The organism is Bacillus sp. RC252, from assembly GCF_044909215.1.
In the GTDB taxonomy this organism is placed as follows: Bacteria; Bacillota; Bacilli; order Bacillales; family Bacillaceae_G; genus Bacillus_A; species Bacillus_A mycoides.
The window spans coordinates 1-57671 of record NZ_JBIYDV010000025.1; the positions used below are offsets into that span (position 1 = coordinate 1).

At 35.6% G+C, this 57671-nt stretch carries 58 protein-coding genes (1 of these 58 running past the window's edge); 19 read left to right on the plus strand and 39 right to left on the minus strand.

Annotation, left to right across the window (positions count from 1 at the left end):
• Nucleotides 1-373: 373 nt before the first annotated feature.
• Nucleotides 374-730: a YgzB family protein gene (locus ABH960_RS25760; protein ID WP_002063699.1), complete on the plus strand. Its 357-nt coding sequence runs from the start codon at nucleotides 374-376 to the stop codon at nucleotides 728-730.
• An 86-nt stretch (nucleotides 731-816) separates the two neighbouring features.
• On the opposite strand, the gene perR is transcribed toward ABH960_RS25760, so the two are convergent.
• From perR to ABH960_RS25790, 6 genes are all read right to left on the minus strand, one after another.
• Entirely contained in the window at nucleotides 817-1245 is a 429-nt protein-coding gene (gene perR / locus ABH960_RS25765) for a peroxide-responsive transcriptional repressor PerR (protein WP_165762387.1), read from the minus strand.
• A 300-nt stretch (nucleotides 1246-1545) separates the two neighbouring features.
• Entirely contained in the window at nucleotides 1546-2001 is a 456-nt protein-coding gene (gene bcp / locus ABH960_RS25770) for a thioredoxin-dependent thiol peroxidase (protein WP_404449251.1), read from the minus strand.
• 44 nt (nucleotides 2002-2045) lie between these two features.
• Nucleotides 2046-2450, minus strand: a complete 405-nt coding sequence (locus ABH960_RS25775) for a potassium channel family protein (protein ID WP_002091112.1) — start codon at nucleotides 2448-2450, stop codon at nucleotides 2046-2048.
• A gap of 72 nt (nucleotides 2451-2522) precedes the next feature.
• Entirely contained in the window at nucleotides 2523-3308 is a 786-nt protein-coding gene (locus tag ABH960_RS25780; protein ID WP_002091114.1) for an ABC transporter permease, read from the minus strand.
• Nucleotides 3309-3312: 4 nt separating this feature from the next.
• Complete coding sequence (locus tag ABH960_RS25785) at nucleotides 3313-4104, minus strand: ABC transporter permease (protein ID WP_000521522.1); 792 nt, start codon at nucleotides 4102-4104, stop codon at nucleotides 3313-3315.
• Nucleotides 4097-5110: an ABC transporter ATP-binding protein gene (locus tag ABH960_RS25790; RefSeq protein ID WP_404449254.1), complete on the minus strand. Its 1014-nt coding sequence runs from the start codon at nucleotides 5108-5110 to the stop codon at nucleotides 4097-4099. Before ABH960_RS25790 ends, ABH960_RS25785 begins: the two co-directional genes overlap by 8 nt.
• A gap of 127 nt (nucleotides 5111-5237) precedes the next feature.
• Here ABH960_RS25790 and hemL point away from each other — a divergent pair, with 127 nt between their 5' ends.
• From hemL to ABH960_RS25805, 3 genes are all read left to right on the plus strand, one after another.
• A complete protein-coding gene (gene hemL, locus ABH960_RS25795; RefSeq protein WP_404449256.1) occupies nucleotides 5238-6536 on the plus strand; it encodes a glutamate-1-semialdehyde-2,1-aminomutase in 1299 nt (432 codons plus the stop codon).
• Nucleotides 6537-6739: 203 nt separating this feature from the next.
• A complete protein-coding gene (locus ABH960_RS25800; protein ID WP_404449258.1) occupies nucleotides 6740-11176 on the plus strand; it encodes a glutamate synthase-related protein in 4437 nt (1478 codons plus the stop codon).
• 269 nt (nucleotides 11177-11445) lie between these two features.
• Complete coding sequence (locus ABH960_RS25805; RefSeq protein WP_404449260.1) at nucleotides 11446-12534, plus strand: aromatic acid exporter family protein; 1089 nt, start codon at nucleotides 11446-11448, stop codon at nucleotides 12532-12534.
• Nucleotides 12535-12548: 14 nt separating this feature from the next.
• Here ABH960_RS25805 and ABH960_RS25810 read toward each other — a convergent pair whose 3' ends face one another.
• From ABH960_RS25810 to ABH960_RS25825, 4 genes are all read right to left on the minus strand, one after another.
• On the minus strand, nucleotides 12549-14309 hold the full coding sequence (locus ABH960_RS25810; protein ID WP_404449262.1) for an ABC transporter ATP-binding protein: 1761 nt from the start codon (nucleotides 14307-14309) through the stop codon (nucleotides 12549-12551).
• A 54-nt stretch (nucleotides 14310-14363) separates the two neighbouring features.
• Nucleotides 14364-14894, minus strand: coding sequence for a nucleoside tri-diphosphate phosphatase (gene ntdP, locus ABH960_RS25815; protein WP_000506630.1), 531 nt, complete (start codon nucleotides 14892-14894; stop codon nucleotides 14364-14366).
• Between the two features lie 319 nt (nucleotides 14895-15213).
• Nucleotides 15214-15468, minus strand: a complete 255-nt coding sequence (locus ABH960_RS25820; RefSeq protein ID WP_002010338.1) for a YgaB family protein — start codon at nucleotides 15466-15468, stop codon at nucleotides 15214-15216.
• Between the two features lie 188 nt (nucleotides 15469-15656).
• Nucleotides 15657-15938: a gamma-type small acid-soluble spore protein gene (locus ABH960_RS25825; RefSeq protein ID WP_002125062.1), complete on the minus strand. Its 282-nt coding sequence runs from the start codon at nucleotides 15936-15938 to the stop codon at nucleotides 15657-15659.
• A 125-nt stretch (nucleotides 15939-16063) separates the two neighbouring features.
• Here ABH960_RS25825 and ABH960_RS25830 point away from each other — a divergent pair, with 125 nt between their 5' ends.
• The gene (locus ABH960_RS25830) at nucleotides 16064-16240 is read left to right on the plus strand and encodes a hypothetical protein (protein ID WP_002091123.1); all 177 of its coding nucleotides are present in this window, start codon (nucleotides 16064-16066) and stop codon (nucleotides 16238-16240) included.
• 239 nt (nucleotides 16241-16479) lie between these two features.
• On the opposite strand, the gene mutY is transcribed toward ABH960_RS25830, so the two are convergent.
• Nucleotides 16480-17577 carry an A/G-specific adenine glycosylase gene (gene mutY / locus ABH960_RS25835; RefSeq protein WP_002091125.1) on the minus strand — a complete coding sequence of 366 codons (1098 nt, stop codon included), beginning with the start codon at nucleotides 17575-17577 and terminating at the stop codon, nucleotides 16480-16482.
• A gap of 149 nt (nucleotides 17578-17726) precedes the next feature.
• Between mutY and ABH960_RS25840 the strand changes: the two genes are divergently transcribed.
• Nucleotides 17727-18707, plus strand: coding sequence for a metal-dependent hydrolase (locus tag ABH960_RS25840; RefSeq protein ID WP_002125060.1), 981 nt, complete (start codon nucleotides 17727-17729; stop codon nucleotides 18705-18707).
• 24 nt (nucleotides 18708-18731) lie between these two features.
• On the opposite strand, the gene ABH960_RS25845 is transcribed toward ABH960_RS25840, so the two are convergent.
• Nucleotides 18732-18998 carry a YfhJ family protein gene (locus ABH960_RS25845; protein WP_002010328.1) on the minus strand — a complete coding sequence of 89 codons (267 nt, stop codon included), beginning with the start codon at nucleotides 18996-18998 and terminating at the stop codon, nucleotides 18732-18734.
• A 122-nt stretch (nucleotides 18999-19120) separates the two neighbouring features.
• On the opposite strand from ABH960_RS25845, the gene ABH960_RS25850 reads away from it, so the two are divergent.
• Nucleotides 19121-19279 (plus strand): small, acid-soluble spore protein K, encoded by a 159-nt coding sequence (locus ABH960_RS25850; protein ID WP_002125059.1) that lies wholly within the window; start codon nucleotides 19121-19123, stop codon nucleotides 19277-19279.
• A 32-nt stretch (nucleotides 19280-19311) separates the two neighbouring features.
• Complete coding sequence (locus ABH960_RS25855; protein WP_002010325.1) at nucleotides 19312-19464, plus strand: YpzG family protein; 153 nt, start codon at nucleotides 19312-19314, stop codon at nucleotides 19462-19464.
• Nucleotides 19465-19526: 62 nt separating this feature from the next.
• On the opposite strand, the gene ABH960_RS25860 is transcribed toward ABH960_RS25855, so the two are convergent.
• Nucleotides 19527-19844 (minus strand): YfhH family protein, encoded by a 318-nt coding sequence (locus ABH960_RS25860; protein ID WP_002010323.1) that lies wholly within the window; start codon nucleotides 19842-19844, stop codon nucleotides 19527-19529.
• Nucleotides 19845-19853: 9 nt separating this feature from the next.
• Entirely contained in the window at nucleotides 19854-20666 is an 813-nt protein-coding gene (recX, locus tag ABH960_RS25865; RefSeq protein ID WP_002125056.1) for a recombination regulator RecX, read from the minus strand.
• Nucleotides 20667-20747: 81 nt separating this feature from the next.
• Here recX and ABH960_RS25870 point away from each other — a divergent pair, with 81 nt between their 5' ends.
• The 4 genes from ABH960_RS25870 to ABH960_RS25885 all read left to right on the plus strand — a co-directional run bounded on the left by ABH960_RS25870 (nucleotide 20748) and on the right by ABH960_RS25885 (nucleotide 23959).
• Nucleotides 20748-21653, plus strand: a complete 906-nt coding sequence (locus ABH960_RS25870) for a TIGR01777 family oxidoreductase (RefSeq protein ID WP_002140287.1) — start codon at nucleotides 20748-20750, stop codon at nucleotides 21651-21653.
• Between the two features lie 147 nt (nucleotides 21654-21800).
• Nucleotides 21801-22931: an amidohydrolase gene (locus ABH960_RS25875; protein ID WP_002010318.1), complete on the plus strand. Its 1131-nt coding sequence runs from the start codon at nucleotides 21801-21803 to the stop codon at nucleotides 22929-22931.
• Nucleotides 22932-23171: 240 nt separating this feature from the next.
• Nucleotides 23172-23729, plus strand: coding sequence for a GNAT family N-acetyltransferase (locus ABH960_RS25880; RefSeq protein ID WP_002091129.1), 558 nt, complete (start codon nucleotides 23172-23174; stop codon nucleotides 23727-23729).
• A 110-nt stretch (nucleotides 23730-23839) separates the two neighbouring features.
• Nucleotides 23840-23959 carry a YfhE family protein gene (locus ABH960_RS25885; protein ID WP_078178179.1) on the plus strand — a complete coding sequence of 40 codons (120 nt, stop codon included), beginning with the start codon at nucleotides 23840-23842 and terminating at the stop codon, nucleotides 23957-23959.
• 525 nt (nucleotides 23960-24484) lie between these two features.
• On the opposite strand, the gene ABH960_RS25890 is transcribed toward ABH960_RS25885, so the two are convergent.
• From ABH960_RS25890 to nagE, 13 genes are all read right to left on the minus strand, one after another.
• Nucleotides 24485-25651 carry a diglucosyl diacylglycerol synthase gene (locus ABH960_RS25890; RefSeq protein WP_002125051.1) on the minus strand — a complete coding sequence of 389 codons (1167 nt, stop codon included), beginning with the start codon at nucleotides 25649-25651 and terminating at the stop codon, nucleotides 24485-24487.
• Between the two features lie 411 nt (nucleotides 25652-26062).
• On the minus strand, nucleotides 26063-26794 hold the full coding sequence (gene pflA / locus ABH960_RS25895) for a pyruvate formate-lyase-activating protein (RefSeq protein ID WP_002010313.1): 732 nt from the start codon (nucleotides 26792-26794) through the stop codon (nucleotides 26063-26065).
• Between the two features lie 69 nt (nucleotides 26795-26863).
• Nucleotides 26864-29113 (minus strand): formate C-acetyltransferase, encoded by a 2250-nt coding sequence (pflB, locus tag ABH960_RS25900; RefSeq protein ID WP_404449270.1) that lies wholly within the window; start codon nucleotides 29111-29113, stop codon nucleotides 26864-26866.
• Nucleotides 29114-29265: 152 nt separating this feature from the next.
• Nucleotides 29266-29484, minus strand: coding sequence for a hypothetical protein (locus ABH960_RS25905; RefSeq protein WP_002125049.1), 219 nt, complete (start codon nucleotides 29482-29484; stop codon nucleotides 29266-29268).
• Nucleotides 29456-31000, minus strand: a complete 1545-nt coding sequence (locus ABH960_RS25910) for a glycosyltransferase family 2 protein (protein ID WP_002166984.1) — start codon at nucleotides 30998-31000, stop codon at nucleotides 29456-29458. The genes ABH960_RS25905 and ABH960_RS25910 overlap by 29 nt, the downstream gene beginning before the upstream one ends.
• Nucleotides 30993-31958 (minus strand): NAD-dependent epimerase/dehydratase family protein, encoded by a 966-nt coding sequence (locus ABH960_RS25915; protein WP_002140285.1) that lies wholly within the window; start codon nucleotides 31956-31958, stop codon nucleotides 30993-30995. Before ABH960_RS25915 ends, ABH960_RS25910 begins: the two co-directional genes overlap by 8 nt.
• Nucleotides 31955-33199, minus strand: coding sequence for a nucleotide sugar dehydrogenase (locus tag ABH960_RS25920; RefSeq protein WP_404449273.1), 1245 nt, complete (start codon nucleotides 33197-33199; stop codon nucleotides 31955-31957). Before ABH960_RS25920 ends, ABH960_RS25915 begins: the two co-directional genes overlap by 4 nt.
• Nucleotides 33189-34736 (minus strand): glycosyltransferase family 2 protein, encoded by a 1548-nt coding sequence (locus ABH960_RS25925; protein WP_050000841.1) that lies wholly within the window; start codon nucleotides 34734-34736, stop codon nucleotides 33189-33191. Before ABH960_RS25925 ends, ABH960_RS25920 begins: the two co-directional genes overlap by 11 nt.
• A 13-nt stretch (nucleotides 34737-34749) precedes the next feature.
• The gene (locus ABH960_RS25930; protein WP_002029614.1) at nucleotides 34750-34944 is read right to left on the minus strand and encodes an LSm family protein; all 195 of its coding nucleotides are present in this window, start codon (nucleotides 34942-34944) and stop codon (nucleotides 34750-34752) included.
• Between the two features lie 16 nt (nucleotides 34945-34960).
• Entirely contained in the window at nucleotides 34961-35362 is a 402-nt protein-coding gene (locus ABH960_RS25935; protein ID WP_050000840.1) for an LSm family protein, read from the minus strand.
• 169 nt (nucleotides 35363-35531) lie between these two features.
• Nucleotides 35532-36347, minus strand: a complete 816-nt coding sequence (locus tag ABH960_RS25940; RefSeq protein ID WP_002029609.1) for a hypothetical protein — start codon at nucleotides 36345-36347, stop codon at nucleotides 35532-35534.
• Between the two features lie 86 nt (nucleotides 36348-36433).
• Entirely contained in the window at nucleotides 36434-37684 is a 1251-nt protein-coding gene (locus ABH960_RS25945) for a serine hydrolase domain-containing protein (protein ID WP_404449276.1), read from the minus strand.
• A 264-nt stretch (nucleotides 37685-37948) separates the two neighbouring features.
• Nucleotides 37949-39442: an N-acetylglucosamine-specific PTS transporter subunit IIBC gene (nagE, locus tag ABH960_RS25950; RefSeq protein WP_061674657.1), complete on the minus strand. Its 1494-nt coding sequence runs from the start codon at nucleotides 39440-39442 to the stop codon at nucleotides 37949-37951.
• 324 nt (nucleotides 39443-39766) lie between these two features.
• Here nagE and glsA point away from each other — a divergent pair, with 324 nt between their 5' ends.
• Nucleotides 39767-40696, plus strand: coding sequence for a glutaminase A (gene glsA / locus ABH960_RS25955; RefSeq protein ID WP_002151698.1), 930 nt, complete (start codon nucleotides 39767-39769; stop codon nucleotides 40694-40696).
• A 172-nt stretch (nucleotides 40697-40868) separates the two neighbouring features.
• Entirely contained in the window at nucleotides 40869-41213 is a 345-nt protein-coding gene (locus ABH960_RS25960) for a DUF3969 family protein (protein WP_002091149.1), read from the plus strand.
• A gap of 163 nt (nucleotides 41214-41376) precedes the next feature.
• Here the strand turns inward: ABH960_RS25960 and ytaF are convergent, their stop codons facing one another.
• Nucleotides 41377-41988: a sporulation membrane protein YtaF gene (ytaF, locus tag ABH960_RS25965; protein WP_002091150.1), complete on the minus strand. Its 612-nt coding sequence runs from the start codon at nucleotides 41986-41988 to the stop codon at nucleotides 41377-41379.
• Between the two features lie 137 nt (nucleotides 41989-42125).
• On the opposite strand from ytaF, the gene ABH960_RS25970 reads away from it, so the two are divergent.
• The gene (locus tag ABH960_RS25970) at nucleotides 42126-42779 is read left to right on the plus strand and encodes a helix-turn-helix domain-containing protein (protein ID WP_002091151.1); all 654 of its coding nucleotides are present in this window, start codon (nucleotides 42126-42128) and stop codon (nucleotides 42777-42779) included.
• A gap of 97 nt (nucleotides 42780-42876) precedes the next feature.
• Here ABH960_RS25970 and ABH960_RS25975 read toward each other — a convergent pair whose 3' ends face one another.
• The 3 genes from ABH960_RS25975 to ABH960_RS25985 all read right to left on the minus strand — a co-directional run bounded on the left by ABH960_RS25975 (nucleotide 42877) and on the right by ABH960_RS25985 (nucleotide 46046).
• Nucleotides 42877-44151 carry an acetylornithine deacetylase gene (locus tag ABH960_RS25975; protein WP_404449280.1) on the minus strand — a complete coding sequence of 425 codons (1275 nt, stop codon included), beginning with the start codon at nucleotides 44149-44151 and terminating at the stop codon, nucleotides 42877-42879.
• Nucleotides 44152-44264: 113 nt separating this feature from the next.
• Nucleotides 44265-45686 carry an amino acid permease gene (locus ABH960_RS25980; protein ID WP_404449282.1) on the minus strand — a complete coding sequence of 474 codons (1422 nt, stop codon included), beginning with the start codon at nucleotides 45684-45686 and terminating at the stop codon, nucleotides 44265-44267.
• A 105-nt stretch (nucleotides 45687-45791) separates the two neighbouring features.
• Complete coding sequence (locus tag ABH960_RS25985; RefSeq protein WP_002010281.1) at nucleotides 45792-46046, minus strand: biotin/lipoyl attachment domain-containing protein; 255 nt, start codon at nucleotides 46044-46046, stop codon at nucleotides 45792-45794.
• 301 nt (nucleotides 46047-46347) lie between these two features.
• On the opposite strand from ABH960_RS25985, the gene ABH960_RS25990 reads away from it, so the two are divergent.
• The 3 genes from ABH960_RS25990 (at nucleotide 46348) to ABH960_RS26000 (ending at nucleotide 48710) form a co-directional block, all read left to right on the plus strand.
• On the plus strand, nucleotides 46348-47751 hold the full coding sequence (locus ABH960_RS25990; protein WP_404449284.1) for a sigma-54 interaction domain-containing protein: 1404 nt from the start codon (nucleotides 46348-46350) through the stop codon (nucleotides 47749-47751).
• Between the two features lie 84 nt (nucleotides 47752-47835).
• Nucleotides 47836-48039, plus strand: coding sequence for a hypothetical protein (locus ABH960_RS25995; RefSeq protein WP_002091158.1), 204 nt, complete (start codon nucleotides 47836-47838; stop codon nucleotides 48037-48039).
• A 326-nt stretch (nucleotides 48040-48365) separates the two neighbouring features.
• A complete protein-coding gene (locus ABH960_RS26000) occupies nucleotides 48366-48710 on the plus strand; it encodes a DUF4064 domain-containing protein (protein WP_002091161.1) in 345 nt (114 codons plus the stop codon).
• A gap of 46 nt (nucleotides 48711-48756) precedes the next feature.
• Here ABH960_RS26000 and truA read toward each other — a convergent pair whose 3' ends face one another.
• The 6 genes from truA to ABH960_RS26030 form a co-directional block, all read right to left on the minus strand.
• A complete protein-coding gene (gene truA, locus ABH960_RS26005) occupies nucleotides 48757-49494 on the minus strand; it encodes a tRNA pseudouridine(38-40) synthase TruA (protein WP_404449287.1) in 738 nt (245 codons plus the stop codon).
• Between the two features lie 83 nt (nucleotides 49495-49577).
• The gene (rlmD, locus tag ABH960_RS26010; RefSeq protein WP_219300347.1) at nucleotides 49578-50957 is read right to left on the minus strand and encodes a 23S rRNA (uracil(1939)-C(5))-methyltransferase RlmD; all 1380 of its coding nucleotides are present in this window, start codon (nucleotides 50955-50957) and stop codon (nucleotides 49578-49580) included.
• A 10-nt stretch (nucleotides 50958-50967) separates the two neighbouring features.
• A complete protein-coding gene (locus tag ABH960_RS26015) occupies nucleotides 50968-51831 on the minus strand; it encodes a DNA-3-methyladenine glycosylase family protein (RefSeq protein ID WP_085308942.1) in 864 nt (287 codons plus the stop codon).
• A 59-nt stretch (nucleotides 51832-51890) separates the two neighbouring features.
• Nucleotides 51891-52673, minus strand: coding sequence for a delta-lactam-biosynthetic de-N-acetylase (gene pdaA, locus ABH960_RS26020; protein ID WP_002091167.1), 783 nt, complete (start codon nucleotides 52671-52673; stop codon nucleotides 51891-51893).
• A gap of 125 nt (nucleotides 52674-52798) precedes the next feature.
• Nucleotides 52799-54322: a class I fumarate hydratase gene (gene fumA / locus ABH960_RS26025; RefSeq protein WP_404449290.1), complete on the minus strand. Its 1524-nt coding sequence runs from the start codon at nucleotides 54320-54322 to the stop codon at nucleotides 52799-52801.
• A 206-nt stretch (nucleotides 54323-54528) separates the two neighbouring features.
• Nucleotides 54529-54711, minus strand: coding sequence for an SE1561 family protein (locus ABH960_RS26030; RefSeq protein ID WP_002010264.1), 183 nt, complete (start codon nucleotides 54709-54711; stop codon nucleotides 54529-54531).
• Nucleotides 54712-54924: 213 nt separating this feature from the next.
• On the opposite strand from ABH960_RS26030, the gene yfkAB reads away from it, so the two are divergent.
• The gene (yfkAB, locus tag ABH960_RS26035) at nucleotides 54925-56052 is read left to right on the plus strand and encodes a radical SAM/CxCxxxxC motif protein YfkAB (protein WP_002125019.1); all 1128 of its coding nucleotides are present in this window, start codon (nucleotides 54925-54927) and stop codon (nucleotides 56050-56052) included.
• Nucleotides 56053-56089: 37 nt separating this feature from the next.
• On the opposite strand, the gene ABH960_RS26040 is transcribed toward yfkAB, so the two are convergent.
• The gene (locus tag ABH960_RS26040) at nucleotides 56090-56887 is read right to left on the minus strand and encodes a YfkD famly protein (protein WP_002091172.1); all 798 of its coding nucleotides are present in this window, start codon (nucleotides 56885-56887) and stop codon (nucleotides 56090-56092) included.
• Between the two features lie 81 nt (nucleotides 56888-56968).
• Nucleotides 56969-57671, minus strand: the 3' portion of a protein-coding gene (gene cax, locus ABH960_RS26045) for a calcium/proton exchanger (RefSeq protein ID WP_113937971.1). Its footprint extends 353 nt past the window's final position; 703 of the gene's 1056 nt are visible here — the last part of the coding sequence; its start codon lies beyond the right edge, outside the window; it ends in the stop codon at nucleotides 56969-56971.

Sequence of the window (57671 nt, forward strand, 5' to 3'; positions counted from 1 at the left end):
CCAGGATCAAACTCTCCAATAAAGTTAGTTTGTCTAGCATCTAAAAATAAAAATTGACGTTCACGTTGTTTGTTTCGTTCAGTTTTCAAAGAACTACTTGGTCGCTCATTTGCGACTTTCTTATGTTAACATCTTCGTTTCCCGATGTCAACTAAGTTTTTCAAAATTCTTTTTTGTCGTTCACTGCGTTTCTGCATCAGCGACGTTTATTAATATATCATGCAGTATATGTAGGGTCAATACTTTTTATAAAAAAATTTCACATCCCGTTAAAAGCTTAAAAAATCATATCTCCTTATCATTTTACTAAGTTTACAAACGAGTGAAAATTCTAAATTTTATGTTATATTATTATTATAGGAGCGTGGTGAGAATGAGCATTAAATATTCGAACAAAATCAATAAAATTCGGACCTTCGCATTAAGTTTAGTATTTATCGGCCTCTTCATTGCATACTTAGGAGTCTTTTTCCGTGACAACATTATTATTATGACAACATTTATGATGGTTGGCTTTTTAGCTGTTATCGCTAGTACTGTCGTTTATTTTTGGATTGGTATGTTATCTACTAAGACTGTACAAATTATTTGTCCAAGCTGCGATAAGCCAACAAAAATGCTTGGTCGTGTCGACGCATGCATGCATTGCAACCAACCTTTAACACTGGATCCGAGTTTAGAAGGAAAAGAATTTAATGAGAAGTACAATAAAAAAAGCTATAAAGGATAACACGTACTTTCACTTTAGTATTTTTTCATCCCTATATAATAAAGAAAGAGGGTGACTTAATCGTCACCCTCTTTCTTTATTATATATTACGCCTTATGACACTCTGGACAAACGCCATAAATTTCTAAGCGATGACTATTAATAATGAATCCTGTCGTTTTCGCAGCTTCCTCTTCAAGCTGTTCCAAACCTCCATAAGGAAAATCAACAATCTTACCACATTTTTCGCAAATCACATGATAATGTTGACTTGTAACATAATCAAATCTACTTGAAGCGTCCCCATAAGTTAATTCCTTTACAAGTCCAACTTCTTTAAACACACGTAAGTTATTATAGACAGTTGCAACACTCATATTTGGAAACTTACCTTCTAATGCTTTATAAATGTCATCCGCTGTTGGGTGCGTCATAGATTCCACAAGGTACTCTAAAATAGCATGACGCTGTGGAGTAATGCGTACACCCGTATTTTTCAGCATTTCTAGCGCTTCTTTTAATTCTTCTTTGACCACCGTCATGCACCCCGATTCTATACGGATTATTATTTTATAATTCTTATAAAGAGTGTACTCCTTTTCTTATAAATCGTCAATATTTCTACTATAAGTATGTGGTTTATTTTTGTATATAGCCTTATTCTTATGTAACTTCCCGTATTTCCTATACATTTACATAGAAAAAAGTGCGACATAATCGCACTTGGAATACTATCATCTGAGGAGGTATGCCCTACACTTTCACTTTATGTATCGCAAGAAAATATGTATAGACGCATGCCTTACATATGTATTTTTTTCCACATTAATATAGATTTATTTTATATAAGAAAGTACGTCCTCAATATGTCTCTTCACTTTCACTTTACGCCATTCTTTTACAAGTTCACCATCTTTATTGATAAGGAATGTAGAACGCTCGATTCCCATGTACTCTTTTCCAAAGTTCTTTTTCAACTTCCAAACATCGTACAATTCTGCTACTTTATGATCTTCATCTACTAAAAGTACAAATGGAAGCTCATGCTTCTCGATGAATTTCATATGTCTGTTCACCGAATCAGGACTTACGCCAAGGATGACCGTGTCCTTCTCTTGGAATAATCCATATGCATCACGAAAATCACATGCTTCAGTTGTACACCCTGGAGTCATATCTTTCGGGTAAAAATATAAAACTACATTTTTACCTCGGAAGTCAGCTAAGCGAATTTGTTCTCCGGTACTTCCCTCTAATGTGAATTCCGGTGCTATTTCTCCTACTGTGATCATTGTTATCACTCCTTTTCTTTTCTATTACTATAACAAATGCTACCTTATTTTTCATTGTCCATTACAGTCCTTACCACAAAAGCAAACGGTAATGTATATCCAATTAATGCTTCTCCAATTGCAATCCATCTTCCGATTCCAATCGGAGCTATATCACCATATCCAACGGACAATAAAGTAACCGCGCTAAAATATAAACATATTTCAACGAGTTGAAAGGAATGAGCACTTAGCCTATCCCCATCTTCTTTTAAAACCGCAAAACCCATTTCCTCTAGCACAACATAACTTAATCCAAACGCAATCAGTACCGTTGTATAAATTAAAAACAACGTAGCTAAATTGTACAGCGAAAAGAAACGATTGGAATTTGAATATGAACTCCATAATAATTGGACACTTCTCAAAATAGCGATTGCCGCAATTAATAGAATAAATCCCCATAACATGTCCTCCACCTCATTTTATATGTATGAGGACTATAGCGGATTTATCCCTTAGAAACGAACAAGCTTCTATAATTAATTTCCCGCACCACGATATCGTTTAACCCCTTGATTCCAGAGGGTAATTGCAATAGTAAAACAGATAACACCAACAATTGGCGTTGCGAAAGCATAGCTATTCCACTCTGTTTTTCTTAAAAAGTATGCTGCTGGATATACCCCAACAAATGCAAACGGTAAAACAAACGTTAAAACAAAGCCAATAACACGGTTATAAATATCAACAGGGTAGCGTCCATAATTCCCTATGTTATACATAAGCGGCATAATGGAACTTTTCGCATCCGACCAAAAGCCAAGACTTGCAAGCGTAACAAATATCCCGCCGTACACAAGTGCCCCTCCCCCTACCATAAGTAGGAATAAGAAGAAATCATACCAGTAAAAAGATAATTGCAGCTCCATTGCTGCATAACCCATCACAATAATCCCCGTAATAGCTCCAATTAAAGATTCAAGTTCCATTCTTTCTAATATAATTTGAAACAAACTATGAATCGGTCTCGTTAATATACGATCCATTTCTCCTTTAATAATGTAACGATCATTAAAATCCCATATATTAAAGAAAGCTGAAAAAATGGCAAACGGTACTAAAAAGAAACCATAAATAAAGATTACTTCTTCTCGGCTCCACCCTTTTAGTGCTTGGGTGTGCCCAAACACAACGAGAATGAAGATTAAATTAACAGCTTGTAGTGATAAATCTGAAAGTAATCCGACGATAAAATCGCCACGATACTCCAATTTTGTTTTTATATATTGACTTGCATATTGCAAAAATAATTTTATATATATCATCTCGTCATCCCCCTTGTACGATTAGACGTTTTCTCGCCGTTTTCCACATCAGTACAATTGGAATAATAAGTATAATTGCCCAAATCACTTGAAATAATAAAGCTTCATATAACTTACTTCCTTGTATACCTTCAGAGAAAATCATACTTGGAATATAACTAATTGCTTGAAACGGTAAAAACACCATTGCTTTTTGGGCCCATAACGGATAAAAACTAATCGGTAATAATAAACCAGAAAATAAATCGATAACAACACGTTTCGCATACATAATTCCACTATTATTAAATAAGAAGAATGTAAGCATTCCTGTCATTAAATTTATTTGTGTATTAATGATAAAACTAAATATTAAAGATAGGAAGAAATATAACCACGTTTGAAAATTCGTTGTAATTTGTAATGAAAATAATAACGTAACAATAACCATGCCCGGAATCGAAAAGAAAGCAAAACGAAATATCCCTTCTCCAAGCCCTTGCATAACTTTCATACCTAAATAGTTGTACGGACGAATTAGCTCTACCGCCACACGCCCTTCTTGAATTTCCATCGCAATTTCTCTATCTATATTATTGAAATAAAAAGCGCGTGCCATCCATGCGATCGCAATATACGTAGTCATTTGTGAAATAGATAAACTTTCAATATTCTCTTTCCCGCTATAAATTGCTTGCCATAAAAAATAATACGCACCAATGTTAATCGTATAAATTAAAATCCCGCTGTAATAATTTGTACGATAAGCAAGCATCATTAAAAAGCGAATCCGAATCATTTCAATATACTTACCCATGCATAATACCTTCTTCATAAATGTTACGAATAATTTCCTCTGTAGACACTTCGTTAATTTTCAAATCTTTAATTTGAAAGGCTTGTACTACTTTAGAAATCAACATAGAGATGATAACTTCTTCATTCGGTATTTTTGCAACCCATGCGTTTTCTTCTTTCGCTTTTAACCAAACAACATGACTATCTGGCATAACCATTGATAACTCCTGGTATGAAACCGGGGCAACAAACTGAAAATGTATTTCCTTCTCTACTCCCCACTGCGTACGAAGATCATCTAAAGATCCGTCATACATAATATTCCCTTCATCAAGCATGATGACACGTTCACATAAAGCTTCAATATCAGTAATATCATGTGTCGTTAATAAAATTGTTGTTTTATAACGTTCATTCATCTCTTTTAAGAATTCTCGTATTTTCAATTTCACAAGAACATCTAGTCCAATTGTTGGCTCATCTAAAAATAATAACGGCGGATTATGAATTAACGCCGCTGCCAATTCACAACGCATTCTTTGACCAAGAGATAATTTCCGTACCGGTTTATCTAACAAAGGACCAATATCTAACGTTTCAATAACATGTTCCATATGTTCCTTATACTGAGCGTCTGATACACCGTACACTTTCTTCAATAAACGAAATGATTCTTGTACAGCAATATCCCACCAAAGCTGGGAACGCTGACCAAACACAACGCCGATTGTTCTTACAAATTCTTCTCTCTGTTTGTGTGGATTCATTCCATTCACTGTAATTTGTCCTGATGTCGGAGTCAAAATCCCTGTAAGCATTTTAATCGTCGTTGATTTACCAGCACCATTCTCACCAATATAACCAACCATTTCACCTTGCTTTACAGTAAAAGAAACATCATTTACTGCTGGTACTATTTTATAATTACGATTTAATAAATCGCGAAATGCACCCTTTAATCCCGGACGACTTGAATAAGCTGTAAACTCTTTACGTAACCCTTGTACCTCAATTACCGATTTCATAATCGGACCCCCTTCCTAAATGTCACAACGAATAGTTTACCCAACTGCTCCTTCTATCACAAACAATACGTCTTTTCAAAAAACATGTTAGAATAATACATAGATTTTTGTAAGGAGATGAATTGTAGTGAATTTCACAAAATCAGAAGCGTTACATAAAGAAGCTTTAGAACATATCGTTGGTGGTGTTAATAGTCCTTCCCGTTCTTTTAAAGCAGTTGGAGGCGGTTCTCCTGTTGCAATGGAACGCGGAAAAGGTGCTTATTTCTGGGATGTAGATGGAAATAAATATATCGACTATTTAGCAGCGTATGGCCCTATTATTACTGGACATGCTCACCCACACGTAACAGAAGCAATTAAAACAGCGGCTGAAAACGGCGTACTATACGGTACTCCAACAGCACTAGAAGTAAAATTCGCAAAAATGTTAAAAGAAGCAATGCCCGCTTTAGATAAAGTTCGCTTCGTGAACTCTGGTACAGAATCCGTTATGACAACCATTCGTGTTGCTCGTGCTTACACTGGCCGCACAAAAATTATGAAATTCGCTGGTTGTTACCACGGTCATTCCGATTTAGTACTTGTAGCAGCTGGCTCTGGTCCTTCTACTCTTGGAATTCCTGATTCAGCTGGTGTGCCACAAAGTATCGCTCAAGAAGTTATTACTGTTCCATTTAATAATGTAGAAACTTTAAAAGAAGCGTTAGATAAATGGGGACACGAAGTAGCAGCTATCCTTGTAGAGCCAATCGTTGGAAACTTCGGTATTGTTGAGCCAAAACCTGGCTTCCTTGAAAAAGTTAATGAACTCGTTCACGAAGCTGGTGCACTAGTAATTTATGATGAAGTTATTACTGCTTTCCGCTTTATGTATGGCGGCGCTCAAGACTTACTTGGCGTAACCCCAGATTTAACAGCACTTGGTAAAGTTATCGGCGGTGGACTTCCAATTGGTGCTTACGGTGGTAAGAAAGAAATTATGGAACAAGTTGCACCGCTCGGCCCTGCATACCAAGCTGGTACAATGGCTGGGAACCCTGCTTCTATGGCATCAGGGATTGCCTGTCTAGAAGTACTTCAACAAGAAGGCGTATACGAGAAATTAGATGCACTTGGCGCAATGCTTGAAAAAGGAATTTTAGATCAAGCTAAAAAACATAACATCGATATTACAGTAAACCGTCTAAAGGGTGCATTAACTGTATACTTCACGACAAATACAATTGAAGATTACGATGCAGCCAAAAATACAGATGGTGAAATGTTCGGTAGATTCTTCAAGCTGATGCTTCAAGAAGGTATTAATTTAGCACCTTCTAAATATGAAGCATGGTTCTTAACGACAGAACATACAAAAGAAGATATTGAATATACAATTGAAGCTGTTGGCAGAGCATTTTCTACCCTAGCGAACAATAAATAATCTCTTCATTACAAAAGGAAAAAAGAAAGCCCATCTTTCTTTTTTCCTTTTTTCTATTTCATAAATCCCTCATTAATAGTATAATTATTCATAATTATCTGTTTTATATCCTTTTATATCTTTACTATCCATGTATACAAGGCAGTTCACGCCTTAAATAGTAAGATTATTCAAAATTCATTTTCCGGAGGGGGGATTGACGGATGCTCAATAAAAAAAATAAATGGACACCGTCTTTATTTCAGAATTATAAAAATGCAGAACATGATGCGTGTGGAATCGTTTCCGTTATGGAAAAACGAAGAATTCCTACAAAAGAAAACATCGATCTTTGTATACAATCTCTAGTCAAAATGAATCATAGAGCTGGTTTCATTAACGGCGAAGGAGATGGTATCGGAATTCATATCGACATGCCAAAAGCACTTTGGAATGAAAAACTGAAAAGTAGCGGATATAATCCAACGATTGTGGATCATCCCCACTTTATCGTTGGACATTTTTTTCTAAACAAAAAAGAAAACATTGCCGAGTTAAAAGATTACATTCGTACGCAACTAAACAATGAAAGCTTTACAATTGTTCTCGAAAATGATGATGTAATAAACTCAGATGCACTCGGTCCTCTTGGTAAACAAGAAGAACCTTTATTTTGGCAAATTGCCCTTATCGCCGAAAGTGAAGTTAAAAATATTGAACAAACATTATTTTCTGTAACAATAAAAATCGAAGAAAATGAAGCAATTCATGTTGCCTCATTAAGTCATGAACATGTTGTATATAAAGTTCTCGGTGCTGGCGATACACTCGTTGCTTATTACAATGATTTACAACACCCACTTATCGCTTCAACTATGACACTAGGACATAATCGCTATTCTACTAATACGTTATCTAATTTTTTTCGTGTACAACCATTTAGCATTCTCGGACATAATGGCGAAATTAACACGATCGCAAAATTACGCGATCAAGCTGAAATGATTAATGTACCACTTACTGCCGGGGGCAGTGATTCCCAAGATTTAAACCGCACCTTAGAAACCCTTCTCGTTCAGTATAACTACAGTTTATTTGAAGCAATGGATATATTATTTCCACCAATTATTAATGAAATAAAGCTTTACGAAACAAACTTACAAAACTTATACACTTATATACGTGAGGCTTGGGGGCATTTCGCACAAGGTCCAGCTGGTATTATTTCACGTTATAAAGATGAAGCTGTTTTCAGTGTCGATTCCCTTGGATTACGCCCAGTTTGGAAAGTAGAGACAGAGAGCTCCTATATTTTCTCTTCTGAACCTGGAGTTGTATCACCAACTGAATATGTAGCAGAGCCGAAACCACTCGCTCCTGGAGAAAAAATTGGATTAAAATGGAATCAACAAGATGAGCTCGTTCTCTATGAATACGACAATTATCAAATTGAAGTATATAACCGTTTTAAGAAACGAATCGATGTTACCAATTATCATGTAAACTTATCTATCCCTGAAACGAAAGAAACTGAGGGATTATGTGCTTCGGTTCAAGTTGAAACGAATCAATACGTCGCTTTTGGCTGGGATCGAGAACATATTCAGCTCCTTGAACAAATGGCGACAAAAGGCGTCGAACCAATTCGGTCACTTGGGCATGACTCACCACTTGCCGCACTTGATACAGATAGACGAAATATTGCTGATTTCATTAAGGAAAGTGTAGCCGTTGTTACAAATCCAGCAATCGATCGCGATCGAGAAGTTGAACACTTCTCCACACGTACTGTACTCGGAGAGCGTCCGGGTTTATTAGATAACTCTAAACAACCATTTGTAATCGAGATGCTTTCACCCATTATTTTAGAAGGGAATTTAGCTCAATCTATCGCGGCAGACTTACACACGATTACGTACGAACAACTTATACAGCTATTCATTACTCATAGCTCTGTCTCTACAATTTCTGTTACATTTAGTCCATCAGAAACTCTACAAATCGCATTAAATCGAATTAGTTCCGAAGCGATAGCAGCCGTTAAAAATGGTGCTTCCCTACTATTATTAGATGACGCTAAATCTCATCAAAATGAACTGTTATGGATTGACCCACATCTAGTTACTGCTAAAGTACATCAAGCATTAACTGAAAATAAATTACGCCGGAAATGCTCTCTCGTTATACGTTCCGGTGCCCTTCGCTCCTTACACGATATCGTCACGCTATACGGATTAGGGGCAGATGGTATTAATCCATATCTATTGTTCGCAACGGTAAATGATGAAACAAAAGTACCAATTACTAATTTGTATACCGCACTTAATAAAGGACTAGAGAAAGTAATTTCAACGATTGGAATTCATGAATTACGCGGTTACGGTCGCCTCTTCTCCTCTATTGGATTACATGAGGAAATCGCAAATATATTACAAATTACAAACTTCTGCGGTTCAAATAATTTAGCTTTTTCACTTGAATCACTTGCTGAAGATGCAAAAATTCGAGCTGAGGATTTTAACAATCCAAAAGTTAGAATGCGAAAATCATTTCATATATTCCCGCGGATTTGGAAAGCAATTGGTGATGTTGCAAAAGGAAACTCTTATGATGATTATCGCGACAAGTTAAGTGAATTAGAAGAAAACACTCCCATCGCAATCAGGCACCTTGTTCAAACAAAACAAGCACAGCATGTAGTTCCGACTGAAGAAGTGTCCATCGGCATTCACAATCATGATTTACCATTTATTATTAGTTCCATGTCATTTGGTTCTCAAAATGAAATTGCCTTTCGCGCGTATGCAGAAGCTGCCGATCAGCTAAATATGATTAGTTTGAACGGTGAAGGCGGCGAAATTAAAGATATGATTGGTAAGTACCCACATACACGCGGACAACAAGTTGCATCTGGCCGATTTGGAGTAAACGCTGAACTACTAAATTCATCAAATTTAATTGAAATTAAAATAGGTCAAGGAGCAAAGCCTGGTGAAGGTGGACATTTGCCTGGTTCAAAAGTGACTGCCAAAATTGCGGAAGCACGTAATGCTACAATTGGTTCGGATTTAATTTCACCTTCTAACAACCATGATATTTATTCAATTGAAGACTTGGCTCAAATGATTACAGAAATTAAAACGGCTAATCATCTTGCAAAAGTAGCTGTAAAAGTTCCTGTCGTTCCTAACATCGGAACAATTGCTGTTGGTATCGCAAAAGCTGGCGCTGACTTTATTAACATTAGTGGATTTGATGGCGGAACAGGTGCTGCGCGTATTCACGCATTGCAACATGTTGGTCTTCCTGTAGAGATTGGTGTTAAAGCTGCTCACAATGCGTTACTAGAAGCAAATATGAGACATAAAGTAGAGATTTGGGCAGATGGCGGTATTCGAAGTGTCAATGACGCCTTAAAAATCATGCTCCTCGGAGCAAACCGGATCGGATTTGGCACATTATCAATGATTGCAATTGGCTGTACAACTTGCCGTGGTTGTCATCTTGATACGTGCCACGTCGGAATTGCAACACAAATTGAATCTGAAGCTCAAGCGAAAGAACATGGACTGCGCCGTTTCGTTCCACGTGAATTAGAAAGCGCAGTTACAGGGCTATTAAGCCTATTCACTACTTTCGGTACAGAATTGAAACGTTTAACAGGGCAGCTCGGTTACACAAACTTACAAGATATTATCGGACGATCGGATTTATTAGAACAAACTCGAGGCAAGGACTTATTAGACTTACGTAATTTAATACAAACGATAGAAGATTCATCTGTGAAAATAACGGCATCTGTACAAGAAAAACAATTTGAAACAACAAATTCTCTCCAGTCAAAAGAATTAGTAAGCGTCGGCGTAGAGCAACGCGTAATGGGCGGTCTAGAATCCTGTTATCGTATTCGTAGCAAATTATATGAAAACACTCATCTTGAACCACTTACATTAAAGTATACAAACGGATCTGTTCCTGGAAACGGATTAGGCGCGTACAATAGCGAGAACTTATTTATACACGTAAATGGTGGCGCGCAAGATGGAATTGGAAAAACTTCATTTGGCGGTGGCATTTATATAACGAAAGCAAAAGGAACAGATGGAACATATTATAACGGTTCTGTCGGAAAAGGATTTGGATACGGTGCTCAAAAAGGTGCATTATACGTGCAAGGTAACGCTGATGCTCGTGCTGGCATTCGCCTTTCTGGAGCAGATATGATAATTGGAGGCAGAATTACAAAACCACTCCGCGAAAAAGAACAAGGAAATATCGGAGTATATTCTAATATAAAAGGATTTGCTTTTGAATATATGACAAATGGTCGCGCTCTTGTTTTAGGAGATCCTGGTCCATGGATTTGTGCCGGCATGACTGGTGGTGTTGTTTATTTACATCATGAGCCAAACTTAGGTTTAACAGAACACGCTTTAAAAAGAAGAATTGCTAAAGGTGCAAATGTAACATTGCAGCCAATTAGTAAAAATGGTTTGCACGATGTGAATGAATTATTATTAGACTACATTCGTGTATTAAATGAGCACGAACAATATGAAGAAGTCGCTTTGTTAACACCATTATTAGATGATATCCAGCTTCACTTCTATGAAATTATCCCGAAAAAAGAACAGGCGGATCCATCTATTTCGACCGAATGACATGTACAATATTTATTTTCATAAAAAAATTGACGAAGCGAGCATCGCATAGTAATCTAGAATAACAATTTGAAACCTGCTGAAATTCAGCAGGTTTTTTTATTAAAGAATAGATGTTTAAAGAGAATTTGGAGAAATTATAAATTGATTGTAATTTATTTATTAAACTTTTTAACGTCACTAAAATATCACTTGCTAACATATTGTAATGAATGTATAGTATCATGTTGTACATTCATTATGACAAGAGAAAGGATATCAATAAGGGTATGAAACTTGGTGCTCGCATTTTAAAAACGGGTATTGCCATTACATTAGCTTTATTTGCTTGTATTTTACTTCAATTACCGAGTCCTGTATTTGCGGGAATCTCAGCTATCTTTGCTGTTCAACCGTCTGTATACCGCTCGTATTTAACTGCTCTTGAGCAAATTCAAGCAAACGTAATTGGTGCTGTATTCGCTATCGTATTTGCTACTGCTTTTGGACATAATCCTTTTATTATTGGATTAACGTGTATATTAGTAATTGCTCTTACTTTACAATTACGCTTAGAAAAAACAATATCACTCGCTTTAGTAACAGTTATCGCCATTATGGAGTATCAAGGCGAAGATTTCTTTAATTTTGCCTTACTTCGATTCGCGACGATTATGATTGGAATTATTGCGGCTTCGCTTGTAAATTTAGTATTTATGCCGCCAAAATATGAAACAAAACTTTACCATCGCATCGTTGATAATACAGAGGAAATTGTTAAATGGATTCGTATGAACAGTAGGCAAGCTTCTGATTTTACAACGCTAAAAACCGATATCGATCGCATGAAAGAAAAAATGATTAAACTAAATCATTACTATTTGCTGTATAAAGAAGAAAGAAGCTATACGAAAAAAATACAATTCGCGAAAATTCGTAAGCTCGTTTTATTCAGACAAATGTTAGCGACAACAAGCCGCGCTTTAAGCACGTTAAAATCATTACATCGCACCGAAAATGAACTGCGCTATATGCCAGAAAAGTTTCAGGAATCTATTCAAAACGAACTTGATTCATTAACGCATTATCACGAACAAGTGTTATTAAAATTTATTGGTAAAGCAAAGAAACAACAATCCGTTGAGATGCTTGATGAAGTTGAAACCGGTAAACAAGAATTGATTGATATCTTTATGGATTATCAAAATAAAGACGATGAGGAAGCATATAAAATATGGTTACACCTCTTCCCTCTTATTTCTTCAATTATTAACTACAGTGAGGAAGTAGAGCATTTAGATTTACTTGTGGATAGCTTCTACACATACCATAAACCAGAAAGCGAACTCCAAATCGAAGATAAAAAAGAAGACGAATAAAAAAACAGCTCCTTTTACGCTAAAGGAGCTGTTTCTGTTATATGCTGAAGTTGATATAGATTGTAATAAAACCCCCTCTTTTTCATTAACTCTTCATGAGAACCCTTTTCTTTTATTTCACCATCTTCAACATAAATAATTGTATCAACATGCGTAATCGTCGCTAATCGATGTGCAATAATAATTGTTGTCCGATCTGCAGCTAACGTTTGCAGTGCCTCTTGAATATATCGTTCATTTTCTAAATCTAAAGCGGAAGTTGCTTCATCTAATATAAGTAAAGACGGGTTCTTTAGAAAAACCCGTGCGATTGCTACACGCTGTCTTTGTCCACCAGATAATTTCACACCACGTTCCCCAACGACAGTATCATAGCCCTCTAGCAACTCTGTAATAAAATTATGAATTTGTGCAGCTTTGGCAGCTGAAATCACTTCCGCCTCTGTAGCTTTCGGATTGCCATATAAAATATTAGCCCCGATTGTATCGCTAAATAATAAATTATCTTGTAGCACAATTCCAATATGACTACGTAAATTTCTCATATTATACTTTCTTACATCTATCCCGTCTATATAAACTGCACCTTCAGAAACATCGTAAAAACGCGGAATTAAACTAGCAAGAGATGACTTTCCTCCTCCGCTTGCCCCTACAAGCGCAACCTTCTCTCCCGGGCGCATAGTTAATGACAGATTATGCAATATTTCTTTTTCATCCGCATTATAACGAAAAGAAACATTATCAAATATAACTTCCCCATCTAGCCTTTTCGTTTGCACCGCATTTGGCACATTAACAATATCGTATTTTTCATCCAACAATTCAAACACTCGATCCATCGAGGCGAAAGACTGTGTTAATGTTGTAGATGAATTAACAAGGCGACGAAGCGGACTATATAAACTATCCATATATCCAACAAAAGCAACCATCGTACCCAGTGTTAACGACCCTTGAATTACCTCATATGCCGCAAAACCAATAACAAGTAACGGCCCTAAATCCGTTAACGTATTCACTACCGAAAACGTTCTCGCCGTCCAACTCGTATGAGTTAGTGCTTTCGTTAAAAATTCATTATTTCTCTTTTCAAACTGTCCTCTTTCATACTCTTCTAATGCAAAACTACGTGTCACTTGCATCCCTTGAATACGTTCATGTAAATACCCTTGCATAGTTGCTAACGCTTGCGAGCGCTCTTTCGTCAATTTTCGAAGGCGCCCGAAAAAATATTTCACTGCAACTACATAAATAGGTAAGATTAATAAAGCAACAAAGGTTAATTTTATATTCATAGAAAACATAACGATAATGGCAATAACAATTGTTGCAGTATCTAACCAGACATTCATAAGACCAGTAATTACAAAGTCCTTCGTTTGTTCTACATCATGGATTACACGTGAAATAAGCTCCCCTGTTTTTGTGTTCGAATAATAACGTAAGCTTAATTTTTGCAAGTGCCCAAAAATGTATTTTCGTAAATCGTATAGTATTGTATTGGCAATGCGCTGCGCGAAATATTGACGATAATATTCTATCGGCGGTCTTACTACTGCAAAAATAAAAAAAGCAATCCCAATTGCGGTTATTAATTGAGACGTTTTTTCTTGAAGCGATCCCGTGCCTTGAATAACATCATCAATAATATACTTTAATAACCATGGCATAATAAGCGGGATACCGAACTTCACAAGACCAATAATAATTGTAATAGCAATAAGCCATCGATATGGTTTAACAAATTGTAAATATCTTTTTATACCTTGCACATAATCCCCCCTCTAATAGGACAAACCTGCCGGGAAATTCCCTGCAGGTTTGTTTTAATTTCTGTACATTAAATATCTTTCGTACCACATATCTACGAAATCCGGTGCGAATGGACCTTTTCTTTGATGAATCCACTGTGTTAAATGTGCTACATTTCGTTTTAAAATTGTATCAATAACAGGTGGATACTGCATAATTTGACTATGCTTTTCATACTCATCTTCATCCAAAAGTGTATATGTCATATCTGGATACACTTTAATGTCTAAGTCGTAATCAATATACTTTAATGCTTCAGAGTCATATGCAAAAGGAGAACTTAAATTACAATAATAATATACTCCTTCTTCTCTCAGCATTCCAATTACATTAAACCAATAATTAGCATGGAAGTAACAAATCGCAGGTTCGCGAGTAACCCATGTTCGACCATCTGATTCCGTAACTACTGTACGATCATTTGCTCCGATCACAAGGCTCTGCGTCCCTTTTAAAATTGTTGTCTCTTCCCACATTCTATGAATGGAGCCATTATGTTTATAACTATGTATTTGTACCTTTTCTCCTTCTTTGGGAAATCCCATATATGCTCCCTTCTTTCAACCGCAAATGCTTTTCTTAAGTTGTCTTAACTACCCCTTGAACTGCATTCACTTTTTTTCTATTATAACTTTTTTGTCAAAATTTTAAAACTAAAGCGATAGGACACTTGTTTTCATGAGGAATATAATGAAGTTTGTATTATTGAATACCCCATCACTAACCCTTTTAACGAAGGAACATTTCCTATGAATTAGCAATACGTATTTTAGAAGATTAAACGAAGATATAACAAAAAGAAAAGCCCCCTCACCTCTGTTTAAGAAAGGACTTTTCACCTAAAATCAACAACATATCTCACCCTTAATTTGAAATTATTTTTTCGGTTTCAAAAGATTGAATCACATTATTCGTTTGCTGTTCAAATTTTTCATGCAAAAGTTTTAATGCTATTTCTGTTCTGTATATTTCTTGACGGATAAAATGCAATTCTTTTTTATCGCACGTATCCCTTCCACTCATTTCAATTTGCTGATACTTCTCTAAATGTGATTGTAACTTTAAAAGCTCATCCATCGTTTCCAACTGCTCTCCTACCAACTTATCAAAATCGTTCATCACTTACCCCCTTTTTGATTCATTCGCCATTTATAATTCCTATTACATATTTTCTAATCGTGAACTTCTTTCTCCTTTGACTATATTTGTTGACTTATTAGAAGTTATGTCGTTCCTTTTATTTTCATTACAGTGACACGCACACAAAGAAAACACTTCTCTCGAATTGGAGAAGTGTTTTTCTTTCATTACTCGTTTGAACTAGAAGATTGTGATTGTTTTGCAGCTGATTGTGCATTTTGTTTTTTCACTGCATGCACATCTGTTTCAGTTGCAAACTCTGTACCATAACTAGCATTTGCACTTTGAGCAGCAGAAGCTTGTGCTTTCTGTGCCTCTGATTGTGCGTTCGCTTGTTTTACTGCTTGTACATTCGTTTCAGTTGCAAACTCTGTACCATAGCTAGCATTTGTACTTTGAATGCTAGCACCAGAAGTTGCCTTATTATAACCTTGTTGTTTTTTACTCATCTTTCTCACCTCCACAATCAATAATGTAACCAATTCACTTAGAAGTTATCCCTAATTTTCTTTTTAAAAATTCACGTATATATCTCTTATCACTCATTCAAACTACATATGATGGAGGTGGGAATATGTATACTGGACGTGATATGACTGAGCTAACTATGATTTCCAAAAATGAATGGAAAGAGGATGAATTAGCTTATTTTCATCATTCATTTCAGCAAATTATGCCTTATCTAAATGTAGAGGGACAAACGATTTATAAAGAAGTTGTGAAAGAAATCGAGTCACGGGGCGGATTATAAACGCGTGGATTTTCAACCTCAAAATACAAATTTATTTTCAATATAAAAAAACGTGTTCCAAAGTTCTGGAACACGTTTTTATTATTTATCCCGCTATTCGCCGGGCAGTAAGACCCCACCTCAAAATGCAGCGAAAGCAAAGAAGTTAGGTTGGGGTCGGGCTGCCCATAAAAGCCCGATTGGTGAGGGCTAATAATCAGTGGGGGATGAAGAAACCCCCCACTGATTAAAGTTTCACTTTACTGCATTGTAATTTTCTCAACACACTTTTCGTAAATTGTACGATGTGATTTCGAGAAAGGTAACTGTTCAAACGCTTCTTTCGATACAAACTTTAATGTATCCGTTTCGACAATATTACCTGTTACTTTTCCGTAAAATATAAATATATCCCAAGTACGATGTGTAAAAGTATGTTGTACATTCATCGCGTATTCATCAATAGAAACAGAGAGATCAAAGCTCTCCTTCATATAATCCGTAAGCTGTTGTTTTTGATTACGAATACCTTCACTTAGTTCAATATTCGGGAACTCCCACATATTAGCCAGTAATCCCGTACTTGGGCGTTTATTAATTACGTAACGGCCATCTTCAGTTTGAAGTACTCCCGCAACGAGCGGTACCATTGTAGGTGCTTTCGCTTTACTCTTCACTGGTAGTTCTTTTTGAACACCTTCAGCATACCCTCTGCAATGTTCACGTACAGGACAAAGTAAACAAGATGGATTTTTCGGTATACAAATTAATGCCCCTAATTCCATCAAACCTTGGTTAAAATAAGATGGATTTTCTATAGAAATAATTTCACGCACAATCTCTTCAAAAACTTTTCTCGTTTTCGGTTTTGCAATATCATCCCACACTGATAAAATACGAGATAATACGCGCATAACATTTCCATCAACCGCTGGCTCTGGTATGCCATATGCAATACTTAAAATGGCACCTTTTGTATATGGTCCCACTCCTTTTAATTTTTCAATTTTCTTTACATCGCTCGGTACTGTCCCGCCGTATACTTCTTTTACCTCTTTTACTGCAGCATGTAAATTTCGTGCTCTAGAATAATAACCTAAGCCTTCCCATGCTTTTAATACTTCTTCATCATCGGCAGTTGCTAGCGCTTCAAGCGTAGGAAACTTCCCCATAAAATTTGCGTAATATGGTTTTACAGCCTCTACCCTTGTTTGCTGTAACATAATTTCTGAAACCCAAACACGGTATGGATCTTTATTTTTTCGCCACGGTAAATCACGTTGTTCTTTTTCAAACCAACCAATTAAATCATTTTGAAACTGTTCTATGTTAAACTCATTTAATATTTCAAGTGTCAAACTTGATCCCCCTCATTTTTTTGCATATACGTACTATTATAAAGATTTTAGGAAAAAATTTAAGTAAGATGACATAGGAAATAGAAGGCAAAGGACTTGAGGTATCGAATAAAAAGAGTTACATTAATAAAAAACGGAGGTGGATTTCTATGGACACAGCCACTCACCTTGTTATGGGCGTTACTCTAGGCAGTTTGGCAACATTAGATCCAGCTATAGCACAAAGTGATATTGGGCCACAAGCAGTGATGCTTGCAACAATTGCCGGTTCCAATATTCCTGACATCGATACAGTTTTAAAATTGCGTAATAACGCTAAATATATAAGAAATCATCGCGGGATTACTCATTCCATCCCTGCAGTGATCCTTTGGTCACTCCTTATAAGTGGCATCTCTTTCGCCTTCTTTTCAGACGCTCCCTATCTGCATCTACTACTTTGGTCATTTATTGCCGTCTTTCTTCATGTCTTTGTGGATATTTTCAATGCCTATGGTACACAGGCATTAAGGCCCTTCACAAAAAAATGGGTAGCGCTCGGCATAATTAATACGTTTGATACTGTCATTTTCTTTATCCATATACTTGCTATCGCCTGTATGCTTGTCGGAGCACATAAAGGCTATACTGCTTTAGCAGCGTATATATTAATGTTTGTTTACTATATCGGCCGCATTATGATGCATCGAAATATTAAAAGTGTAGTATACAAACGTTTCAAAAATGTAGAGAAAGTAATTATTTCTCCTTCTTACAAATTTTATCATTATCATTTAGCCGTCGTTACAACTGAACATTACTACGTAGCAAGATGGCACCGCGGTAACATCCTTGTATACGATAAATTTAATCGCGTACCGTTCCCGAATACCGCCATTATGCAAGCCGCTGTGCGAGATGAAAATATATCTGCTTTCTTATCTTTCTCGCCTGTATATCGCTGGGATATTTTCGATTATGATAACTATTATGAAGTTCGATTTATTGATTTGCGGTATCGAAGTAAAGATTATTATCCATTCGTCGCAATCGTTCAGCTCGATCAAAATTTAAATATTATTAGTTCATATACAGGATGGATTTTCAGCGAAGAGAAACTTCGAAAGAAACTGGAATTGCTTCCACATTAAAAAAAGCGACCTACGTCGCTTTTTTTAATGTTTCAAATGATCTTCTTGATTGATTAAATGGCTATACTTCGGATTATTTGTACGCATTTCATGAAGGCGCCCTCCATGATTATTAACCCATGTTCGTACCACTTGTTCAGTCATTTCCTCACCTTGGTAACGACCTGATTTAGCATAAGTTGTTCGGAAGTCTTCCCACAGTAATTCAACCCATGCACGAGCTTGTGCGTAAGAAAGGTTGTCATTTTTATCTAATAATTCTTTCGTTAATGTTTCATAAATATCATTCATGTTCTATTCTCCTTTTACCTATTTATTCCCTTAATTTCTAAAGGATAGTTTCTTCTATTTTGCACATTCTATAAGTGATACTTCTTAAAGAGGTATCAACTGATAATGAGGGGGCGTTCTTAATGGGTAGACAAGCCGAATTTTGGTCTGAGTCAAAAAACAACAGCAAAATCGACAGTCAACCGAAAGCGAAATCACGCTTCGCTTCGAAACGACCTAACGGCACAATTAACACGCACCCACAAGAGCGTATGCGTGCTGCAAATCAGCAGGAAGAGTAGTACAAATTAAATTCCTACACGAGGTGATAAAGATGAGCTACCGTGACCATTTAGATCGTCGTTCTGAATTATTTAACCATACGTGGACTCGTCCAAAACATGCGAAGGCGCAAGTTAACGGACAGACGCAACAAACCCAGTCTCTCATTATACTGGCAAACGAATGTAAAAAACGCCAATTTTAGAATCTCCTATCTCCTTTAACGCCTACCAAAGATGAAAACCAGAGAGATTCGCTCTCTGGTTTTTATTTTTCTTGTAGCAAGGAAATTGGTATTCCAATCTCTTCATTATCATGTTGCTTATATCCCCAAGCAAATACCCCATTGAAATACGTAATTTTAAATACCACACCAGGTTCTTCTACTAATTCATATGTCTCACCAATATGGAATTTATTTATATCTATCATATAAGCACGAGCCATAGCCATTTTTCTCATTAATACATCGAATTCATTTACAATTCCAAGTTGCTCAGCCTTTACTGCTTGCTCCTTCAAAACCCCAATTTCTTCCCTTAGCTCATGTGGTGTCATTTCACTATAGCGTTTTGGCGTACCCATCTTATTTCCTCATCCCTCTTCACGTTTCATTTGTAAAAATATATCTATCTCATCAATAGAGAATCCTTTTCGATATAACGCTTGCTTCACCTTATTTTCGAATGTCCAACCATCATACTTCTTATATTTCTCATAATATTTATTCCCATGATAGTGTAACGCTTCTTCTTGCTGTTCGTCATCTTTTTCGTCTTTCAATTCTTCCAAGCAAATTTGAATCACATCTCTAGAATATCCTTTACGAACAAGCATTTCATCTAACTTTAGCTTCATTTGTAAAAATGAATGCTTTTGATAAGATTTTTTCTTCTTTTCTATAAGAAACAAAGCATTCTCCATTTGCTTCTCCTTTGGATACTCTTGTAAACTATGTGTAATGATTAAATCCTGAACACCTTTACTTAATAGCCCTCTCCTAATAACAGTTGGACCTTTTTGATTCACATTACTTTGCGTTCGCACGTATGAAATAGCGTACTCTTTATCATTAATATATCGATCATGTAATAATTTCGAAACGACTTCAGAGATGATGGCCTGTCCCACTTCTTTTTTTCGTAAGAAATCTTCTATTTCTTGTTTTGTTCTCATTTGATAGGATAAATAGGAAATCGCTTGTAAATATGCTTTTTGTACCTCTTCATTGTACAAAATATTCCCTAACGCTACTTCATCAATTTCTAAGCCTTTTTGTAACCCATGTTTCATTAAGATTGATTGATTCACACTAAACCCGTACTCTTCGCCTTGACCTTTATCAATATAAATATTAAATCGTTCTTTCGATCGTTTTTGCACTTCTATTTTTGTAATGACAGTCATACTCTCACCTCTCTATTATTTTAACATAGTCAAGGAACGTTTTTTCTTTTCAAGAATATATATAATGAGGAGGAAATGATTGTGAAAATCGCAATTTCTGGTGGCTCTGGCTTTATAGGCAAATCCCTTTCTAGTTTTTTTATTCAAAAGGGATTTACTGTTTACATTCTTACTCGAAAAAAAATTGCTGAAACTTCACACACTAACCTTCAATACGTACAGTGGACACCGGATTTACAGACCTTCCCTCTCTCCTCTATCGATGTAGTTATTAATCTAGCCGGAGAATCTATTAATAGTAGATGGACAAAAAAACAAAAAGAATCAATTTTAAACAGTAGAATTCAAACAACAAAAGGACTCATTAAACAATTACAAACACTTGAAACAAAGCCACACACATTTATTAATGCAAGTGCCATTGGATACTATGGGACATCTGAAACCGAATCTTTTACAGAACAGCAAGAGACTCCAGGAGATGACTTTTTAGCAAACACAGTATATTTGTGGGAGCAAGAAGCATCTAAAGCCCGCTCCATTGGAATAAGAACTGTCTACACAAGATTTGGAGTCGTATTAGGCGCAGATGGAGGAGCTCTTCCAAAAATGCTACTTCCCTATCAATTATATATCGGCGGTACACTTGGATCTGGAAACCAATGGTTATCATGGATTCATATAGACGATGTCGTTCGCATGATTGATTTCATCATTCACAAAAAAGAAATTGACGGACCTTTTAATATTACAGCGCCAACGCCAATACGGATGAAAGAGTTCGGTGAAATTATTGCCACTATAACTAGGCGACCTCATTGGCTACCTGTTCCTTCATTTGTACTTCGCGCTTTACTCGGTGAGATGAGTATACTTGTATTAGAAGGGCAACATGTATTACCCAATAAAGCTATTAAACATGGATATCAATACACATTTCCAACAGTTAACCATGCATTACAAAATATCCTCTTGCATACAATGTAGTACTTTTAAAATACAGTTTTACGGGTAGTCTATCTCCTCCAAGACTTCTTACTTTTTAAACACCGGAGCATTACTACACGAAAAACCTTTCAGTTACTTTGTCTAAACCTATTCTACACATTACAAGGTGACGGAAATGAGGTCTCTATGAAAATATTGCTCAAACAAGCCATTGTATATCCTATTACATCCCAAAAGTTTCAAGGAGATGTACTCGTTATAGGAGAACGCATTGCCGCGGTCAAACCTCATATTGATACTACTCAGGATATGACCGTTATAGATGCACGAGCTCTTCATCTCTTGCCTGGATTTATTGATGTTCATACTCACCTTGGCCTCTACGATGAAGGTACTGGTTGGGCTGGTAATGATGCAAATGAAACATCCGAAGTTTCAACACCACATATCCGTTCTTTAGACGGGATTCATCCTTTTGATATTGCATTTCAAGACGCTGTACAAAATGGTGTTACGACTGTTCACGTGATGCCCGGAAGCCAAAACATTATCGGCGGTACTACTTGCGTAATAAAAACTGCTGGAACTTGCATAGATCATATGATTATTCAGGAACCTGCTGGTTTAAAAATTGCCTTTGGAGAAAACCCTAAAAAGTTCCATAGTAACGGTACAAAAGAATCAATAACACGTATGGGAATTATGGGGTTACTTCGTGAATCATTCTATGACGCACAACACTACGGGCATGAAGCTGATTTTCGAATGCTACCTATTTTAAAAGCACTCCGCCGAGAAATACCGGTACGTATCCACGCTCACCGCGCAGATGATATCACTTCAGCTTTACGCTTTGCGACAGAATTCAATCTTGATTTACGTATTGAACATTGTACAGAAGGACACTTTATTGTTGAAGAGCTTTCGAAACACAATTTAAAAGTTTCAGTTGGACCTACTCTTACGCGACGTTCGAAAATCGAACTTAAAAACAAAACGTGGGATACTTATCATATTTTATCGAAAAATGGAGTAGAAGTTTCTATTACAACCGACCACCCTTATACACCAATTCAATATTTAAATGTTTGCGCTGCCATTGCAGTAAGAGAAGGATTAGATGAGAAAACAGCGTTGGAAGGAATCACTATTTTCCCAGCTCGAAATTTACGTTTGGAGGATAGAATTGGAAGCATTGATGTTGGAAAAGATGCTGACCTCGTGTTATGGACACATCATCCTTTCCATTATTTAGCCAAGCCTGTACTCACTATGATTGACGGAAAAATAATTTACAAAAAAAATAAAAAAAACTAGTTTATTTTTTTGACTAGATACAGTATTATACGATTATAAACTGAATGAAACCATAATCAATTTGTGTCGTGATTATCATTTTCAAATTGATGAATGGGGAAGGCAAATGGTGCGCCACCAGCGTTAGAAACTGGTTCTAGTGGGTTCGATTCCCACCCCGAAATTTTTTAAAGATTGATATAAAAATTTCGAGGGTGGGTGCTTTTTCGTCATGCTACCCTCGTGTGAGGAGGAGTTAGTGTGTTGAAAAAACGCGACTTACACGACAGCCACGTTCTATACGAATTAATGGTGGATCCTGCTGTCTTCCCTTTTGTGCGTCAAAAGGCCTATTCTTATGAAGAATATTTATTTTTAACGAAACAAACAATCGAAGCCGAAGAGCGTGGAGAATTAATCTCACGCACAATTTTAGATGAATGGGGTAACCCCATCGGCACAATTACTTTATTTGATGTGCAAGAAAAAGCTGGATTCCTCGGAACTTGGCTTGGCAAACCATATCATGGTAAAGGATATAATAAATTGGCGAAAGATTCATTTTTTAGCGAACTTTTCTATGAATTAGATATTGAAACGATTTTTATGCGTATTCGTAAAATAAATATTCGGTCTATTAAAGCTGCCGAAAAACTACAATATGTAAATCTAGCAAACGAAACAAGAAAAGCCGTTTATGATGAAATTAACGCGCATGAAGAAGTATATAATTTATATGAAATTCCAAAAGATCAGTATACACTTGCAACAATGCGAGATACAACATTCCAAGAAGCACACCAATTAAAAGAAGCGTAATCTAAAAATTCAGAAATAATAATCAATCATTACTAGTTTGACATATATGTATATCACCCCATGTCTTTGGAAACGATAGATAGTGACTTTAGGACACGAGGTGATTTGTAATGGATAAAAAGAAACATGATAAAGCAAAAAACACATTATCTAGTACACAAGAAGTTCTCTATCAGCGAGAATTTCGAAAAGCAGATCGTGCAGCGGGCTATCGCTCAAAAAGTATTTAAAGTGAAACTGAATAATTAGAAGGTTTCCCCCCTAATTATTCAGTTTCATTACATAAGATTTTCCAATGAATTAGCAAAAAAGGTTCCTTATTTATAAGGAACCTTTTTTGTGGACAACCTTATCCACAAAAACCGTAGAATTGTGCATAAATTACAAAAGTATTTTACGAATTCATTTATTTAAATGAATTCTAAACGTGAGAATTGTGGATAATTTTCTAAAAATTGTGGATTATGTGGATATAGCTGTTAATATTCCGATTTTACTGTCTAATGAAAGCGTAATCCTTTGTGGATAAAGTGAAACTTTAATCAGTGGAAGTTTTGTTTATCCCCACTGATTATTAGCCCTCACCAATCGGGCTTTTGCGGGCAGTTAATCCCCACCTAACTTCTTTGCTTTCGCTGAATTTTGAGGTAGGGGTCTTACTGCCCACAAATAGCGGGATAAGTTAATAATTCACGTTTATTTTTTTTACAACAATAAAAAAAACCCTCTTTAAATGCTTAAAAGAGGGTTTCATATTAAGTAAAAGATTCGGCAAGAACTGGTGATTTAATAGGTATATGATTCGGCTCTGCATGATTTTCTGCCAAAATTGTATCCACAATATGACCAGCTGGCTCAGGACGATAAATACTTTTCATTGCTTCTTTCATCTGAAGAAGCTTCATATCATCTTGTAATAACGCCTCTGTTTTTGCAAAAACTTCACTATCATCACGAATTACAACTGCAGCCCCTTTTTTTTCAAAATACAACGCATTTTCATTCTCTTGTCCTGGGACAGGTTTATATAAAATGACAGGTACTTGTAATGCAGCTGCTTCGCTTAATGTAATACCACCTGGCTTCGTAATCATACAAGAAGTAACACGGAACAATTCATCAATGTTTTCAACATAACCAAATACTTTTAAAGCATCAGAACCTTGTTCCTGTAGTTCCATTAAATCCTGCTTTAAAGCTTCGTTTTTCCCACAAACGACAACTACTTGTAAGTTTGGTACTGACATAAATGACTGGCATAGCTCTTTTACACTCCCTAGCACACCATGAGCACCTGCTACAATTAGTAACATCTTTTTATCCTTACATAACTGATATTTATTATATATAATTGCTGGATTTATCTTTAGCTCAAAACTGCTACGAATCGGAATCCCTGTTTCAACAATTTGTTCTGCAGGTACACCGATATCAACCATCACTTTTTTCACATGATCGGTTGCTACAAAATAACGATCTACTTCTCGATGGATCCATATTTTATGCACGCAAAAATCCGTTAATACGTTATAAACAGGAATAGAAATACCTATTTGCTTTTTCAATTCTGGTACAGCGATGATTGGAAAGGTATTAATAACAATATCCGGTTTCTCCACCTGTAATAGCGTCTTCAAACGCTTTCTCCCAAAATTCGCATACCAAGATGCTATTTTTTTATCATAAATTTTCTCTACACCATAATAAAACAAACGATATAATTCTTTTCCTACCGTATAGCTTTTTAAATATAAATATTTTGTAATATCGGTTATAACTGGATGTGATTCTCCAAACAAGTCGCATACAATTACATCTTCGATTCCTTTTTGACGAAATGTTTGTTCTAATGTTTTTGCCACTTGCACATGACCGTTACCGTAATGTGCAGTTAATATTAAAACCTTGGGGTTTTTTATCAAACAAATCCACTCCTAGCTTTTTGTTTCTCCATATTGCATATACGACAATAGGAAAAACATTTTCCTTAAAAACTACATACTCGGATTCTAATACTTTCCTGTTAGCTATGTATCTGTCGTGGATATGCAAAGCATATAAGATTGACCCCTTAATCCTATCTGTGCTCATATCTTTACATTATACTTTCCTATAAGAGCTTTCGCAATAACTTACAAATGTTCTATATTCCATAATACTCACTCTTTTACTTCTTAATTCTTTTTACTATTTTGATTTCCCTTTACAATTATGTAAATTTCTCCGCTTATTCTTTACAAAAATATGGATATTCCCTTTTCAGTATACTCTTTTCTAAATATATACTCTAGATTTTATTATGAAGAAACAAAAAGCCTAACCAAATGTTTAGGTTAGACTGCTTGTAAAATATGTTTTGCATGTTCAACATTTTCTTCTGTCGGTGGATTCACATCCGCAAGTGGATACTTATGTCCAAGTGCCTCCCATTTATAAACACCGAGCTTATGATATGGCAGCACTTCCACTTTCTTAACATTAGATAGACTTTGAATAAAGTTTGATAATTTTTGCAAATCCTCTTCACCATCGGTAACGCCGGGAACCAATACATGTCTTACCCAAATTGGTTTCTTTCTATCCGATAAATAACGAGCAAATTGTAAAATGTGTTCATTTGGTTTCCCTGTTAATTTACGATGTTTCTTTGAATCAATATGCTTCAAATCCAATAAAACTAAATCTGTATACTCCATTAAAATATCTAGCTTATTTTGGAATTCTGGTTCTTCAGAATAACAACCGCCAGAAGAATCGATTGTTGTATGGATACCAGCTTCTTTGCACTTTTTAAACAACTGGGTTAAGAAGTCTAGCTGTAATAGTGGCTCTCCACCGCTAACTGTTATACCGCCTCCAGAAGCTTCAATAAATGGAAGGTAACATGTCACATCCTGCATCACTTCTTCAACTGTTATTTCTTTACCTTTACCGATTTCCCATGTATCAGCATTATGACAATATTGACAACGTAATAAACACCCTTGTGTAAATATGACATAACGAATCCCTGGGCCATCAACAGTACCACAAGACTCTACAGAATGTATTCTTCCTTTTACCATGTTACTTCCTCCTTTATTGAAACAGCCTCCCTCCGCTATATATTAAAAGCGGAGGGACACTTTTTTCACTTACATGCTTTCATGCATTGTACGGTTTATTACATCAATTTGTTGTTCACGAGTTAATTTAATAAAGTTAACAGCGTAACCAGATACACGAATTGTTAATTGTGGATATTTTTCAGGATGCTCCATTGCATCCATTAATGTTTCACGGTTAAATACGTTAATATTTAAGTGGTGTCCTTCTTTTATTGCATATCCATCAAGCATAGATACTAAGTTGCGTACTTGTACATCATCTTCTTTACCAAGTGCTTTTGGAATAATAGAGAATGTATTTGAAATACCATCTTGTGCATCTTCATATGGTAATTTAGCTACAGATAATAATGATGCTAATGCACCTTTTGTATCACGGCCATGCATTGGGTTTGCGCCCGGTGCAAATGGTTCTCCAGTACGACGTCCATCTGGAGTGTTACCAGTTTTCTTACCGTATACAACGTTAGATGTGATTGTTAAGATTGACATTGTATGAACAGAATTACGGTATGTTTTATGTTTGCGAATCTTGTTCATAAATGTTTTCACAAGATTTACTGCGATTTCATCTACACGATCATCATTGTTACCGTATTTAGGGAAATCTCCCTCAATTTCGAAATCAACTGCAATACCATTTTCATCACGAATTGGTTTTACTTGTGCATATTTAATTGCACTTAAAGAGTCTGCTACTACAGATAATCCAGCGATACCTGTTGCCATTGTACGAAGAACATTTGTATCGTGAAGTGCCATTTCAATACGTTCATAGCTATATTTATCGTGCATATAGTGAATTACATTTAATGTATTTAAGTATAGACCAGCTAACCATTCCATTGTCATATCGAATTTACGCATAACTTCTTCATAATCTAATACTTCAGAAGTAATTGGTGCGTATTCAGGACCAACTTGTGCTTTTGACTTTTCATCTTTACCACCGTTAACCGCATATAGTAATGCTTTCGCTAAGTTTGCACGTGCTCCGAAGAACTGCATTTGTTTACCAATTCTCATTGCTGATACACAACAAGCAATACCGTAGTCATCACCGTAGTCAGCACGCATAATGTCATCATTTTCGTATTGAATTGCTGATGTTTTAATAGACATTTTTGCACAGTAGTTTTTAAAGTTCTCTGGTAATTGTTTAGACCAAAGAACTGTTAAGTTTGGTTCTGGTGCTGGTCCTAAATTATCTAATGTATGCAAGAAACGGAATGAGTTTTTTGTTACTAACGGACGACCGTCTAACGCCATACCACCGATAGATTCAGTTACCCAAGTTGGATCTCCAGAGAATAGTTCATTATAATCAGGTGTTCTTGCAAATTTCACAAGACGTAATTTCATAATGAAATGGTCAACAATTTCTTGTGCTTTTTCTTCTGTTAAAGTACCATTTGCTAAATCTCTTTCAATGTAAACATCTAAGAATGTAGAGGTACGTCCAAGGCTCATTGCTGCCCCATTTTGCTCTTTAATTGCTGCAAGATAAGCAAAGTATAACCATTGGAAGGCCTCTTGTGCATTTGTAGCTGGCTTAGAAATATCGAATCCATGAGAAGCAGCCATCTGTTTTAACTCTTGAAGTGCACGCATTTGCTCAGATAATTCTTCACGTAAACGCATTGTATCTTCGCTCATTACACCGCCAGTTAAATTATAATCAGCTTTTTTCGCTTCAATTAAATGATCTATACCATATAGCGCTACGCGGCGATAGTCACCGATAATACGTCCACGTCCATACGCATCTGGAAGACCAGTAATAACACCTGATTTACGAGCCGCTTTCATTTCTGGTGTGTATGCATCAAATACACCTTGATTATGAGTTTTACGCCAGTCTCTGAAAATCTTGCTAAGTTCTTTATCCATTTCATATCCATACGCTTCACAAGCTTGTTCTGCCATACGAATACCACCATATGGTTGTAAAGAACGTTTAAATGGTTTATCAGTTTGGAAACCGACCACTTTTTCAATATCTTTATTTAAATATCCTGGTTCATGTGATGTAATAGAAGAAACAATTTTTGTATCCATATCAAGAACGCCACCGTTTTCACGTTCCTTTGTTGTTAAATCCATTACTTGATCCCAAAGTTGTTTCGTTGCTTCAGTTGCTTCCGCTAAGAAAGAGTCTTCTCCATCGTAAACGTTTACATTATTTAAAATGAAATCGCGAACATCAATCTCTGCTTTCCATTTTTCACCTTTAAAGTTTTCCCACGCGCTTTTTACATTTTCTAATACTTGAGTCATCCTAATCTCCTCCATTTTTGATTAGTACAGGACTACGTTTTTTTATATAACAGCTTACACACTTAGAATACTACTTTTTTTCGGAAGTGGACGAAATAGTTGTGACATGTTTGTGAAATGTTGAGCAAACTACTACATACATAGTGTTAACCTCATATAAAACTCTTTAGAATTAACCCTTTCTTTAATTGTATTTTTTTGGTATTCTTATATACGAGTCCTATTTTGTAATATAAGAACGATACCCATTGTAGAGCTGTAATACTCTTATCTCCTAATCTGTTATAGTTTTTATAACAGAGCAAAAAAGTGTACATACGTTGTACACTTTTTTTGTTACCACTATAAAACATCTCTTTTTCTATTTCCATCGTAAAATCCACCACGACTGTTTGTTAATGCAATTAATTGCTCTAATCCTTCTATATGATCACCAATAATTCGAAGGACAGCTGGAGGATGACCTATTTTTGCGAAATGTTCACTGGGACGAATACGGTTCATCTTATCAACATCGACACGACTTACACAAGCAATTTCAAAACCTGAAAGTACAGCTTTCACTTGTGCTACACAAGGTGACAATAATGATTTATACCCTATTTCCTTCAAACAAGTACGACTAAACGCATTAGGTACAGCAATAAGAGAGCCTACTCCTAAATCTTTTCTATCACAAGCTAAATTTAATGCATATTTAAATGCTGTTACAAGATGAAGTGGTACTCTCAAATCTAAATAATGATTTAAATCATTTAATGCGACATCCGTTCCATCTGCAATAGCTTTTGCAAAGGGATATAGCTCACTAGCTGGAATAACAAAGTCACCGTCTATAAATAAAACAATTTCTCCTTTTGCAAAATAAGTTCCAAGCGAACGCCCCACATCGTTTCCAAGTGCTTCTTTATACACAATTGTTGTTGCTCCCTTGTCTTTTGCAATTGTTGCCGTTTTATCGGACGAACCATTTACAACAACGATGATTTCAAAAGGTTCAATTTTGCGAAGCTCTTCTATAACGTTTCCAATTGTTTTCTCTTCATTTTGCACAGGAATAATTACCGATAATTGCTCTCCTTTATACAAATTAGATGTAACGCCCCATCCTTGATAAAAATCTTCAAAATTTAGAGTATGATAGACACTCTCTCTTTTCCTATTTCCATCATAATATCCTCCGCGCCCATCGCTGCCTAATATCCGCTCTGCTACAGCTTCTATATGATCACCTATCATTCGTTTTTCAGATTGAGAAAGATCCGTGCCATATGCAGCATGCTCGAATGGACGAAATTTATTTGGCGTAATAACGTCAATTGCACAATGACGACTAATTCTCCATTTACTTTGTGCTAGGCGTAGATGAGCCACAATAGGATTAACAAAACATTCGTCTCCAATACTTTGCACAACTTCCTTCGTCAGCGCATGAGGTACAGATAATAAAGAATCAATTTTTAATTCTTCACGCTCTAACATTGCATTTAATATTTGGCGCCATACTGTCACGGAGTGCGGTTTTTGTTTCTTTAAAAATAATGCGTCCAAATTATTTAAAACGATGTCCGCCTGATCATGCAAAATCGGATTAAGGAATAATTGTAATTTTGAAGTTTGAATAGCAAAATCTCCATCTACAAACAGTAATACATCACCTATCGCATGTTTTGCACCAACTGCGCGTCCAACGTCGTTACCAAGTGACTCTTTATGCTGGATTACTGTACATCCTAAGCTCTCAGCAATCGCTTCTGTACCATCATTACAACCATTTGCTACTACAATAATCTCTACTGGATTCAATGGTTTTACCGATTGAACCACATCTGAAATCGTATCCACTTCATTACATACAGGAATAATAACTGATAACGACTTAGCCATTGTTTTCTTCACGAAACCATTTAATAGTTTCTTTCAATCCTTGTTCCCACGTTACTTTCGCTTGAAACTGAACGAGTTCTCTTAATTTCGTTACGTCTGGTCTTCTATTTGGAATCTCTTCAAATCCATGTGGATATACTTCCTCAAATGGAACGTGCACAATTTTGGAAATAGACTTCGTTAATTTTTTTATATCTTCCGCTACTACCCTTATATTTTTTTCATTCTCAGAACCTATATTAATAATTTCACCATTTACCTTCTCATCCATTGCACGAATTGTTGCCTCGACCGCATCACTTACATACGTAAAGCAGCGTGTCTGCTTTCCATCTCCATACACGAGAATATCGTCACCTTGCAAAGCCGCACGAATAAATCGTGGAATTACTCCTGCGTACGGACCATCTTTCGCTCTTGGACCATAAATATTAAAATAACGAACAATCGTTACAGGTAAACCTTCTAATGCGTACCCTAAACATAATGTTTCCTCTAACGTTTTACAAATTGCATAACTCCAACGTATTTTGGAAGTTGCACCGTATAAACGATCTCCTTCTTCAGAGAATGGCGGCTCTCCCTTTCCATATACTTCAGAAGTAGATGCAAATACTACTTTCTTCTTCCCTTTTAACGCTGCTTGTAAAATATTTCTCGTTCCATCGAAATTTGTTTCAATAAGCTCTACACTTTTTTCCATTGTAGTTTTGACTCCCAAAATTGCAGCTAAATGAAACACCACATCATGTTGATTCACTAATTCATAAATTGAATTTTTATCTAAAACGCTTATTGGAATAACCCGGAGCTCTTTCATTAACTCATTATGATATTTATTTTTTCCTTTATAGAAGTTATCCACAATAGTAACTTCATAACCTCTTTTCACCAACTCTTCAGCTAAATGCGAACCAATAAATCCTGCTCCACCTGTAATTAAACATTTTTCACTCATACACTCACCTTCTTTACGATTCCACGTGTATCTATTAATCGCTCAATCCCTTTAAAAAGATTCCAATCGATACTAGAGTGATCCGTTACAATTAAAATACAATCTGCTTGTTTAATTCTTTTTTCATCTAATGGAACAGATTGATATAGTGTATCTCCAATTTTCGCTGTAGAAATATACGGATCATGATATTCTATCTTGTATCCTTCTTTTATTAATAATTGAATAATTGGCAACGCCGGTGATTCTCTCAAATCATTTACATCTTTCTTATATGCAATCCCTACTATTAAAACCGTTGCGGGTGATTGCACCACACCTTTTACTTTCCCGATTATTTTCGCTGGCATTTCTTCATTAATTACATGTGCTGCCTCAATTAATTGACTAATTGCTCCAGCCTTTCTTATTCTCCATTGAAAATATAAAGGATCTACCGGAATACAGTGTCCTCCTATTCCTGGTCCTGGCCAATACGGAGTAAATCCAAACGGTTTTGTAGATGCCGCTTCAAGCACCTCATAAAAATTAATATTCAAACTTTCACAAAGTATATTTAACTCATTTACTAATGAAATATTAACTAAGCGCTGAATATTTTCAAATAGCTTACACATCTCGGCCACTTTCGGAGAGCTAACTGGAACGACTACATCAAATATAGTGCTATACAAATCCTGTACTTTTTGTTTACACTGCTCGGTTTGTCCACTAATAACTTTTGGAATTGTTTCAACTGAATACTGGCTATTCGCTGGATCAATTCGCTCTGGAGAATACCCAATATAATAATCTTCTCCTACCTTTTTACCTGTTTGAGAAATAATCGGAATGATAACTTCCTCCAGTGTACCTGGATATGTGGAGCTTTCAAAAATGAAGGTTTGTCCTTTTTGAAGGTTTTGTTGTATATAATGGGAGGCTGAAATGAGGGCACTTAAATCTGGTTCTTTCTGCTCATTAATTGGGGTTGGCACGGTCACAATAACATAATCGCTACGCTTAAAATCCGCAACACCTTTATCTGGTGTATTCACTATTAATCTTCTTTCGTTTATTAAGCCTTGTAATACTTTAGAAGAAACATCAGGAATATAACTTTCTCCTTTAATTATTGATTCTATCTTCCTAGTATCTTTATCTAATCCCAGTACAGCATGTCCTCTTTCTGCAAAAAGGACCGCTAAAGGAAGGCCAACATATCCTAATCCAATAATGGTTACTTTACTACTAGCATTCATCTATATTCTCTTCTTCCCTTCTCAATTGTAGTATTATATCTCTATCCCTTTCTCCGTCTGTAAAACTCCCGCGCTCATTCGTATGTTGTAATAAATAAGCAATCGCCTCAAGCTGATCACCGAAAATACGATCGAATGCAGGAATTCGTCCATTTACAAACCCATGCTGCTCTGGACGTACTCGATTTGTTTTTATAACATCTACAAATTCCACTGCTGTAATAGAGCATTCTTCTAAAATAGCTTTCATTTGAGCTAGTGGTGGAATGATAAGAGAATCATATCCAATTTTCTCTATTACCTTTTTATGCATAGCATGTGGCACTGCCGTTAATGAATTGTTCCATAAATCTGGTCGTTTCGCTACCAAATTCACGAAATATTTCCCCATACTAATTGGATCTGCCGGGTGAAACATATCTAACAAACATTGCAAATCATTTAACGCCACATCATTTCCGTCTTCAATAGCATGCAAAAATGGAATTAGCTTTTTTGCCGGTATAGCAAAATCACCATCAACAAATAAACAAATATCTGCCGTAGCATGCATAGCCCCTATCGCTCGTGCTACATTATGTCCAAGTGCCTTCGCGAATTCAACTACAATAACATTCTCTAGCTTTGCTTGTTTAATTGTCTCGGCATCTGCTCCATTCGCAACAACTATAATTTCATCTACACCTGCTTTTTTCACTTCCTGTATGACAGATCTTATAGTCATTTTTTCTTCTGATACGGGTATAATAGCACTGTATTTCGCTTTTTCCTTTTGTAATAAAACTGGTTTATACTTCCCTATAAACTCTCTATCCCTGTTTCCCTCCGAAAAACCGCCACGTTTACCATATGTTTCGATTACGTATTGCAAAGCACGTAAATGATCGCCCATAATGCGACTAGTCGCTTTCGGATAAGGAGAACCAGGTGATGTACCAGTATGCACAGGACGAACTTTATTTGTATGAATTACATCAACCGAAGCCATATCGACAATATCTACTCCTCTAGACATCGCCATCGCTTGAAATAGCGCTGGATCTGCTAAGTTCCACCACCCAAGATTCTGAATAATTTCCCTACTCATCGCATGTGGAATTGCGATTAAAGAACCAACAACAAGCTCTTTTTTATTCAAATAACGATTCAACATGAATTTTCCAACTGTCGTATAGTGTGGTCTCATCTTTAAATAAACAGACCATGTTAAATTATTCACAACAATTTGGTGCCCTTGCTGAACTCCTTTCACGAAACGTTGTAGCTCTTTACTCTCAATAACGATGTCACCATCTAAAAACAATACAATTTCACCTTTTGCTTCTCTAGCTCCAATTGCCCTTCCTACATCATTACCAAGAGAATGTTTATAATAAATCACATGGCAACTATGCTGTAATGCGACTTCATTCGTTCCATCTGTCGATCCATTATCTACTACAATAATTTCATACGGCTTCAGCTTCTCCACTTCTACTAAAACTTGTGATAAAGTACTTGCTTCATTATGCGCTGGAATAACAACTGATATTCTCATACTTGTATCACTCTTACCCTTCCAAGCGAACATAAGCAATAATAGGAATACGCACAAGTACATCTTCAGGTGGTCCATAAGAAGGAGATGTACGAACACTTACTGCCCCGTCCGTAACAGATAAAAGAATACCTGCAACAATTTCAACAGCTGTCACAACTTGCACTAATTCACCAACATGGTTACGCAATTCATCAGTAAATAACATATATAAGTCTCCTTTCTTACACTTCTTTCATTGATATAATACTTGTAAATGGTAATAAAACTTCAGTTCCTATTCCTTCTTGCAGCGTTAAGAAATCGTCACCAACTGCTACAATAACACCTATTAACTGTCCAACTGTCACAGTAATTTCTACGTTTTTACCTAAATATTGCTTTGCAATTTCCTTAAAAGGTGATGTATTGCATTCTTTTAAAATGTTACAAATAATAGATTGAAATTGACTTGATTCTATAAACTCTTCCGTAGCTTGCTTAGAATTTCTTTGAATAAATCTCGCAAAGTTTTGTGAAAATAAAAGTCGTTCCACAGCAGGCAGTAACTTATTATCTAAAAAATAATCTAATTGTCTATTAAACAATCTCGATAACTTTTTCCAATACTTACCGAACAGACACATACACTTCTCCTCCTATTATTTTTAAATTATAAAAAATACATCCATACATCTTAATCTATACAAAACAGGCTTTTTTTGTGATAGGTAAGACATACATTTTCTAAAAGAAATAATTGTTTCAGAGCATAAAAAAAGATAGATGGTTTCCCATCTATCTCTTTGTTAATCTTTAATTTTTAATTGTCACAATGGCAGCTACGCCGTAATATACCGCTCTTGATAATTCTGCTTGTCCGGATATAGAAGCTGTAACAAGGGATCCACCACTTGCCGAAAAATATTTTGCAGCTTCTAACGGAATACCATCTTCTTTCACATCAATATGTGTTCCATCTTGCCAGTCTATTTTCTGCATTGTTGCTGAAAAGTCCCCAGTCACTTTACCAATTTCCTTACCATTCATCTCTAAAAATATCCATTCCCATTTTGTTAAACTTAGTACTTGTTTCAACTCTCCAATTTTCTTTCCATTTACACTATAAAATATATAGAAGTTACGCACGCCCATCTTCTTTTGAACACGCAGCAACCTTTCTCCCGATTGATTATATAAATAAAATTGTTGCTTATGTAGTCCCTTAAAAAGAAAAGAAAGTGCACCTTTCCATATACTTTGAATAACGGAATTATACTCTTCTTTTAAAAACCCTACTGCACTGCCATCTAATCCAAAGTACGTTATTACTTGAAATACCCCTACCTCTCTACGAACAACGAACTTTTGTTGTTCAAATAATCTAGAGCTCCCTATATTACAATTATCCTGTCTAAGCATTTTTGCTCTTCGTTTTTCTATAAAACTATATATTAGTAATCCAAACGCTGGTAGCAAAATACCTATTAATTTCAGAATTTCTTTATCTGAAGTGAATATTGTTCCTTTTTTATATTCCATAACTAATCCAATTACAACGATAATCCATACAATGATAGCTATAAACAAAGTTCGTTTCGCATTGCGTGCATGATGCTTATGTATACTCATAAACCTCCCCCTTTTCCATTTATTTCATTATCGCACCGCACATATATTTCCTCAATGCAAAAAAAACTATCCAAAAGGACAGTCTTTTACACTTCTATATTTCGTAACATCGTATAAATGTCGTTATTCACTTTACCAAATGATTTAATGTTATTTTGAATGTTAGATAATAAAACCACATATACACTACCATTTTTACTAAAACCATTTAAGCAATTCCAACCTGGCATTACACCGTGATTTGAATAGCTTCCTGGATCTACATACCAGCCAAATCCATAATCCTTTTTCACGGCTGTAAACATTTGATTATAACTCTCTTTTGAAATTAATTTTCCAGAAAAGAGTGCTTCATTAAATAAATATAAATCATGCGCGCTCGTATATATATCACCACAACCATATAGTTGTGACATGCTCGGAATATTAGGTGTTGTCATATTGTTATTCACTATTTTATAACCCGTTGATGGGAATCTTGTTTGTTCCAACGCTGTACCGAAACCAGAATGTTTCATACCCGCAGTCGCAAAAATATGTTGTTTTATATATTCTTCGAGCGACTGTCCACTTACCTTCTCAGCAATGTAAGCAAGTATAGAGTAGTTCGAATCTGAATACTTCCATTTCTCTCCTGGTCCTGCAATACGCTTTTGGTTTCCTATTCGTTTTATCAACTCTTCATGAGAAATATCTTCTTTTCCCTGCTCATACTCTGGAATCCCTGATGTATGTGTTAATAAATGTTTTAGCTGAATGCTATTACCTTGCGGAAAATCTGGAATATACTTTGCAACCGTATCCTCTACTTGCAAATTATTTTGATCTTTGAGTTGCATAATAGCCGTCGCTACAAATGCCTTTGAAATAGAGCCAATATAAAAGGTCGTCTCTGAATTATTCGGCACTTGCTTCTCTTTATTAGCCATGCCGTATCCTTTATTCACAAGAACTTTCCCATTCTTCACAATAACAGCTGTCCCACTAAATCCCATGCTCTGTAAATATTGATCCAATTGAGCGTTTTCATTAATTTCTTGAGGCGGTCCCTCAGCAGGTTTCTCTATAACTTGCGCCTGTTTTATCTGTTCTTCCTGTTCTTTTTGTTTTCTTTGTTTTTCAGCTTCTTGCCTTTTCACTTCTTCTATCTTTTTTATCTCTTCTTGCTTCTTCATTTCTGCTGCTGCTTTTAAAGTTTCCTCTTTTTTATTATGCGCAACAATTTTTGTATACATGAAATATACAAGTGAAAATAGTAGGACGAGAATGATTGTTCTTTTTATGTATACAATCGGACGACGTACTTTCCCATTAACAGTATTTTTTTCCTGATCCATGATTACCTTTTTCCCCTTATTTACCGATAATTTAATTCATCTACACAAGACTTTCTCCAAATCATTTCAATAGATTATAGACATTCCATTCTATGTCATCCCTACTTTATCACGCGCTGAACATATTACCAACCTATATGTATAAAAAAGAAAAAGAAAATTTACAAAAGTAAGATTCCCTTTAAAATTTCAACATAATAAAAGAGGATATCCTGTAAAAGACTGGTGTTATCAATCTTTTTGGATATCCTCTTATCTAACTATTTATACGTGTTTTTTCATATCATCGGCAACAGATTCAACATTTGTACCTACGATAACTTGTACACTTGTGTTACTTAATTTCATAACGCCTTTTGCACCTGCGCGTTTTAATGCTGGTTCATTTACTAAACTTGCATCTTTCACTTGTAAGCGTAAACGCGTTGCACAGTTATCAATAACTGCTAAGTTTTCTTTTCCGCCTAAAGCTGCTACGTAAGTTTCACCAATTGAACCTGCAACTGGTGCATCACCCTCTTCAGCTAACTCATCGTCATCTTCACGACCAGGAGTTTTCAAGTCGAACTTCTTAATTAAGAAGTAGAATACTGCAAAATAAATTGCTGCATAAATTAAACCGATTCCTGCTAATAATACAGGTTTTGTTGCAATACCGAAGTTTAAAACGTAATCGATTGCACCGGCACTAAATGAGAAACCATCATGAATGCCAAGTGTTGTTGTAATGAATAAAGAAAGACCTGTTAATACTGCATGAATACCATATAGTACTGGAGATAAGAACATGAATGAGAATTCAATTGGTTCTGTAATACCAGTTAAGAATGAAGTTAATGCTAGGCCACCTAACATACCTGTAACCATTTTACGTTTTTCTGGTTTCGCAGCCGCAATCATTGCGAAACATGCTGCCGGTAAACCGAACATCATGATTGGGAAGAAACCAGTCATAAACATACCTGCTGATGGATCTTTTGCGAAGAAGCGTGCAATATCACCATGAACGATATCACCAGCTGCGTTTGTAAAGTCACCAAGTACAAACCAGAAGTATGTATTCATTACGTGGTGTAAACCGATTGGAATTAATAAACGGTTTAATAATCCGAATAAACCAGCACCAACTGAACCTAAGTTTACGATACCGTGTGCTACTGAATCAATACCACTTTGAATTGTTGGCCAAATTTGACCGAATACTAATCCTAAAAGAAGCATTACAATTGAAGTAATGATTGGTACGAAACGTTTCCCCGCAAAGAAACCTAACCATTCTGGTAATTTAATCTTATGGAATTTGTTATATAGTAATCCAGCAACAACCCCAGCAATAATACCACCAAGTATGGCCATATTTATTTTTGGCGTTAACGCCGCTGCTTTTGAAACTTTTGTCATTGTATCTGCTAATTTAGTTGGATCTGCTGAACCGACTAAATCCTGAACACTTTTCAATTTATCATTCAGCTCTGCTGCTGAATATGCCTTACTTAGAGCGTTCGTTGTATTTTGTAAAACAAGATATCCGATTGCCCCAGCAAGTCCTGCTGCTCCACTACCATCAATAGACAAACCTATTGCAACACCAATTGCAAAAATAAGTGCTAAATTATCAAAAATTGCTGCACCGGCCTGTGCCATAACAGGAATATTAAATACATCTTCTTGCCCTAAACGAAGCAATAATCCTGCTGCTGGTAGCACTGCGATTGGAAGCATTAACGCTTTACCAATACGTTGTAAAAACTGCAACATTTTAATTCCCCCTATCAAATTTATGAAATCGTTATCATTATAAGTACGCCTTAGAAAACGCTTTCTATTTACATAACCATAATAACATATAGTTGTATAGATGTGTAGTTTTTATTTCCGAACTTTTTATGGATAAATCTCCTATTTCCAAACTGTTATATAAAAGGAAAATTCTCCTTTTTTAACACGGAATAATCGAAACTGAAGACTCACTATAGAACATTCAACTTTCGTTTTATCATTCCACTTTTTCATGTTATTATTTATTTCCGAGCATATCGGGAAAAGTAAAATTAGTTAATTCGAAATAGGAGCGTTGGTACTATGCAGTGCATTGAAACAAACAACTTACAGCAGTTGTTAGAACAAGTAAAACCATATACGAAAAAAGGAAAACTTGCTACTTATATCCCCGAACTAGGAAATGCAAATCCAGATGATCTAGGGATTGCTATTTTTCATAAAGAAACAGAATATATCCATGCTGGTAACTCACAAACACTATTTACTCTTCAAAGTATTTCTAAAGTAATTACACTTGCCCTTGCCCTTTTAGACCGTGGTGAAGAATATGTATTTTCTAAAGTTGGAATGGAACCAACTGGTGACCCATTTAATTCTATTATTAAGCTTGAAACGACAAGTTCTTCCAAGCCTCTTAATCCAATGATTAATGCAGGTGCATTAGCTATTACAAGTATGCTAGCTGGTAATGATAACGAGGAGAAGATGGAACGCATTCTTCAATTTGTGCGTGATATAACAGACAATCCTACTATTAGTTATTCTTCTAAAGTTGCCACTTCTGAATTAGAAACAGCTTACTTAAACCGTTCACTTTGTTACTATATGAAACAAAATGGCATCATCGATAACGATATTGAAGAACTTATGGATTTATATACGCGTCAATGTGCAATTGAGGTTAACTGTATCGATCTAGCACGTATTGGTTTAATCTTTGCAATGGATGGATATGATCCTTATAAAAAGAAACAGATCATCCCTAAACATATTACGAAAATTTGTAAAACATTTATGGTTACTTGCGGGATGTATAATGAATCTGGTGAATTTGCAATTCGTGTTGGAATCCCTGCAAAAAGTGGTGTAGCGGGCGGAATTTTCGGCTGCGTAAAAGGCGAAATGGGAATCGGTATTTTCGGACCAGCTTTAGATGCAAACGGAAATAGTATCGCTGGTTTTAAAATTCTTGAATTACTTTCTGCCCAAGAAGGTTGGAGTATGTTTTAATTTAGAAGTTATCCTGCTATATTGGCAGGATTTTTTATTTCACAAAAATCCGTTCTACTAGGCATCAACACACTTCAAAAAACAGTAATAAAAGTTCTCTTTATTATGCATATTTGCTCCCCCCTCCTGAATAATATAGTACAACCTAGCGCTGTATGTGGAGGTGTAAAAGATGAAACTCATATTTCAAATGGAGAAACAACCTGTTCTCGAAAAAACAATTCTTCTTTTCATATTGAGTATTGTAGAAAGTTTGAAACTAAAAGTTGTTTCACTCGATGAAGCTCACCGATACATATTCAATTTAGAAGTGCTTGAACTATTAATGGATCGGAACATCGATGATCAAGTACTAGAACTTATTCATTTCGGAATGGGACTTGAAGACATTTACCATGTACTTCCCGAAGAACTTGAGCATAGTATCGAAGAACTGAAATGGCTTTGTATTCAAGTTTTAAGTGAGTACAGTATGCATGATGATGAATGTGCACAACTAATTGAAGATATACGCTAAAAAGCACCTATGCAGGTGCTTTTACTTTTTTAAACCTTTTTACACACAAAAATTTGTATAATACTTACAATCTTTCATTACCGTGAAAAGATTTCACGTCGATATATGCAATTTCTTAGTGTATTTCCAAGGAAATACTCGAATACTGTTTTCCCTATCATTCTTACAACAATTGATCAATTCCAATAAGAATTAATAACACACCTGCAATTATAGTTGCCCATTTCCCTAAGTATTCAGCTAAAAATCTTTTACCAACATACGTAAAACCACTAATACAAATAAAACTAAAAACTCCAGAAATACATGCCGTAAGCCAAAGATTTAAATTTGTTACTCCAGCATCAAATCCACCTGCAATATTGTTTATGGACAATGCAACTCCTAAAACAATTGCTTCAGAAAAACTAATTGTTTTAGAACCATCAAAATCTGCTTTTTCTGGATCACGTAAAACCCCCATAAGTACACTACTATCTTTAGATTCTACGGTATCTTTTTGACTCAAGAAAGGCTGACATAAAATAAACACCCCGATTATTCCTAAAACTATTGCTCCAATAATGTTTGCTGTGAACTCTGAAATAAATAATGCGATCCAATTCCCAAAAAATCCAGCTAGTAAAGTAAATAAAAATCCAAAAAATGCGATGATAAAATTATTAAGCCACGAAATTCTAATTTTACGAATGCCATATGCAATCCCAACACCTGCATTATCTAAATTAGACGCAATCCCGATTAAAAAAATTGAAAATAAACCTGCCGTACTCATCGTACAGTCACCCCTTTTCTCACTTTTCATTGCATATTATGAAAATGTTGAGCAACTGTGCCTGTCTGTTTCATATACTTGTAATAAATGCTCAACATTTTTTCAACGATAGACAATAGAAAAGGAGTGCCTACATTATGCCCAATGAAAATCCAAATGAGCGGCTCGGTAAATTAATAAAGAAACTGTTAAAGGAGCGGGCTCTATCTATGCGCCAACTAGGAACACTTACAAATATTGATCCTGCAACAATTTCAAGAATAATTAATGGCAAACAACAACCGAAGCAAAACCATTTACAAAAATTCGCAAACTGTCTACAAGTTCCACCGCAATTATTACTTGATGAAATGTACCCTGACTCTCCACACATAAATAAGGAAAAAGCAGATATGTACACATCTCTCGATACAATTCAACAAACATTACAATCCTCTAACCTATTCGACTTCGAATACACAACAACTCGTGTAAAACAAGAACTTGAAAATTACGAGCGCTATGCTCAAACTACTGAAGGCGAAAAACGTATTCACGAGAGTTTCAAAAGTAAAATAGAACAAATTGATAGTGCTGGTCCTTTCATTGAGCAATTAACAAATATGTACCAACAATTTTGTACAGAAACCATTTCAACCGAAGAGCGTGCAATTATTGGGGGTGCCTTACTATATTTCATTTTATCAACAGACATTATCCCCGATTATCTTTTTCCAATCGGCTATTTAGATGATGCGATTGCCGTTGAATTAGCTAAAGAGAAATTAATTGAAATAAAACGAAAAACATAGAAAAATAAAGAACTATTTCAGTTGTTTATGTTCAACTCTGAAATAGTTCACTAAAAAAGCGTACAAGTACATACCTGTACAATTTCAATATACTAATCTATTTTTTTGTATGACACCATTCATATATGAACGCTGTTATTACTTTTGTAAATTCAATTAACTGCTCAACTTCAACTTTCTCATTTATTGAATGAGCTTCTTCTAATGTACCTGGTCCGTAAATAACAGCTGGAATGTTAAACTCACTAAACCATCCGCCATCAGTTACCGTTGCTGACATATTTAAAATTGCATTTTTAGATAAAATAGATTCATGTACTGAACTTAGCGTTTTTACAGCAACATGTTCGCTATCTACTTCTAAAGAAGGAAAAATTTCGCCACGATCCACAATCATTGATTCTCCGCCCCACTTAAATTGTGGTGGGTTCTCGCTTAACCATGGATCTGCTGCTGCCACTTTTCCTAAATACTCTTCTATTTCTTCTATTATTTGTTCATGCGTTTCATTTGGATAAAAATGTACGGTTATCCACAATCGGCACTCATCCGCAATAAATGCCGCATGACGTCCTCCTTCAATAACAGCTGGATTAATTGTTGTTGTTCCAGATGGATAGCCTTCATATGTTTTCATGACTGCCCAATGACGCTCTAATTCTTGTAAGCTTTGGACAATCTTCATCATTTTCTCAATCGCACTCGCTCCAAATAGACGTCCTCCAGCATGGATCATTTGTCTACGTGTTGCATCATGAAACGTTTGCGGGCTTTTCACTGTAATCCATCCAGTAATTACGCCGCCCTGCCCTTGCATATGTAAATTACTTGTATCAACTACTACTGCAAAATCAGCATCATAACCACGCTTACAACATTGAAGTGTCCCTGCTTCTCCTACTTCTTCGCCAATTACCGATTGAAAAATTAAATCTCCAGGTAATTCAATCCCCACTTCTTCTAAAAGCTGAATAGCAAATAAGGCTCCAGCTAGTCCACCTTTCATATCTGCCGCGCCTCTCCCAACTAACCAACCATCTTTTATAAACGGCTCAAACGGCTTTGTTTCCCACGGTTCGTCCTTTGATACTTCTGCAACATCTATATGTCCATTAATAATGAGACTTTTATGTGACTCACTTGCTGTCCCTTTTTTCACTCCAACAACATTCGGATCATTCGGATATACATCCCACTTATCAATACTAAAATTTCGTTTTTTTAGAAACTCTGCCACAAATTCTTGCGCCTCATTTGTATTTCTTGCTGGTGGTGCTGGTGTTTCAAAGCGAATTAAAGCTTTTGTAAGTTCTAGTAGCTCGTCTTTTCGTAAATCAATCTGTTTTAATAGCTGTGAAACTTCTTGATTCATTGCTAATTCCCCTTTGCATACGTAGTATGTTTCCAGCTTTATTTTTACAAAAAAAGAGACTGTTTACAATTCTACAGTCTCTAAATTCCTTGTTATTATAAATTCAATTTCAACTATAAACTTTCTAATTCTGTTGTATTCATCTTTTCGATATGTTCTATTTTACTTTTCTTACTGCTTGTAGCACGGTAAAACAGTAAACAAACGATCATAAATGGAATACCACAATATAATGCCATTCTTTGTTCTGGAATAAAAGCCATAGCTACAATTACTGTTAAATTTAATACTAAAGCAAGAATTGGAACAAATGGATACAGTGGTGTTTTAAATTTCAAATCCTTAATATCTCCCCCTTGCTTCACGTATGTCCTTCTAGCTAATAGGTTAGATAAAGCAATAGATGCCCAAACTAATATCGCTCCAAACCCAGCAATAGAAAGAAGCCATAAATAAACTGTATCTTCCGCATAAATACCTGATAGTAATGAGAGACACCCTACAAACGTACTTACAATCAATGCATAAATAGGAACACCGTTTTTAGATAACTTACCAAAAATCGGGCTAATCATTCCTTGATTAGACATAGACCATAGCATACGGGAAGTTGCATATAATCCTGAATTCGCAACTGATAGTACAGCTGTAATAATAACAAAATTTATAATATCAGCCGCATAAGGAATACCAATTTTATCAAATACAACTACGAATGGACTTTCTATCACTCCTGCTTGCTGCCAAGGAAATAGTCCCGCAAGAATAAAAATAGATAGTACAAAGAAAATAAGTATGCGCCAAACTGTATTATTAATTGCCTTCGGGATAGTTTTCTCTGGATTTTCACTCTCACCAGCTGCAATACCAACTAGTTCTGTTCCTTGGAAGGAAAAATTAACTGCAATCATCGTAATTAAAATGGCTGATAACCCATTTGGGAACAATCCACCATAATCAGTAAAGCTAGAAAACATCGGCGCTGGTTCATTTCCTTTCATATCTAGAAAACCAAACATTGCTGCCCCGCCCAAAATGATAAATGCAATAATTGTAATTACTTTAATACTTGCAAACCAGAATTCAACCTCCGCAAAACTTCTTGAAGATAACGCATTAATAACAAAGAGCAATACGGCAAACACTACGCACCAAATCCATGATGGTACATCTGGAAACCAACGTTTCATTAATATACTAACTGCAATTAATTCAATGCCTATCGTAGCCGTCCAGTTTAGCCACGACATCCATCCCACTACATAACCCGCTGCAGGTGAAATATGTTTTGTAGCATATGTTTGATACGATCCTGCATCAGGCATCGCAACCGCTAACTCTCCAAGACAGAGCATCGTTAAATACATAACAAATCCACCGACAAGATACGCTACAATCGCTCCTCCAGGTCCAGCTTCATGAATTGTATAACTGGATCCTAAAAAAAGCCCAGTACCAATAACCCCTCCGAGTGCAATCATAAATATGTGCCGACTTTTCAATTCTCTTTTTAATCCCTGGTTTTGATCCATCATATAAATCCCCCCTTTTCACTTTGCAAACCCATTTAATGTAAGCGTTTTTAAAATTCTTCATAGTAAAAATAATTATTTAAAAGAGCAAAATACATATTACTACTATTAATCACTACCTGTTATTAAAAGGTCATCCCTCACTGTTATTAATAGTTTTTGATCAGCGATAGCTTGTCCTTCTACCACTTCTAATGATTCGATATAACCACTGATTCCCACTTTAATTTCCACCTGCTGCTTATCTATTGTTTCAATTAACGCTAATTTTTCCCACTCATATACGTAAGAACTTTCAGTAACAAATAATTTCTCTACTTTCCCGTAACAAGGACTATATACGCCTTCTATAACCGTCTTCACTTTATAAATTCCTCCCTCTTATTAATTGAAACTGAAACGTTGCATACACTATAAAGATTCATAATCCCCCTACTCTTTAAATTTAGAGATCTTAACTACTATTCATGCAAAATACGTACCAACCTTAATACCTATGTAAAATTAGGATTTCTTACGAAAAAAATCTGCATAACCGCAAAATTTTTCTATCATTTGAAAATTTTTAAGAGAAAATAGCAAAAAAATTTTGCGATTTTATAAGAATTTTAATAAAATTATAAAAAGTCAGTCTTCATAGGGTATAACGAGGAGAAGATAATACATGCATACAGAAGAAATCAATTTTAAAAAGATTATTGAAATGAATGTGCTATACGAAACTTTACTCAATGAACTAGATATTGGGATCCATATTATTAATGAGGAAAGTAAAACGATTATCTATAACCGTAAAATGATGGAAATTGAATCAATGGATCGCTTAGATGTGCTAGATAAAAATCCTTTAGAAGTATTTGCATTTGAAGAAAATAAAAATAGTACTCTTATAGAGGCTTTAAAACTTGGAAAAACAAACAAAAATATAAAACAAACGTATTTTAACAATAAAGGACAAGAGATTACGACGATTAACGATACTTTTCCTATAATAGAAAATGGAAAAATTAAAGGCGCTATTGAAATTTCAAAAGAGATTAGTCATTTAAAGCAAACAATGAAAACGAACCTTTCTCGAAAACAAAATACTAAGTTTACCTTTGATCACATAATTGGTGATTCTAGAGCTATTCAATCGGTCATTACAGAAGCAAAGAGAGTAATACGTACGCCATCCTCCATACTTATCATCGGGGAAACAGGGACCGGTAAAGAGCTATTTGCGCAAAGCATCCATAATGAAAGCCAGCGTTCAACAAAACCATTTATTTCGCAAAACTGTGCCGCTATACCAGAAACCTTAATGGAAAGTTTACTATTTGGTACAAATCGAGGTGCTTTTACAGGAGCAATAGATAAACCTGGTTTATTTGAAGAGGCAAATGGGGGAACTTTATTATTAGATGAAATCAACTCATTAAGCCCAGCACTTCAAGCTAAATTATTGCGTGCTATACAAGAAAAAACAATACGAAGAATTGGGGGCGCGCAAGAAAAAGAAATTGATGTTCGTATTATAGCAACTATTAATGAAGACCCTCTTGAAGCCATAGCGTACAATCGATTAAGGCAAGACTTATATTACCGATTAAGCGTTGTTACTTTATGTCTTCCACCTTTACGGGAACGAAAAGAAGATATTGCATATCTTGTTCAACACTTTATTGAAAAATACAATATCCAATTTGATCTTAGCGTAAAAGATGTAGATTTAAACGTAAATAACTTCTTCTATCAATACGATTGGCCTGGTAATGTGAGAGAACTAGAACATATAATTGAAGGATCCATGAACTTAATAGAAGATGAAGATATCATTACAGTGTTCCATATGCCAACGCACTTTCGCGAACTAGCAAAAAAGGAACTCAATATGCAGACTCCACTAACTAGTCACAATACTGATACGCCACAAAATTTAAAACGTATAATCGAAGAAATGGAAAAAAAATATATCCATCAAATTCTTAAAGAAAATAAAGGTAATATCTCACAAGCCGCAAAGTTTTTAGGATTGAGCAGACAAAACTTACAATATCGAATTAAAAAATTGCACTTACACATATGAAATGAATATTTCTCCAAGTACAAGTAACTATTTGGAAAAATACGTTATAATTTACATGTGACATGATAGAAAGGGGCGATATATATGAGTAATGATAAAAAATTAAAGTTATTACAATACTTATACCTTCTTCCTGCCGTTCTATGTATGATGTTATTCATTAATATTGATATGAACAGCTTTCCTTATGCAAAGCTATTAGCCACAATTAGCGGCTCCTTTGCAGCTATTATGCTTGCTGCTTTTTGGAATTTGAAGCTACGTATGAAAAGAGAAAAATCTTCTTAAACGAACAAAGTTAATTATCATAAAAAACACGAGACGGTTACCGCTCTCGTGTTTTTTCATTCTACTCTCTTTATCTCAATGATTTGAAATTTAACTCAAAATTAGTTATATACTGAAAAAATGTACTTTAGTAAAATCGACAAATTTCGACATTTTGTTTTTATTATATTTGTTATCATGTAAGTTCTAAATCTGACATTTCAACATCTTTGAAGATTGTTTATATAAACTTCACTTATGTTAATAACATGTAGTTCATTTTGTTGAACTAACAAATTGTGAGTTGGATGAAAAAGCTAATAAATATTTTCTAAAAGGTGGTTACTATGAAAAGAACAGCAGAATTTGTATTAGGATTAATTGGTGGTATATTCGGGATTTTATGTGCATTCATTGCTTTATTTATCGGAGGCATAGGAGCAGCAGTTGAAGCTGACGGAGCTAATCAAATTATTGGATTAGGCTGGGCTGCTGTAGCTCTTTCAATATTGGGGATTGTTGGATGTGTTATGGTTAAGAGCAAAGCTAAAGTAGGTGGCATTATGATGACTATCGCTGCCATTGGTGGATTTATTTGTATTTCTATTGTTTACTTATTACCAGGTGTTTTATTATTAATCGGCGGATTAATGGGGATTTTCCGAAAAGATAAGACTACTGCATCAGCATAAAAGAAGAAGCACTCAAATGAGTGCTTTTTTCTTATTCATATCTTTTCTAAAACTCAATCTTCTCCAAGTACAATCCACTCGCCTCAGCAAGACAATTAATTTGATTACGTTGTTTTTCCTCTAAAATGTTTGGAATTGCGTCCGCCTCTAATTGTCCTAATCCAACTTCAATTAATGCTCCAACAATTTTCCGCACCATGTTATGAAGGAATCCGTTACCACTTACTCTAATTTGTACAAATCCTGATTCTTCGGAAACATCAAGTGTATACACTTCTCGAACCATAGATTTTTTCTTAGACTTTGCATTTGAAAAAGCAGTGAAGTCATGTGAACCAATTAAATGTTTCGCAGCCTCTTTCATGCTTTTCACATTTAATTGTTTATTCACGTGCATGCTGTATTTACGCATAAATGGGTTCGTATGCTCTTCATTCCAAATTTTATAAAGATATGTTTTTGCTTTAGAATTGTAACGAGCATGGAAACGATCTGGTACTTCTTCTACACTCGTAATACTAATATCATTTGGTAAATATTGATTTAAATACTTTTTCACTTTATTTTCTACTAACTTCTCATCACTTTGAAAGTTAGCTACTTGGTTCAAAGCGTGTACACCAGCATCCGTTCTACTACAGCCGATAATTTCAGTTTCTTTTCCGACCATTTCAGATATTATACTTTCGATTTTCCCTTGAATCGTATTGTCATTATTCCCAAGACGTTGCCACCCTTTATAACGCGCACCGTCATATTGAATCGTCAATTTATAATTGTTCATCGTATTCTCCTTACTTCCATTCGCTAAATAAAATATACCCTCACATAGCTCCTGCTTTGTGAGGGACATATCCTTATTGAATGTTACTTTCTAACAAGTTTCACTACATTTTCTACATGAGCGGTATGCGGGAACATATCAACTGGTTGCACATACTCCACTTCATAACTCTTCATTAATGTTTGCACATCACGTGCTAATGAGGATGGATTACAAGACACGTAAACAACTTGTTTCGGTTTCACTTTTAAAATCGTTTCAAGTAATTTATCATCGCAACCTGTACGCGGTGGATCGACAACAATGACATCTGGACTCCAGCCTTCTTTCACCCATTTTGGTAACCATTGTTCCGCTTTACCAGCTTCATACTTTGCATTTGTGAATCCGTGGCGTTTTGCATTTTTCTTTGCATCTTCAATCGCTTCTGGAATTACATCCATACCACGTACTTCCGCTGCATCATTCGCAAGCCAAAGTCCAATTGTACCGACACCGCAATACGCATCCACAATCTTCTCGTTTCCTGTTAAAGCAGCTGCTTTTTTCGCTTCATCGTATAAAACAACAGTTTGTTCTGGATTTAATTGGAAGAATGCGCGTGCTGATAATTCAAATGATAAATCACCTAGTGTTTCTTGAATTACTTCTTTTCCAGCTAATTTAAATGTTTTATCACCGAAAATAACAGATGTTTTACGCCAGTTTACGTTTTGCATAATTGATTTAACACTTGGCATTTGTTTTTGTACTTCTGCGATAAATTGATCTTTATTTGGTAATTCTTCTTTTGTTGTAATAAGTGTGACTTGCACTTCCCCTGTTTGAACTGCAGTACGTGTCACAATTGTGCGTACTAAACCTTTTTGTTTTTTCTCATTGTAAATAGAAACATTTAATTTTTCTAATATACGTCTTACAACTTTTGTCGCTTCATTCGTTGCTTTATGTTGAATCATGCAATGAGAAATATCAATTAACTGATGTGAGTTTTGCTTATATAACCCTGTAATAACCTTTTCGTCTTTACGCCCCACTTGCAATTGACTTTTATTACGATAATGCCATGGATTTTCCATACCAAGCGTCGGGCGAATTTTCTCTTCTAGACTGTCATTCATATACTTCTCGAATGCTTGTACAACGATATCACGCTTTTGATTTAATTGTTCTTTATAATCTAGATGCTGCAATTGACAGCCACCACACTCCTCATATACTGAACATGGTGCTTTCACACGATGTGGTGATGATTTACGAACTTTTTTCACTTTCGCTTCAGCGAAGCCACGCTGAATTTTCGTTGCTTCAGCAACAACTTCTTCTCCTGGCAATGCCCCTGGAATGAAAACAACTTGTCTCTTAAAATAACCAACGCCTTCTCCGTTAATCCCAAGACGTTTAATTGTCACAGGAAACGTTTGACCAACTTCCAACTTACTCTCTTGTTGCTTTTGTATCATTATTACACCTCTACTCTATACTTTTCCATAAATATAACGCTGCATAACTGCAATATGGTTCACACTCTTGTTTCACTTTTTCTAAAAATGCATCATCAGGCTTATCATCTAATTGAAATACACCTTGCACTGCGCGCTGAATTCCAATGTCTGCTTTTGGAAACATATTTTTCCGACCAAGCCCAAACATTAAAAAGTTTTGCACTGTCCATGCCCCAATACCCCTTATTGGTAACAATTGTGCCGATACTTCTTCTTCTGTTTCGTTTTCTATCCTTGCTAAATCTAATTTACCGCCTACAATATGTTTTGCTAATCCTACTATATATTCGGCTTTTCGCTGACTAAACTTCTGCTCTCTCAATTCTTCTATTGAAATGTTCGCTACTCTTTCTGGTGTTGGGAAAAAGAAAACGCCGTTCTTCTCTGTCCCATATCGCTTTACAAATTGATCTGTTAGCACAGTAGCAAATTTCAAATTTATTTGTTGATGAATAATACAGCGAAGAAGACAAGCGAAATAATCGAATTCTAAAATAATTGGAGTATAAGCATATGTTTCAAATAGTGGACGTAATGATGTGTTTAAAAAATGATTTTGTATATTTTGAAACGGTTCATTCCAGTGAAAAATGGACCTCATTCGTTTCATTACTTTCTCTTGATCTCCTGCCTGACTAGAGATCCAAAACTGTGGATTTTGAACAGTACCAATCCCTTGCAAACGAACAACAATCTGTTCTTCGTCTATAAAAAGCGGGACATAAATTACTTTCTCGTCTAATTGAATGACGTTTAACGGGTCGAAAGATAAACGCTTTAGTACTTCCTCAAAATGGTACGGATATTCTAACGTAACATGTTCGCTCCACATACGTTTCCCCATCCTTTTTACACATCATTATAGCATGAGAAAACCGCAAGCATACATGCTTACGGTTGATTGCTTTTTACTAAATCATCTAGGCTTTTAAAATGATACCCTTTCTCGCGCAAATCATCAATGATTTTCGCAAGTGCTTCTGCATTATCTTTTGATATTGCATGAAGTAACAAAACAGATCCTGGATGAATCATAGTCATTACATTATTATGAGCGTATTGCCATCCTCTTTGCTGATCTACTTTCCAATCAAGAAATGCAAGCGACCAAAACACGTTATGATATCCCATTTCTTTCGTAAGAGCTAACGTTCTTTCGCTAAATACACCTCGCGGAGGGCGTACATATTTCACTTCTTTTTGCCCTGTTACTTTTTTAATCTCTTCCGTTACGCTCGTTAATTCTTCACGAAGTTTTGCATCATTTACTGTTGTAAAATCTGGATGACTCCAAGAATGATTACCAATAATATGTCCTTCATTTTTCATTCTTAATAATAAATCTTTTTGTGTTTTTATATAATGTCCCGTCACAAAGAAAGTTGCTGGTACTTTTTTCTCCTTTAATACATCTAAAATCTTTCCTGTATATCCATTTTCGTATCCATTATCAAATGTTAAATAAATATCTTTTTTCTTCGTATCTCCTAAATAAAACCCACCATTTTTTTGTAGTAATTCTGTATATAGTTTCCCTGCATCTGGCACCGTTTCATTTTTAGGACGTGGGATTCCCCAGCTATGTGATGTATTCGTATAAGCAAATGTTGAAACTGGAACAAGTGCCATCATAATTGAAAAAATGAGACCTATATATAACCATTTATATTTCATAAATAGTCTCCTTTCCATATATAATCGTACCTGTAGTTTCTGTTTCCCTGCTTTCTTTCATGCTGAACATGTTTTTCTATATATACCAAAAAATGCACCTCGAATAATTCGAGATGCACTTCTCTTTACTTAAATACAGGTTCTTTAAAGCTCGCCAATTTTTCAAGTGATGTTTTATCAACATCAGCATGTAAACTTTTACCATGAGAATCCATCGTTACAACTGCTTTAAAACCATCGATACGTAAATGCCACATTGCCTCTGGGATACCGAATTGTAAGAAATCAACATCTTTCACTTCTTTAATACATTCAGCATAATATTGCGCTGCACCACCAATTGCATTTAAGTACACACCACCGTGTCCTTCTAAAGCTGCTAATGTTTTAGCACCCATACCACCTTTACCAATTACAGCACGAATACCAAACTTTTTCATAATATCGCCTTGATATGGCTCTTCACGAATACTTGTCGTTGGACCTGCCGCTTTAATTTGCCAATTATCATTTTCATCTTTCACTACAACTGGACCACAATGATAAATAATTTGTCCATTTAAATCTACTGGACAATCGTTATCCATTAAATGTTTATGAATCGCATCACGTCCTGTATACATCATGCCGTTAATTGTAACAACATCACCAACACGAAGTTCACGAATTTGCTCTTCTGTAATTGGAGCTTGTAATACGATTTCACGCTGCTCTGTTTGTTCTTGCGCAGCGTCTTGTTGAAGTGTATCTTCACCTTCTTGGTATAACCAATCCATAATTTCACCTGTTTCAGGATGAATTGTTACGCCAAGACGACGATATGCCCAACAATTATACGCAACAGATACGTAGAAGCTCGCTGGCAAACGATTATATACTCCAATTTTGCAACCTAATAAAGTTGTTTCTCCGCCAAATCCCATCGTACCAATGCCAAGCTTATTCGCATTCTCTAATACATACTCTTCAAGCTTGTGTAATTCTGGAACTGGATTTACATCATCTAATGTACGGAATAATTGATTTTTTGCTAATTCGTAACCTGATGTGCGGTCTCCCCCGATACCGACGCCGATTACTCCTGCGCTACACCCTTGACCTTGCGCTTGATATACTGCATGAAGAAGGCATTTACGAATTCCTTCTAAATCACGCCCAGCTCGTCCAAGTCCTTCTATTTCACAAGGCAGGCTATATTGAATATTTTTATTCTCACAACCGCCGCCCTTTAAAATTAAACGTGCATCAATGTAATCTTTTTCCCATTGTTCAAACTTAATAACAGGTGTACCTGGTCCTAAATTGTTTCCGCTATTGTCTCCAAAAAGAGAATCAACAGAGTTTGGACGAAGTTTACCATCTTTTGTCGCCCGCTCAAGCGCACTATAGATAGCTTCCTTCAGTTTTAATTGATTCACACCAACTGGTGTATAAATTTTAAACGTTGGCATCCCTGTATCTTGGCAAATTGGCGAGATATTATCATCTGCCATTTTAATGTTATTCGTAATTGTGCCAAGTGCCATCGCTGAACGAGTCCCTGCATTTTCTCGTTCTTTCGCTTGTTGAATTGCGCGACGAACATCTTTCGGTAAGTTCGTTGACGTTTCAACAATTAGTTGATACATGCTTTCTTGAAGCTTTTCCATTGTTACTTCCCCCTCAATTGTGAACGCTACCAAAACGTTATGAAATGAAAATTCCATTGTTATACTCTTCAGCTGTTTATTTATTTCACGCCATTAAAGGTTAAATGAAATTTTTCACAACTTGATTATACCTTTTTTTCTATATTCCTTCTATTATCCGTACAGAAAAAGGCTGCCAATTTTGTAGTGGCAGCCTTTTTAATATATTATTCGTCTTTTTTAAATTGCTCACATTTCAGTTCTAATTCATCTAACATTGCAAGAAGACGATCTACATCTTCTAATTCTACCTCTTCTGGTTCAATCGTATCAATTACTTCAATGAACATATTTAAACGTTCTTTCAAATATACTAGTTGTGAATCTTTACCTTGAATTGCTTTTCCCATGAAGGCACTCTCCTTTTAATTCGAGTTGCTTTTATTATACCGCAAAAATGATTGCTATGGGCATGTAATTTCATCAATTTTGTCGCAGTAATTCATTATAATGTAAGCCCTCTCTCTTTTTTCACAAAAAAGTTTCACTTTATAAAAAGTACATATTCTTCTATTATAGAGAATGGACAAATTGTTATTTCAATAGTCAAAGGAGTATTTCATATGACGATATCACAAATAATGAAGCCGATTACTCCTTCTTACGATCCATGGGAAGCGTATATGGACCTTGAAGAGTACGGCAAACTACTATTAACAAACGTTGAGTTTACAACGACGACGTTATGCAATATGCGTTGCGAGCATTGCGCTGTTGGTTACACATTACAGCCGAAAGATCCAAACCCGCTTCCGATGGAGCTTTTATTAAAACGATTAGATGAGATTCCTCATTTACGTTCTTTAAGTATTACAGGCGGAGAACCTATGCTTTCAAAAAAATCCGTCGACAACTATGTAACACCACTCTTAAAATACGCCCATGAACGAGGCGTTCGCACTCAAATCAACTCAAACTTAACTATAGATTTAGCACGTTACGAACAAATTATTCCCTACTTAGATGTATTGCACATTTCACATAATTGGGGAACAATCGATGACTTCGTTGAAGGCGGATTTGCAATGATGGAGCGTAAGCCTACTTATGAACAGCGCGCTAAATTATTTGAAAGAATGATTACAAATAGTAAAGCTCTATCAGAGGCAGGTGTACTCGTATCAGCCGAAACTATGTTAAACAAACGAACTCTACCACATATTGAACATATTCACCGTCAAATCGTTGAAGAAATGGGCTGTAAACGTCATGAAGTGCACCCGATGTATCCGAGTGACTTCGCTAGCACACTTGAAATTTTAACAAAAGAAGAAATTCGAAATGCAGTTGAACATTTATTAGAGATCCGTGATGAAAATGTGTGGATGTTATTCGGAACATTACCTTTCTATGCATGTAGTGATAATGAACACGATTTAGCTACACTAAAGAAATTACATGAAAGTAAAAATGTAACTGTCCGCAATGATCCAGATGGTCGTTCTCGTTTGAACGTAAATATTTTCGATGGAAATATTATCGTGACCGACTTCGGTGATGTCCCGCTTCTAGGTAATGTACAAACAAATACACTACAAGAAGCTTACGACAAATGGTGTGACTCAAAAACAGCAAAATCATTAAGTTGCCATTGTCCTGCTGTGAAATGCCTTGGACCGAATGTTCTTGTAAAAAATAGCTACTATCCAAAAGAAGATTTCTTATCAAAAACATCAAACATTATGTTATAAATAAAAAACGTCAGCTTATAGGCTGACGTTTTTTATTTCATTGTGCATGCGATGAAGAAACAAATTTAAAAAATAAATGATCATGAATTGGAATAGCAGCTCCGATTCCTTGAGATGTAATATTTTTCACGACAAGCTTTTTTTGATTCCCTTTTAACACAAGGTAGACTTCTCCAAATGTTACTTTTCCTTTTTCATTTACTGCTGGTGTATACGCATATAAATATCCAAGTTGACTTGGACTAATATTATAAACACGCTCATGTCCGGTACCATAACCAATGGTTGTTTTAAATGAAAGTGGCAATTGTACTTTTTCAAGCGCTTTTAGAAGCATCATTTTTTTCACATCTGTAGTATCTTTCATATCTGCTGTTAAATCACCTTCGATTGTCTTTTGGGTTTCTTGCTTATAGCGAAGTGGGTATAAGCGATCCCCTCCGCGATTATCATATACATTTCGATTTACTTGCTTATATTCCCAATTAATCGATGTGTCTATTGACTCATAATTTAATGCCCATTGCCCTAAATAAATTTTCGCTCGGTACCCTACTGCAAGCGGTGCATTCGAAATTGTCGTTTCATTAAACATTCGAATTAAATCTGGGTTTTCAATTTTAATATTTGTTGTTTTCAATAATTCTTGAGCAAACTTACTCGGCTGTAAACGTGGTAAATCTTGTGCATCATTTGGAAATGTATTATCTTTTGAAATATTTAAAACAGATGAAGGCATTTTTACTTCTACTGTCGTCTTTGCAAAACTACTGTTAGGAAATAATAAAATAAACGAGACCATAGTTGAAAGACATATGCTGTACACTCGTTTCACCTGTCAGGCTCCTTCCTACGTAAAGGTATATAAATTACTGTATTTATTGTTTTCCCTCAAACACATTGTTATCCCTATTTTTCATAATAAATAAAAACCAATTCCCATAATGACATACGCAGCTAATAAAGTGCCTCCTTCAAACCAGTTTGTATCCCCATCATTTGAAATAGCAATAGTTAAGAAAACAGCTGTAATCATGGAAACAAGCTCTGGTATTGTAAATACTAACGGCATCTTTTGTGCAAAAAACATCGAAAGAAGTACTAACACAGGAGCAACAAACATGGCGATTTGTAATGTAGAACCTACTGCAATTTCAACGGCGATATTCACTTTATTTTTATACGCCATAATAATTGCAGATGCATGTTCTGCTGCATTACCAACAATCGCAACGATAATAACCCCTATAAATAACTCTGACCAGCCAAATGACTTTGCAACCGTTTCAAAAGTATGTACGAGTGCCTCTGAAACATAAGCTACCGCAATTGTTGCTATCGCTAAAACGAGTAGCGCTTTACCTTTCGACCACTCAGGCTCCTCCTCATGTACTTCTTCATCGCTCTTATGTTGATATACACCGCGGTGTGTAACTAACTTAAATAGCAATGCAGCAAGGTACATAATGATCATAATAATAGAAACACCAATACTTAATTGATACGTCTTTCCAGCATCCATTTTCATTGAAAAAATCTCTGGAATAACAAAAGCTACGACAACAGCAAATATTAATAAAGCTGAATTATGCCTTGCATCGTAAACATTAAAGCTTTGT

Excerpts from the sequence above, each read along its gene's own strand:
- ABH960_RS25760 (WP_002063699.1), top strand. The coding sequence starts at position 374 with ATGAGCATTAAATATTCGAACAAAATCAATAAAATTCGGACCTTCGCA.
- bcp (WP_404449251.1), bottom strand. The coding sequence starts at position 2,001 with ATGATCACAGTAGGAGAAATAGCACCGGAATTCACATTAGAGGGAAGT.
- ABH960_RS25775 (WP_002091112.1), bottom strand. The coding sequence starts at position 2,450 with ATGTTATGGGGATTTATTCTATTAATTGCGGCAATCGCTATTTTGAGA.
- ABH960_RS25780 (WP_002091114.1), bottom strand. The coding sequence starts at position 3,308 with ATGATATATATAAAATTATTTTTGCAATATGCAAGTCAATATATAAAA.
- ABH960_RS25785 (WP_000521522.1), bottom strand. The coding sequence starts at position 4,104 with ATGGGTAAGTATATTGAAATGATTCGGATTCGCTTTTTAATGATGCTT.
- ABH960_RS25790 (WP_404449254.1), bottom strand. The coding sequence starts at position 5,110 with ATGAAATCGGTAATTGAGGTACAAGGGTTACGTAAAGAGTTTACAGCT.
- ABH960_RS25800 (WP_404449258.1), top strand. The coding sequence starts at position 6,740 with ATGCTCAATAAAAAAAATAAATGGACACCGTCTTTATTTCAGAATTAT.
- ABH960_RS25805 (WP_404449260.1), top strand. The coding sequence starts at position 11,446 with ATGAAACTTGGTGCTCGCATTTTAAAAACGGGTATTGCCATTACATTA.
- ntdP (WP_000506630.1), bottom strand. The coding sequence starts at position 14,894 with ATGGGATTTCCCAAAGAAGGAGAAAAGGTACAAATACATAGTTATAAA.
- ABH960_RS25820 (WP_002010338.1), bottom strand. The coding sequence starts at position 15,468 with ATGAACGATTTTGATAAGTTGGTAGGAGAGCAGTTGGAAACGATGGAT.
- ABH960_RS25825 (WP_002125062.1), bottom strand. The coding sequence starts at position 15,938 with ATGAGTAAAAAACAACAAGGTTATAATAAGGCAACTTCTGGTGCTAGC.
- ABH960_RS25830 (WP_002091123.1), top strand. The coding sequence starts at position 16,064 with ATGTATACTGGACGTGATATGACTGAGCTAACTATGATTTCCAAAAAT.
- ABH960_RS25840 (WP_002125060.1), top strand. The coding sequence starts at position 17,727 with ATGGACACAGCCACTCACCTTGTTATGGGCGTTACTCTAGGCAGTTTG.
- ABH960_RS25845 (WP_002010328.1), bottom strand. The coding sequence starts at position 18,998 with ATGAATGATATTTATGAAACATTAACGAAAGAATTATTAGATAAAAAT.
- ABH960_RS25850 (WP_002125059.1), top strand. The coding sequence starts at position 19,121 with ATGGGTAGACAAGCCGAATTTTGGTCTGAGTCAAAAAACAACAGCAAA.
- ABH960_RS25855 (WP_002010325.1), top strand. The coding sequence starts at position 19,312 with ATGAGCTACCGTGACCATTTAGATCGTCGTTCTGAATTATTTAACCAT.
- ABH960_RS25860 (WP_002010323.1), bottom strand. The coding sequence starts at position 19,844 with ATGGGTACGCCAAAACGCTATAGTGAAATGACACCACATGAGCTAAGG.
- recX (WP_002125056.1), bottom strand. The coding sequence starts at position 20,666 with ATGACTGTCATTACAAAAATAGAAGTGCAAAAACGATCGAAAGAACGA.
- ABH960_RS25875 (WP_002010318.1), top strand. The coding sequence starts at position 21,801 with ATGAAAATATTGCTCAAACAAGCCATTGTATATCCTATTACATCCCAA.
- ABH960_RS25885 (WP_078178179.1), top strand. The coding sequence starts at position 23,840 with ATGGATAAAAAGAAACATGATAAAGCAAAAAACACATTATCTAGTACA.
- pflA (WP_002010313.1), bottom strand. The coding sequence starts at position 26,794 with ATGGTAAAAGGAAGAATACATTCTGTAGAGTCTTGTGGTACTGTTGAT.
- pflB (WP_404449270.1), bottom strand. The coding sequence starts at position 29,113 with ATGACTCAAGTATTAGAAAATGTAAAAAGCGCGTGGGAAAACTTTAAA.
- ABH960_RS25905 (WP_002125049.1), bottom strand. The coding sequence starts at position 29,484 with ATGGAAATAGAAAAAGAGATGTTTTATAGTGGTAACAAAAAAAGTGTA.
- ABH960_RS25910 (WP_002166984.1), bottom strand. The coding sequence starts at position 31,000 with ATGGCTAAGTCGTTATCAGTTATTATTCCTGTATGTAATGAAGTGGAT.
- ABH960_RS25915 (WP_002140285.1), bottom strand. The coding sequence starts at position 31,958 with ATGAGTGAAAAATGTTTAATTACAGGTGGAGCAGGATTTATTGGTTCG.
- ABH960_RS25920 (WP_404449273.1), bottom strand. The coding sequence starts at position 33,199 with ATGAATGCTAGTAGTAAAGTAACCATTATTGGATTAGGATATGTTGGC.
- ABH960_RS25925 (WP_050000841.1), bottom strand. The coding sequence starts at position 34,736 with ATGAGAATATCAGTTGTTATTCCAGCGCATAATGAAGCAAGTACTTTA.
- ABH960_RS25930 (WP_002029614.1), bottom strand. The coding sequence starts at position 34,944 with ATGTTATTTACTGATGAATTGCGTAACCATGTTGGTGAATTAGTGCAA.
- ABH960_RS25935 (WP_050000840.1), bottom strand. The coding sequence starts at position 35,362 with ATGTGTCTGTTCGGTAAGTATTGGAAAAAGTTATCGAGATTGTTTAAT.
- ABH960_RS25940 (WP_002029609.1), bottom strand. The coding sequence starts at position 36,347 with ATGAGTATACATAAGCATCATGCACGCAATGCGAAACGAACTTTGTTT.
- ABH960_RS25945 (WP_404449276.1), bottom strand. The coding sequence starts at position 37,684 with ATGGATCAGGAAAAAAATACTGTTAATGGGAAAGTACGTCGTCCGATT.
- nagE (WP_061674657.1), bottom strand. The coding sequence starts at position 39,442 with ATGTTGCAGTTTTTACAACGTATTGGTAAAGCGTTAATGCTTCCAATC.
- glsA (WP_002151698.1), top strand. The coding sequence starts at position 39,767 with ATGCAGTGCATTGAAACAAACAACTTACAGCAGTTGTTAGAACAAGTA.
- ABH960_RS25960 (WP_002091149.1), top strand. The coding sequence starts at position 40,869 with ATGAAACTCATATTTCAAATGGAGAAACAACCTGTTCTCGAAAAAACA.
- ytaF (WP_002091150.1), bottom strand. The coding sequence starts at position 41,988 with ATGAGTACGGCAGGTTTATTTTCAATTTTTTTAATCGGGATTGCGTCT.
- ABH960_RS25970 (WP_002091151.1), top strand. The coding sequence starts at position 42,126 with ATGCCCAATGAAAATCCAAATGAGCGGCTCGGTAAATTAATAAAGAAA.
- ABH960_RS25975 (WP_404449280.1), bottom strand. The coding sequence starts at position 44,151 with ATGAATCAAGAAGTTTCACAGCTATTAAAACAGATTGATTTACGAAAA.
- ABH960_RS25980 (WP_404449282.1), bottom strand. The coding sequence starts at position 45,686 with ATGATGGATCAAAACCAGGGATTAAAAAGAGAATTGAAAAGTCGGCAC.
- ABH960_RS25990 (WP_404449284.1), top strand. The coding sequence starts at position 46,348 with ATGCATACAGAAGAAATCAATTTTAAAAAGATTATTGAAATGAATGTG.
- ABH960_RS25995 (WP_002091158.1), top strand. The coding sequence starts at position 47,836 with ATGAGTAATGATAAAAAATTAAAGTTATTACAATACTTATACCTTCTT.
- ABH960_RS26000 (WP_002091161.1), top strand. The coding sequence starts at position 48,366 with ATGAAAAGAACAGCAGAATTTGTATTAGGATTAATTGGTGGTATATTC.
- truA (WP_404449287.1), bottom strand. The coding sequence starts at position 49,494 with ATGAACAATTATAAATTGACGATTCAATATGACGGTGCGCGTTATAAA.
- rlmD (WP_219300347.1), bottom strand. The coding sequence starts at position 50,957 with ATGATACAAAAGCAACAAGAGAGTAAGTTGGAAGTTGGTCAAACGTTT.
- ABH960_RS26015 (WP_085308942.1), bottom strand. The coding sequence starts at position 51,831 with ATGTGGAGCGAACATGTTACGTTAGAATATCCGTACCATTTTGAGGAA.
- pdaA (WP_002091167.1), bottom strand. The coding sequence starts at position 52,673 with ATGAAATATAAATGGTTATATATAGGTCTCATTTTTTCAATTATGATG.
- fumA (WP_404449290.1), bottom strand. The coding sequence starts at position 54,322 with ATGGAAAAGCTTCAAGAAAGCATGTATCAACTAATTGTTGAAACGTCA.
- ABH960_RS26030 (WP_002010264.1), bottom strand. The coding sequence starts at position 54,711 with ATGGGAAAAGCAATTCAAGGTAAAGATTCACAACTAGTATATTTGAAA.
- yfkAB (WP_002125019.1), top strand. The coding sequence starts at position 54,925 with ATGACGATATCACAAATAATGAAGCCGATTACTCCTTCTTACGATCCA.